The organism is Pseudomonas sp. B10 (assembly GCF_900156235.1).
Lineage (GTDB): Bacteria > Pseudomonadota > Gammaproteobacteria > Pseudomonadales > Pseudomonadaceae > Aquipseudomonas > Aquipseudomonas siliginis.
In genome coordinates this window covers 5,016,024-5,072,729 of the sequence record NZ_LT707063.1, presented here as the reverse complement: position 1 = coordinate 5,072,729, position 56,706 = coordinate 5,016,024, and the positions used below count along the sequence as shown (strand labels likewise).

Here is a 56,706-nt window from a genome sequence, read left to right as displayed (position 1 = left end):
CGACGCGGTGCTCGACTACCTCAAGGCTGAAAACGCTTATCAGGAAGCGCAAACCGCCGATCAGGCCGAGCTGCGTGAAAGCCTGTTCAATGAGATCAAGGGCCGGATTCTCGAGACTGATCTGTCACTGCCCTCGCCTTGGGGACCCTACCTGTATTACACGCGCACCACCGCCGGTGACGAATACGCGCGGCACTACCGCTGCCCGCGTCCGGCGGACGACAGCCTGACCCTCGATGAAAGCCGCGAACAATTGCTGCTCGACCCGAATGCGCTGGCCAACGGCGGTTTCTTCTCCCTCGGAGCTTTCAGCATCAGCCCCGATCACCAACGCCTGGCATACAGCGTCGATGCTTCGGGCGACGAGATCTACACGCTGTTCGTCAAGGAGCTGTCCAACGACAAGGTCAGCGAACTGGAATTCGAGGACTGCGACGGCAGCATGACCTGGGCCAACGACAGCCTGACCCTGTTTTTCGGTGTGCTCGACGACACCCATCGCCCGCATAAACTGTTCCGCTATCGCCTCGACGGCACTGCCGCCGAAGAGGTTTTTCACGAGCCGGACGGGCGGTTCTTCCTGCATTGCTACCGCGCCAGCTCCGAACAGCAATTGCTGCTGTCGCTGGGCAGCAAGACCACCAGTGAAGTCTGGGCGCTGGACGCCAATCAGCCACATCTGCCATTCAGCTGCCTGGCGCCACGGGTCGAAGATCACGAATACGACGTCGACCACGGCCTGCTCGATGGCGTCTGGACCTGGTTTATCCGCACCAACCGCGACGGCATCAACTTCGCTCTGTATCAGGCCCCGGACACTGGCGTGCCGCCAAGCGAGGCCGACTGGCAGAACCTGATCCCGCACAACGATGACGTGATGCTCGACGGCGTCAGCCTCAACGCAGAGGCGATGACCTTGAGCCTGCGCGAAGGTGGCCTGCCGATCATTGAGGTTCACCCGCAGGACCAGGCGTCGTATCGCGTGCAGTTGCCCGATGCGGCCTACAGTCTGCATGTGCAAAACAGCCTGGAATTCGAGAGCGATCGCATTCGCTTGCGCTACGAAGCGTTGAATCGCCCGGCCCAAGTGCGCCAGTTGATTCTTGCCAGCAGCGAACAAACGGTGCTCAAGGAAACCCCGGTACTCGGCCAATTTGATGCCGACGCCTATGTCAGCCAACGCCTGTGGGCGACCGCCCCGGACGGTACGCAGGTGCCGATCAGTCTGGTGATGAAGCGCGAGATGGTCGGTAAACCGGTGCCGCTGTATCTGTATGGTTATGGCGCTTACGGCTCCAGCCTCGATCCGTGGTTTTCTCACGCCCGCCTGAGTCTGCTCGATCGCGGCATGGCCTTCGCCATTGCCCACGTACGCGGCGGCGGCGAGCTGGGCGAAGCCTGGTATCGCGCCGGCAAGCAGGAACACAAACACAACACCTTCAGCGACTTCATCGCTTGCGCTGAGTTTCTGATCCTCAACGGCATCACCACGGCGGAAAAACTGGCGATCAGCGGCGGCAGCGCCGGTGGCCTGCTGATCGGCGCGGTACTCAATCAGCGCCCGGACCTGTTCGGCGTGGCGATTGCCGAAGTGCCGTTCGTCGACGTGCTCAACACCATGCTCGACCCCGAGCTGCCGCTGACCGTCACCGAATACGACGAATGGGGCAACCCGGAAGAACCGGACGTCTATGATCGGATCAAGGCTTACGCGCCGTACGAAAACGTCACAGCGCAGGCTTATCCGCCACTGCTGGTGATCGCCGGCTACAACGACAGCCGCGTGCAGTACTGGGAAGCGGCCAAGTGGGTGGCGAAATTGCGCGCAACCAAGACCGATGACAACGTGCTGCTGCTCAAGACCGAACTGGGCGCCGGGCATGGCGGCATGAGCGGGCGCTATCAGGGATTACGTGACGTAGCGCTCGAATATGCATTTGTGTTCAAGGTTTTGGGCCTGGCCTGAGGAACTCCGTCGGTCACTTGGGTCTTAATTCCAGACCCATTGTGGCGAGGGGATTTATCCCCGTTGGGCTGCGAAGCGGCCCCAAAACCTGCAAACTCAGTATTTCTGAAGCACCGAGTTGGCAGGACTTGCGACTGCTGCGCAGCCGAGCGGGGATAAATCCCCTCGCCACAAAAGCCCGTTCCTACGGGATCCGTGTATAGCCTTGAAATGTGAAAACAATAAAGACCGCATCGACATGTCTGAACCGACCTTTCTGAACAACGAAATCCGTGACTGGCTGATGGACTGTGGCCTGTTCGATCAATTGCAGCTGGCCGACTTCGCGGCCGCTTCCGGCTATTTCAGCATCAGTACCGTGGCTGAAGGCGAGGCGATTTTTCGCGAGGGCGATGCCGGCAGTTTCATGTGCATCATCCACACCGGCCAGGTCGCCGTGCAGAAAACCGGCGCTGACGGCCAGGTCATCACCATGGCCACCCTGCGCAGCGGCCGGGCCTTCGGTGAAATGGCCGTGCTTGATGGCGAACGTCGTTCGGCCACGTGTATCGCGGCGAGCAACTGTCAGTTGCTCAACCTGGGCAAGGACTCGCTGGAAAAAATGCTCAACGACGCACCAAAAATCGCCGCAAAAATCATCCGCGCCCTCGCCGTCTCGCTGTCCAAACGCCTGCGCATGGCCGACGGCCAACTCGCCGCGCAACAGGTTTAGCCGCCGGGGGATTTGACCTTGTTGCCGTTCGGCTCGATGCCCGGCACCGGTTGATCCTTGCTCGGCGGGCTGGGCATTTCGATCGGTACCAGCGGCGGGCTGCCGCTGCCGGCGCCCGACTTGGGCAGGGTGATCGGCGTGATCTGCGGATACGGCGTCGGCGTCGCGGTGCCGGGCGAACCGGGTTGCGGCGTCGGGCTGACCGGAACGCTCTGCTGGGCCTGCACTGCAGTAATCGCGAGCGCGGCCAGGGTAATGACCGTTAGAATGGTGCGCTTCATCAAGGGCTCCGTTTGGCCTCTAGTCTGTGCTCAGGCTACTCCCAACGCGCCTGCTTGCCTTCCCCCTTGTAGAGATTTCCATGAAACGTTTCGTTCTGCTCGACACCACCCCGATCCCTGAAAACGGCGGTGCCCTGTGCCTGTTCGAGTATGGCGAGGATTTCGTCATCAAGATTCAGGGCGGCGACGGCGGACAGTTGATGAACACGCGCATGCACGGTTCCGAGGACGCACTGGCGGAAATCCCCTGCCGCAAGGTCGCCGGCCGGTCGAATTCGCGGGTGTTGATCGGCGGCCTGGGCATGGGTTTCACCCTCGCCTCGGCACTCAAGCATCTGGGCAAGTCCGCCGAAGTGGTGGTCGCTGAGCTGGTGCCCGGCGTGGTCGAGTGGAATCGCGGCCCGCTCGGGGAGAAATCCGGTCGGCCATTGCTCGACCCGCGCACGGTGATCCGTCAGGAAGATGTGGCCAAGGTCCTGCAAAGCGAGCCGAACGGTTTCGATGCGATCATGCTCGACGTCGACAACGGCCCTGAAGGCCTGACCCAGAAGGCCAACAGCTGGCTGTACTCCGCCGCGGGTCTGAATGCCTGCGCCAAGGCCCTGCGCCCCAAAGGCGTGCTCGCGGTGTGGTCGGCCAGCGCCGACCGACAGTTTTCCGACAAATTGAAGAAGGCCGGCTTCAAGGCCGAAGAAGTCCAGGTCTTCGCCCACGGCAACAAGGGCACCCGTCACACGATCTGGATTGCCGAGAAGCTCAAGGGCTGAGCTAAACTCTGCGCATAACCGTCATCAGTCTTTCTGCAAAGGTGAACCCATGAGTTCGTCCACCCCCACCAACACGTCGAAGCTGGACCGCATCCTCGCCGACAACCAGCGCGACAAGGAAATGGGCTACCGCGACAAGGCCCTGAAGATGTACCCGCACGTTTGCGGCCGCTGCGCCCGTGAGTTTTCCGGCAAGCGCCTGAGCGAACTGACCGTGCACCACCGCGACCACAACCACGACAACAACCCGCAGGACGGCTCGAACTGGGAGCTGTTGTGCCTGTATTGCCACGACAACGAGCACTCGCGTTACACCGATCAGCAGTATTTCGGCGACGGCTCGCTGAGCACACCGAAGATCGCCAAGGCCACGCATAATCCGTTTGCGGCCCTGGCTGGTCTGATGAAAAAAGAAGATTGAAGATCTTCATCGCCTGAGCTGGCCCTTTCGCGAGCAGGCTCGCTCCCACAGGGGATGTGGGAGCGAGCCTGCTCGCGAAAGCGGCCGGCCAGACACCACAAGTCTCGAATCTGCCCGCCCTCCCCCAATCCCCGTATAATCGCGCTCTTTTTCTCGAAGGCACCCCGCTCGTGGCAGACAAACGGTACAGCTGCATTGGTTTGTATAACCCAAAATCACCGGAGAACGTCGGTTCGGTGATGCGCGCCGCAGGCTGTTACGGCGTGGCGTCGGTGTTCTACACCGGCAAGCGTTATGAACGCGCCGCCGACTTCGTCACCGACACCAAACGCGTGCACTACGACATCCCGCTGATCGGCATCGACGACCTGAAAAAAATCCTCCCGCTCAACTGCGTGCCCGTCGCGGTAGAACTGGTCGAAGGCGCCCGGCCGCTGCCGGAATACACCCACCCCGACCGCGCCCTGTACATCTTCGGCCCGGAAGACGGTTCGCTGGATAAGGAGATTCGCGACTGGTGCGAAGACGTCGTGTACATCCCGACCACCGGCTGCATGAACCTCGCCGCCACGGTCAACGTCGTGCTCTACGACCGCATGGCCAAAGGCCTGAACACCCGCTCCGGGCCGAAATTCCGCTGAAGCGTCGTACATTCGATGGAACAAGCTGACCGCCATGGCAGTCAGCTTATCTATCAATCGCACCCTGCCTGGAGATAGACCATGAGCGAGCTCAAACGCGTTGAACGCATCGAATCCACCCCGTTCCAGTCGCCTTCGCACAAGAATGTGCATGGCTGGGAGCGCGTCGGCTCGTTGACCGGCGGCGTGCTGATGGTCGGCAAGGGCCTGCGCCGTGGCGGCGTGTTCGGCCTGCTGCAAGTGGCGCTCGGCGGCATGGCCGTGGCCCGTGGCATTACCGGGCACTGCTCGGCGAAAAGCCTGTTGGAAAAAGGTCGTCAGGACATGAACAACGTGCGGGCGAAGATCGAACGCGCCGGAGAAGAACTGAGCAAGTTGAAGACCAATGCCGAAGTGGCCACTGAAACAGCCACCGTCACCGGCAATGATTCGCTGGTCTCGCCGAAGGCCGGCGTCTGATCCGGGATTTTCAGCGCCGCTGATGGCCTCTTCGCTGGCAAGCCAGCTCCCACAGAAAAACCTGTGGGAGCTGGCTTGCCAGCGATTGCGATATACCTGAAGCGAGAAAATTTCAGCCCGCGCGAAAAATCAGATGATCTTCCCAGTCATCTTCCGGCACGCTGCCTTCGGCGAGCATGCGCCCGGACTGGGAAATCCGCTCATGGTGCACCGCGTCGCGGTCGCCACACACCAGGTGATGCCATAACGGCAGATCCTTGCCCTCGCTGACCAGACGATAACCACAGGTCGGCGGTAGCCACTTGAATTCTTCCGCCTGACCCGGCGTGAGCTGAATGCAGTCAGGGACAAACTTGATCCGGTTCGGATAATCGCTGCACTGGCAGGTTTTCAGATCCAGCAGTCTGCAGGCGATGCGCGTGTAATAGACGCTGTTGTCTTCTTCATCCTCGAGCTTTTGCAGGCAGCACAGACCGCAGCCGTCGCACAGCGATTCCCATTCCTCGTGATCGAGTTGATCGAGGGTTTTGCGTTTCCAGAACGGTTCGACTATGGCGGCCATGGCTCAAGCATCAACATCAAGGTGGTGAAAAGGCCGCCAGTCTAGTGCCAGCGGGTGCGGGGGCCAAGCGCTGGCGACTGTCGGTAAATCCGCTTGTCAGCGCCAGCGTCGCCCGCTGAGCAAACTGGCGGCTATGCCTTGAAACCAATGTGGCAGCGAGCCTGCTCGTGAAAGCGCTGTGTCAGACACCCTGTTGTCGACTGACACGCCCTCTTCGCGAGCAGGCTCGCTCCCACAGTGAAATCGGTGGAGAGTCAGTAACCGCGGGTGAAATCCACCTCGCCACGCAACGCTTCACCCGCCTCATACGCTTTCAGGTTCTGCACAAACAAATCCACCATCAGCGCCGGCGAGGTCGGTGCCGAACTGTGCCCGGTCAGGAGCAAGCCCCACGCGGTCCAGAACGGATGGCGTTGCGGCAATGGTTCCTGACGGCAGACGTCGATCACCGCGCCGGCCAGATGCCCTTCCTTCAAAGCTTCAACCAGATCGGCATCGACCACTGCGACGCCACGCCCGGCGTTGATGAACAGTCCGGTCGGTTTGAATTGCTTGAACAGCGCAGCGTCGTAGATATCGTGGGTGTGTTCGGTATTCGGCAGCAGATTGACCACGTAGTCCACCTCGCCCACCAATCGCGGAAGATCGGCCAGCGCGCCGACTTCGACAAATGGCGCCTGTTCGCGGGCACTGCTGGCGATGCCGTACAGCTCGACGCCGAACGGCCGCAGAAACTGCGCAACGCTCTGGCCGATGTCACCGGTGCCGACGATCAGCACCTTGCGCCCTACCAGACTCTGGCCGCTGCGGTTGTCCCACTTGCGCTCGACCTGGCTGACCAGCCGCGCCAGCACTTCGCGCTCGTGGCCGAGGATGTAGGTCAAAACATATTCGGCCATGACCTGACCGAAAATCCCCACGGCGCGGGTCAGGCGATAGTCGCGGCGCAGGCCGTCGGCGAGCAGCGGCGTGATGCCGGCCCAGGTCGATTGCAGCCATTGCGGTTGATGGCCCTGGCGCAGCAGGGTCGCGAGCAGATCCGGCTGGCCCAGCCACACCGGGCAATCGGCGGCCTGCCGCGCCAGTTCGGCGGAGTCGCCGCTGGTCAGGACTTCAAGCTCGGGCAGTGCCTGACGCAGCAGGCGGGCGTATATCGCGTAGTCGTGTTCGGCAATCAGAACGCGCATCTTCAAACCTTTCGCAAACCGTGCAGACAGCCGCCGGATTCGGGCCGGCCATCGCGGTAAAAACAGTTCCAGGGTTAACCGAGGCCCAGGACAGGGCCTCGCGGGTCAGACCGGGTCGTTGCGTCGCAGCAACTCTTCGGGCAAGTGTTCGATGTACTCGTCCTCGGCCGGTGGCATTTGCAGGTGATAGCCCTGCTTGTCGAGGTTTTCCAGAACCACGGTGATGTCTTCGCTGGCCAGCTTGCGCTCCGGCGACAGCACCAGATCGAAGGAATGCTTCGCTTTGCCGAAAGCCGTCATCAGCGCTTCCGGCACGCGCTCGAGCGCATCGCTCTTGAGCACGTAGAGATACATGCCGCTGCGCTTGGAGCTTTGGTAGATGGAGCAAATACGTTTCAAGGCTGTTCTCCGGCGGTGGCCAGGCTGTCGAGCAGCTTCTGGCCGAGCAATTCGCGGCGCCAGCCACGCAGCGAATCGGGCAATTGGTAAGGCCCCTCGGGGAAGCCGCTTTTGACCAGGGCTTCGAGGGTTTTCTTGCGCAGCATCAGTTCCGGGGCAATACCCAGGCGTTCGGCCTCGGCCTGACCCAGCGCGCGCAGTTGCTTGATCAGCGCAGCGGCTTCGATCGGCAACGGCTCCGGCACTGCCGGCGGCCATTGATCTGGCCCCACACTGCCAGAGCGTTTGATCAGATCAAGCAGAAACTGACCGTCCTGACGTACGGTACGCGGGTGCATGTCTTCGATCTTGCCCAGCGCCGCGAGGTTATCCGGCTGGGTGCGGGCCAAGGGCCACAGCGAGTGTTCCCGGACGATGCGGTTGCGCGGCAGGTCGCGGGCGCGGGCTTCTTTTTCGCGCCAGGCGCACAGCTCACGCAGCACGGCCAGTTGCGCACGGGACAGCTTCCAGGCCAGTTTCGCCTCGCGATAGACCTCGTACGGATCGGTCTCGCGGCGCAGGTTGGCGACCAGTTCGGCGCCATCCTCCAGCACCCAGGCGAACTTGTCGGCGGACAGCTTGGGGCGTAACTCGACGAACACCTCGGCCAGATGTACCGCGTCTTCGGCGGCGTAGCTGATCTGGGTTTCGGACAGCGGGCGCTGCAACCAGTCGGAGCGGGTTTCGCCCTTGGGCAGGTCGATGCCGAGCACTTCCTGCACCAGACGCGAATAGCCCATCGAGAAGCCGAGGTTCAGGTAAGCGGCGGCCAGTTGCGTGTCGAACAACGGCGCCGGCAGGCTGCCGGTCAGGCGCAACAGCACTTCGAGGTCTTCGCTGCAGGCGTGCAGGACTTTCAGCACCGCCGGGTTCTCCAGCAACGCGGCCAGCGGTTGCCAGGCGTTGATGGTCAGCGGGTCGATCAGGTAGGCGCGTTTGCCGTCGCCGATCTGCAACAGGCCGGCAATCGGGTAGAAGGTGTCGACCCGCATGAATTCGGTGTCGAGGGCAACGAACGGCAGCTGCTGCCACTCGGCGCAAAACTGCGCGAGGCTTTCGTTGTCGCGAATCCAGTGAATATCGATAGCCACACGGCTCTCCCTTGAAGAATGGCGCGCAGTATATATCGCCACCGACGATTTACGCGCCTTTGAAGGGCAAGAGCTGTAAGGAAATGTCTTGCCTGTCAGCAAGAATAGTCTGACAGCAGAAACAGAAAGGCCCGTCGCATTGGTGCGACGGGCAGGGAACGCTTCACTGCTTGGCCAACACGCCGTCGATCACTGAGCCGCGACAACCGGCGAACATGTCCAGCGCCGGCTGATAGACGCTGCTGCGCACTTCCAGCAGGCCGAGCATCGAGTGGAACAGATTGTCCTGGCTCAGCGGTTTGTCGCGGCTCAGTTGCAGGCAATGGGTGTCGACCGAATAGGCCTTCTGATAGCTGTCGGAGAACCACGCCAGCATCGCTACATGCTTCTGTTGCTCGGGCGCCAGCATGTACGGCGTGCCGTGCAGAAACAGGTTGTACTCGCCCAGCGATTCACCGTGATCCGACAGATAAAGCATGGCGGTGTCGACTTTGTCCTGATTGCTGCGCAGCACATCGATCAGGCTCGAAAGCACATGGTCGGTGTAGACCAGCGTGTTGTCGTAGCCGTTGACGATACTTTCGCGGCTGCAATTGTTCAGCGCGTTACTTTCACAGACCGGAGTGAAGTGTTCGAACTCCTTGGGATAACGCTTGAAGTAGTCCGGGCCATGACTGCCCATCTGGTGCAGAACCAGCACGGTGTCCTTGTCCAGATGATCGATGAAACTTTGCAGACCTTGCAGGAGAATTTCATCGCGACATTCGCTGTTGGCGCACAACGCAGGGTCTTGCAACTTGCTGACATCCTGCACCGTGACGCGGTCGCAAGTGCCTTTGCAGCCGGACTGGTTATCGCGCCAGATCACATCGATGCCGGCACGCTTGAGCACATCGAGCAAGCCTTCTTCATTCTTGGCCTTGCTGGCGTTGTAATCCTTGCGGCCCATGTTGGAGAACATGCACGGTACCGAGACTGCGGTTTCCGTGCCGCAGGAATGCACGTCAGTAAAAGCGATCAGGCCAGCCTCTTTGTCCAGTTGCGGGGTGGTGTCGCGGTCATAACCGAGAATGCCGAAGTTCTGCGCCCGCGCACTCTCCCCCACCACCAGCACCGTGAGGGATTTGCGTGGCTGTAGCTGCAAGTCGGGGTTGCGCTGGGCATCTTCGCCGATCTTGATGAACGGCTGCTGCGCCGAGACCACTTGCTCTTGCAGATAACCAATGGATGCGCCGATGTAATTGCTCGGCACCAGCATCAGGCGAATTTCGTGGTGATTGCGAAACAGTGACGATAAGCCTTGGTAGTTGGCCAGTGCGACAACACCGATCACCGCCGCCGAGGCAACACTGACAATAACTTTGCTGAACAACTCGCGATGCCAGCGCCGATAACTGACCGGAACTTTCCACAACAACAAACACGGCAGGACACCCAGCAAGAGAATATAAGCAAACAACTTCAACGAGAGCAGATCGCGCACTTCCGTGACGTTGGTCTCGGCAAAGTTGCGCAACATGCCGGCATCGATCATCACGCCATATTGGCTCATGAAATAAGCCACGCCGGCGCTGACTAAAAACAACAGGGTCAACAGTGGTTTAAGCAGTGGCCGGAAAGCGAATAACGTCAGGACTATGTTGAACGCGGCAAAGATCATCACGCCGAACGCCACGCGCATGGCGATGCCCTTGCCATCGGCGGCGGTGATCTCGAACAGATGTTGCCAAAGCACCAGATTGAAACCGAGCAATAAAAAGGCGCTGGCAAACAACGTCACCCATTCCGGGCGCACGGCTTTTAACTTCAACATGATGAGTGACTGTTCCTGAAAGAAGAGCCTCGTCGATTGTGAAAATTTCATTCACCGAGGCATGCCAAACTTTAGGCAGCCATGGATCAATTTTTCGTGAAAAAGATGCTAATGATTAGTTGCCTCGGAGTACGAACGTGAAAGTTTGCGAGTATTTGAGAATGGTTCAGGTTTTATTCAGTTTCAGGCACTTCGCAATGTCCTCTGTGGGAGCGAGCCTGCTCGCGAAAGCGCAATGTCAGCAAATAATTGTTTGTCTGGAGGAACGCATTCGCGAGCAGGCTCGCTCCCACATCGGGACAGGGGTGTTATCGAGTTTTTAGGTCTGGCCCGGGGTTTTCTGATTTGCCGACGCCGGCGACGCCACGCCTAATCATCAGCCTCTGCACTCAAAGGCCCGCTGATGAATCACTCCCGCCCCGCCGCTTGGCTGATACTCGCGATCATTCTTGTCGCACTTAATCTGCGCCCCTCAATGGCAGCCATCGGGCCGCTGCTGTCGGCGATTCGTGGCGATATACCGTTGAGCTACACGCTTGCCTCTTTGCTGACGATGCTGCCGGTGATGGCCATGGGGCTGGCGATGTTTTTCGGCCTGAGCATCAGCCGGCGCCTGGGCGAACGACGCACGGTGCTGCTGTCGCTGTTGATCATCGGGCTGGCGAGCCTGTCACGGCTGTTTATCGATTCGGCGACCGAGCTGATCGTCAGCGCGATACTGGCCGGCATTGGCATAGCCCTGATTCAGGCATTGATGCCGGCGCTGATTAAATCGCGCTTTGCTGACAACGTGGCGTTGTGCATGGGCATCTACGTGACTTCGATCATGGGCGGCGCCGCGATTGCCGCATCGTTCGCGCCGCTGGTGATGGTACAGGCCGGCAGTTGGCGCGTGGGGCTGGCCATCTGGGCGGCGTTGGCACTGGTCGCGATGCTGGTCTGGTGCTTGCAGCCCGCGCAAGCCATATCGACAGTGACCCGGCGGGAGTCTTTCATCACGCGCCGTCGCGCCTGGTTGCTGGCGATTTTCTTTGGCCTCGGTACGGCGTCCTACACTTGTGTCCTCGCCTGGCTCGCCCCGTACTACGTGGAAAAAGGCTGGAGTGAACAGAACGCCGGGCTGATGTTGGGTTTTCTTACAGCGATGGAGGTCATTTCCGGGCTGGTAGTGCCGGCGATCGCCAATCGCAGCCGTGACCGGCGTGGGATATTGGCGGTTCTGCTGTTGCTGATCATCGGCGGTTTCTGCGGGCTGATTCTCGCTCCGATAACTCTGGCCTTGTTATGGCCGTGTCTGTTGGGGCTGGGGATTGGCGGTCTGTTTCCGATGAGCCTGATCGTTGCATTGGATCACTGCGACGAGCCGCAGCGCGCCGGTGGCCTGACCGCGTTTGTGCAGGGGATCGGTTATCTGATCGCCGGCCTCTCGCCGCTGTTGGCAGGGATGATTCGCGATCGGCTGGGCAATTTCGAAGGCGCATGGTGGGCGTTGACGGCGGTGATGGTGATCATGCTGCTGATGGTGATGCGCTTCGACCCTCGCCACTACGCGCGCTACTTGCCTCGCCCGGGCTAGAGGCCTCTGGCCATCTTTTGCGCACGAGATTGGCAACGTCGTGTTGCTAAAAGTTTCTGTCCCACATGTGTCCGTGAAATGTCCTACAAGGGTTTCTCCTGGCACCATCGTTCCGTTAGGATCGTACGCACACGTTTGCGCGAATTCTGCGCAAGGGGGCACAGCGAGACGGAACTCATGCTGAACAGTAATTTGCTTCGCAAGCTCGACATGCAGGACTTGATGGTATTCGTCGCCGTGTACGAGCAGAGCAGTGTCACCGATGTCTCGGAAACCCTGTTCGTCAGCCAGTCCACCGTCAGTTATTGCCTGAAGAAACTGCGCACCAGTTTCGAAGACGAACTGTTCATCAACACCCGCACCGGCATGCGCCCGACCTACAAGGCCTGCAGCATGTACGGCCATGTGCAGAAAATCCTCGAAAGCATCAACCTCTGCCACGCCGGTGCCCCGGCCTTCGACCCGAGCCGGCAGGCGGTGACTTTCAACATTTGCGCCCCGGAATACTTCGAGCAATTGATTCTGCCGCGACTGTTGAAGCGCTTCGACTTCGATGACTTGCCGGTAATGGTCAACATGCACAAGTTTGAAACCGACGTGCCGGCCGAAGAGTTGCGCGACGGCAGCCTTGATCTGGTGATCAGTTTCGGCCCGCACTTTCACCGCCAGCATGCGGATCTGAAATCCCGGATGTTGCTTGAAGATGACCTGGTCTGCGTCTTCGACAAACGCGCCACGCCACTGGAGCCGCGCCTGAGCCTGCAAGCATTCACCGAACGTCGGCATGTGTTCCCGACGCCATGGACATCAAGCACCAACATGGTCGACGGCTGGCTGGCGCGGCAAGCGCAAAAGCGCCAGATAGTGGCCCGATCGAACAGCTACAGCGCCGCATTGAAGATGATCACCGGCACCGACTTCATCCTCACCCTGCCCCGACGTATCCAACGCCTGCTGACCAACGACGCGGTATTCAACCACTGCGAGGCGCCCAATGGCTTGCCGGGCTTCACCCTCGACATGCAGTGGAGCCAGAACGCCGATCAGGACAGCGCCAACGTCTGGCTGCGCGAGCAGGTGATTGAGATGTGCAGCGAGCTGGAAAACGCCTGAGCGTCAGATGCCGATCGCGGCTTTGCTGTAGGACTCGCGATCGATGTCGAGCAGTTCGACGCACAGCTGGACTTCGAGCCCGGCCGGCCATTCGCAGAGTTCCTGCAACACCGCCAACAGGCTTTGCGAGAGCTGCTTCTTGATCTCCGCCGAGCGCCCGCTGAGCAAGGCCAGTTTCACATGGACGAAGGCGCGCTCGCCCTGCGCCGTGCCGACCTTGAAGTTGTCGATCTTGATCGCGCGGCTCTTGATATCGAACTCCGCGCCGAACTGACCGGAACCGACCAGCGTGTTGTTGAGCCGGATCAGGGCGATGTCAGCGTTCAACTGCGTCAAGTTGGCGGTGTATTCCATGTGCAGGTGTGGCATTGCGGATCTCCAGTCGGCGGATGCGGGGGCGTACATATACCACAATCACACAGCGTCATTTGTGGGAGCGAGCCTGCTCGCGAAAGCGTCCTTTCAGGTTGCACATCTGCGCCTGCCGAACGGCTTCGCGAGCAGGCTCGCTCCCACAGGGTTGTGTGGTGCTTGTCAGGACGAAATAAGCGGCCGTTCACTCATGAACGCTTCGAGCCGCGAGCGCAGCCAGCGTTCGGCAGGGTCGCTGTCGACGTGGCTGAGCCAGACCATCGACAGGTCCAGTGTTGGCGTCTTGAACGGAAACGGTTCCTGGAACAGCGCCCCGGACGCCGCCATCGCCGCTGCGGTGTAATCCGGCAGGCTGGCGATCAGATCGGTGCCGGCCAGCAACGCCGGCAATGCGCTGTATTGCGGTACCGACAACACCACCTGCCGCGTGCGCCCCAGTTCCGCCAGCCACTCATCGGCGTAACCGCTGACATTGGCCGTGTGTGACACCAGCACATGCGGGCGAGCGCAATATTCGTCGAGAGTCAGCGGTGTAGCAGAGGCATCGGCGCGCAGGATGCTCGGCTGGATATGCCGCAGCAGTTTGCGTTTGGCGTTGGCCGGCAGGCCACGGGTCTGGCTGATGCCGACGGTGATATCGCCGGCAGCGAGCAGATCGGGAATGCGCCAGTAATCGACATGTTGCACCACGAACACCACGCTCGGCGCCTCTTGGCGCAACGCGCGCAACAGCGGCGGCAGCAGGCCGAATTCGACGTCGTCGGACAGGCCGATGCGAAAGGTCATGGTGCTGGTGGCGGGGTCGAAATCACGGGTCAGGCTCAGCGCCGCCGAGAGTGAATCCAGTGCCGGTTTGAGATGGCGGTAAATGTCTTCGGCACGAGCCGTCGGTTCCATACGATGACCGACGCGGATGAACAGCGGATCGTTAAGCATCGTGCGCAAACGATTGAGCGCCGAGCTGATGGTCGGCTGGCCGAGGAACAGTTTCTCCGCCGCGCGGGTCACGTTGCGTTCGAGCATCAGGGTCTCAAACACCACCATCAAGTTGATGTCGGCCTTGCGTAGTTCATTGCGGTTCATCCTTTGCCCCTGCTCCCCGGAATAGCGGCAGTGTAGAAAGGCCCAAGAACCGCGTCTATGGGCCGCTGCGCCGAACAGTCACTGAAGGGTCAATGAAGCGTCAACGCCAGAATGCCAATGGCCAGTTTGCGCGGATCGAGTCCCATGCCCAGCGCTCTCGGGCTGACGGCATCGGCGTGCTGGAAACGAATCACCAGCACGCCTTCACGCTCAATGCGCTGCTGGACTTCAGCTGGCAGGTCAACGGCGACAACGTTCGCTTCGGTCTTGAGCAAGCGGGTGGAGAGCACCGGCACATCGTTGACGCTAATCTCCAGCCCCTGTTCGGGATGCGACGGCGCAATCAAAGCGTTGGCTTCCAGCACAAATGATCTCACCGGGGACTCGGGCCGCAGAATGATTTGCGACTCACTGCCCTCGGACCACGTGCCCCACGGTTCGCTTTTCGACCATCCGCTGCCGAGGAAGAACGTCGCCAGGCTGGTAACGTCGAAGGTCACGCGCTCGTTCGTCTTGAGTGGCGAGATCAGCGTGAGGGGATCAGCGGCCACGATGGGCGGGCAATCGGCGCAACGCTTCCAGCCGGGTGCCAGCACGTTCAAACCGTCGATTCTGGCGAGTACGTCAGTCTCGCGATTGAGAGTCAGCGCGGCCGGCAGCACAGTGCGGCTATCGAGCACATACAGCGTATCGGCGGCGTATTGACCAGAGCTGACCATCTGGTCGGCCACAGCCTGGGCCGCCTCGGTGGCCTTGGTACTCATGCGGCCGAGATAGACCGCATTGGTCGGCAGATGATGGCGTCCCGCATACTCGGCCAGCGTTCGCCACTGCTCCGGATAATTCTCCGGGCGCAGCCAGCGCACCGCCTGATAATGGCGGGCTGCCTGATCCCAGAACGGATCAACCAGCGGCGTCGGCCATTGTGGCGCCGGCGCGGCCATGAACAGATTGCGCGACTCTCCCCAGCCGGAACGCGTATCCGCCACTTGCAGCAACAGGGCAATGCTCAGCAGAACCCGCGCCGTGCGCGAAGTATGGCCGCGAATCACCACGTACAGGATGGCGAAAATCGCCATGTACATGACCGGCCAGATCATCCGCCCCGACCCGCGAAAAATTGTCGCCACTGCCACCACCGCATCCGGCAGCGGAATATGCAATTCGAATGGGCCGACACCGATGTTGTTGGAAAACGCAAACAGCGCCAGGCCTGCCAGCGCGAGCAACAGCAGAGGGTAGCGACGTGGCTTGAGGTGAACATCCGTGCCGCGTTGCAGCCATGCCGCGAAGGCGCAGATGAACAGGAACACCACACCCAAACCAAGGAAAGCAAAACCGTCACCGTCGCCCAACACACCGGGCATGTCGCGCAGGGCAAACGACCAGGTTCCCGGGTCGAAAAAGCTCAGCACATTGGCGCGGAACAGACCGTATCCCATCAGTGCCAGGCCGTCGTCGCCGACGCTGAAGTAGCCCGCCTGCCAGCAGCACAGACTCACCAGCAAAAACAGTCCGATCAGTTCGGCCCCAGCTTTGCGCGGCGCCAAATGTCGCCGCAGGGTGTGCGCTGCGAGATCGGCGAGCCAGATCAGCGCAATCATCGCCAGCAAATAGGCGTGGATCAGCGCGGCCGCCGCCAGCAACGTTCCCCAGGCCAGAGAGCGCTTGGGCGTGAAGGGCCGCAGCGCAAGATAAAGCGCAGCCAGCAACATGAAATGCCCGCCCAGGGACAGGTGCACGCTCATGCGGATCAGCATGGCCGGAACGAATAAAAACAGCCCGGTGCCGAGCAACCGCACAACCGCGTCGCGGGTCACCAGGCCGAGCAGTTTCCAGGCAAACCAGCTCTGCAGAATGAAGCAGGTCAGTAACCACAGTCCGAAATACTGAAACGGCTCCGGCAACAGCGCCGAGAACGGCTTGAACAAAAAGGCGAACAGAGGATTGGAATCGGAAAAGATCAAGCCGTTGGACAACTCCAGTCCGTAAGACGGATTGAGCCCCAGCGGAAAGCTCCATGGCGAGTGCCGGAAAAATACCCAACCCTGGTAGTGGGTGGCCGGGTCGCCGTCGCCCAGCCAGGCAATGTTCATCGGGTTCAACGCCCGAGGGCCGACCACGATAAAAAACGCCAGAATGCCTAGCAGCACAGGCAACAGCGCAGCGGCCCGAGAGGTTGAGCAAAGCTTCATCGATACGTCCAGAAATTATGCAAAACGAAAGTAAATGCCGGCACCGTCAGGGCCACGGCGCCGATTCCGAGCAAATAATGCAACCCAGCCATTTGCGCCGCCCAGGCAACCGCCATCGCCAATAGAAAACCGCCCGCCGAGACCGACACAAAGCGCAGTAACGTGCGCCCGTGCAGGCGAGCTGAAAAGCTCCAGGTGGTATTGATCACATACGACACAACGGTCGCCATGGCAAAGGCGAAACCATTGGCCAGCGGCGGTTCGGGCGCGATGAAGCGGATGAACAGCACAGCCACCAGCGCATGCAGCGCAGTGACGAACAGCCCGGTCAGGGCAAAGCGCAGACCACGGCGAACCATCGCTGAACGATCACTATCGATCACGGTTTCTGCGCCAGCACGAAGACGCTCAAACCGGCCAGCCGGTTGCTGCCCATCAACGGCAACTCGAGTCGGCAAAGAGTCTTGAGCACGCTGTTGACCCACGGGTGATGACGCTTGAGTTGCGACTGCGGCCGTGTGGTTTGCGAACCTTGAGGCATCAGGCGCAACGCTGCGGCGATCGGAAACACCGCACCGAAATAGTAGGCGCCGCGCTGCACGGTCAAACCGGCATCGCCCGCCAGAGTTTCGAATTGCGCGAGGGTGTAGCGGCGCTTGTGCTCGAGAAAATCATCATGACCGCTCCAGAGAAACTGAAACGCCGGCACCGTCATCAGAAAACGACTGCCCGAAGGCACTTTATCGACATAGTTTTTGAGCAGGCCGAGGTCGTCGTCGACATGCTCGAGCACGTCCATCAGTAACACCAGATCGGCATCGATGCTGTCGATGCCGCGTCGGTAATGCACCGGTTTGCCAGCGGTGGTGGCGCTTGAATCGGCGGGGTAACTGATGTCGACGCACCACGCCTCATGCGCGTCGGTGTGGGTCAGCAGATGATGCGAGAAAAACCCCGAGCCGGCACCGACATCGAGTATTCGTCGGATCGGCATGTTGCCCAGCAATCGCCGGGTCGCCGCCGCTTTGCAGCAGTAATACCAATGCTCATCGATGCTGTCGCCGAGGATGTCGGTTTCCTTGAGATCCATCTGTCAGTCCTTGGGGTCGTAGACACGGCGCACCAGAAAAACCGGCCGGCGTTTGGATTCGATATAGGTGCGGCCGAGGTATTCGCCGAGTACGCCAATGCCGATCAATTGCAAACCGCCAAGGAACGTGACCGCGACCATCAGCGAGGCATAACCGGGCAAGTCGACGCCGTGGATCAGTGTGCGCAGGACAATGAACATCGCGAACGCAAACGACACCAGCGAAACCGTTGCCCCCAGGTAAGTCCAGACCCGCAGCGGCTCGGTGCTGAAACTGGTGATGCCTTCGAGGGCGAAGTTCCACAGCCGCCAGCCATTGAACTTGCTTTGCCCGGCCACGCGCTCAGGACGTTCGTAGTCGACGTGGGTGGTGCGGAAACCGACCCAGGCGAACAGACCTTTCATGAAGCGCCGCGACTCAGGCAGGGTCAGCAAGGCATCGACCACGCAGCGGTCCATCAGGCGGAAGTCGCCAACGTTCTCCGGCAACGGCTGTTCGGCGATGTGGTTGTGCAGGCGATAGAACCAGTGGGCCGAGGTCGATTTTGCCCACGTGTCGCTGCGGCGGCTGACACGATGCCCCAGCACCACTTCGTAACCTTCGCGCCAGCGCTCGATCATCTGCAAAATGACTTCCGGCGGGTCCTGCAGATCGGCGTCGATCGGTACCACGATCTGCCCGGTGGCCATTTGCAGACCGGCCGACAACGCCGCTTCCTTGCCGAAGTTGCGGCTTAGATCGACGATGCGCAGACGCGAGTCTTGCCGCTGCCGTTCGAGCAAGCGCTCAAGGGTGGTGTCGGTGCTGCCATCGTTGATGAAGACCAGTTCAAGATCGATCAGTGCCTGCGTCTGAAAGACGTCGTCGATGCGCGAAAGAAAGCTGTCGAGGCTGTCGGCCTCGTTGAAAACGGGGATCACCAGCGACAACGTCACCTGCCCGGCCTGTTGCGTTCCGTGCTCAGTCAAAGGAGTGCTCTTTTTATAGTTTGTCGGTCATCGAAAGTCTTTCGAGGCCATGAGCCGTCCCGTATTAAGCAGTAGCAAGCACGCACGTGCAAGCAGGACACGGCGTCATATCGGCCAATTCGCCGGGCAGTCGCGGCGCTCTGGCCAGCGTCTTTCAGAAACATCCGCGAACGATTGGAAACAAATCCCCGATAGCCAAAAAAAACCGCTGCGCTAGGCTTGCGTCGATGCGCCACACAGGTGGGCGCGCCTATCGATCGCAGGGAGCGAACCGTATGTATTTCGAAATCTACCGACAAACCCGAGGCACCCCGAGCACTGGCAAAGGCCAATGGCGCTGGCGCCTGCGTGCGCGTAACCACGAGACGGTGGCCAGTGGCGAATCGTATGTGAACAAGGCTGATTGCCTGCACGTGATCAATCTGATCAAAGCCGTTCAAGGCGAGACGCCGATCAAGGAGATTTGAGCGAAACCACATTCATCAAAGGTGCATGTGCTGCATTTGTTGCTTCCATGCACCCCAGCGCCTCTAGCAGCGCACGCAGAGATGCGTCGACAGTGGAGCGAACCGGGAAAGCATCAGAGTTGTAATAGAACCACGCCGACCAATATGGCAATCACTGCCGATATCGCCAGCACTTGCGTCGAGGTCAAGGCCAGCGCTGCATCCCTGGAACGGCCGACGAAACGTCCGCGAATCTGATGCCGATCCGGCTGCGCTTCGAACAGGTTGTCCGGGTGCTCGTTGTCTTCAGGCTCATTGGTCTGCTGACCGGACCATGCACTTCGCGCCATCAAACGGTCGAGCAGACCGGGCATGACCGACTGCCCAATAATCGCTTTGATCGTCGACCACCCTAGCCACAACTCTCGCGGAGGATGTTTTACCACACTGAAAATCGCCCGTGCCGCTACGTCGGGGTCGTGAATCGGTGGCACCGGTTGGGGCCGCTTGGGCAATTTGTTGCGTGCCCAATCGAACTGCGGGGTATTGATCGCGGGCAATTGCACCATGCACACGCGAATATGGCTGCGCTCATGCAGCAACTCACAGCGCAATGAATCAGTAAAACCGCGTACAGCGAACTTCGCCCCGCAATAGGCGGCCTGCAACGGAATGGCGCGATAGGCCAACGCCGAGCCGACCTGGATGATCACCCCTTGGTTGCGCGGACGCATCAACGACAGCGCCGCCAAAGTGCCATGAACCGTGCCGAGATACGTCACCTGAGTAACCCGTTCGATCTCGGCGGCAGACAATTGTTCTATCGGCGAAAGCACCGTGACCATCGCCGCGTTGACCCAGACCGCCAGCGGCCCTAGCGCGGTTTCCAGTTGCTGGGCGGCCTGCTGCACGGCGAGCGCATCGGCGACGTCGACGCTGACGGTTTCAACCTGAACGCCATACGCTTGCAGCTCCTCCTGCGTGGCGGCCAGGCCCGCCGGATCACGCGCCAACAGTCCGATGCTATAGCCACCAGCGGCAAACCGATGAGCCACCGCGCGCCCGACGCCAGCACTGGCACCGGTTATCACTACCAACGGTTGCTCCTGCATGGATCGCCCTCCCGGCGGTCAGTCAATCGGCCCGATATTGATCATCAAGTTGTCGCTCATTGCCAACATCTCCTCGGGGATCGGGTCCCTCACTGGTTGCTCAATGCGCTCTTTAGGATGGACGCCGAACGTGCGCCGTCAGTTCGTTTTTTCAGCCGAGCATCGAGCGCAGCTTGCGCAACAGATCCACCGGCGCGTAGGGCTTGGCGATCAATTCGAACTCATTGTCAGCCAGCTCATCCGGCGTCGACTCGTCCGCGCAGTACCCGGTAGTGAGCAGGATTTTAATGGCCGGATAGCGCTGGCTGATTTCCCGCGCCAGTGCCAGCCCGTTCATCTCACCGGGCATGACCAGATCGGTGAAGACCAGCTCAAAGTCGCTACTCTGCAACATCGCCAGCGCCTCGCTCGCGTCTGCAGCGATGGTGGTGCGGTAACCCTGTTCGGACAGTACGAAGCGCGCCAGTTCAGCAACTTCGGCGCGATCCTCGACGATCAGGATGCGCTCCGTGCCCTTGAGATTTTCTGCGGCTTCAGCGGAGCCAGATGCCGATAGCTGACTGTCATCCGCCGGGAAGAACAGGCGCACCGTGGTGCCGAGTCCCGGCGTCGATTCGATTTTGACCACACCGCCGGATTGCTTGACGAAGCCGTAGACCATCGATAGCCCGAGGCCAGCGCCGCTACCTTCCTCTTTCGTGGTGTAGAACGGCTCCATGACCTTGTCGAGATCGTCGGCGGCAATGCCCACGCCGTTATCGGCGATCGCAATGCAGACGTAACGCCCCGCCGCCAGTCCGCCCTGGTGCGGATCCGTCGAGTCCGGTACATCGACGTTGCGGGTCTGCACGGTGATCGCAGGTTGCTGCTGGTCAACCAGCGCATCGCAGGCGTTGGAGAGCAAATGGTTCAGCGCCATCTCCGCCTGCGCCGGGTCGAGGCGGCAATTCCACAAATCCTCGACCAACTCGAATTGCGGCTCCAGATCGCAGGATTCCGGTGCCGGCAGCGTTGACCGCTCAAGCAAGGCATTGAGATTGATCACCCGGCCTTCGAGCCGTTGCCGGCGGGAGAATGCCAGCAGATGCTGGGTCAGCAAACGTGCTTTTTCCGCCGCCGCGCGAGCGTGGCCGGCGCCGACCACGATGCGTTGCGGATCGATGCTCGGCCGCTTGGCGGTGTGCTGGATCAGCTCGATGTAGCCGATCATCACTTGCAACAGATTGTTGAAATCGTGGGCAATGCCACCGGTCAACTGCCCGAGTGCTTCCATGTTTTCGCTGTAACGCAAACCGTCCTCGGCGTCACGGCGGCGGCTGACGTCCATTTGCGAAGCGAAGAAATACACCAGTTGTCCGCGCTCGTTGAACAACGGCGCGATGAACAGCTCGTTCCAGAACGACGAGCCGTCCTTGCGATAGTTGAGCACCTCCACGCAGGTTTCGTGTTGATGTTTCAGCGCTTGCTTGACCCGTTGCAACACCGCACGATCAGTCTGCTCGCCTTGCAGAAACCTGCAGTTACGCCCGAGCACTTCTTCCAGCTCGTAGCCGCTGAGTTCAAGAAACGCATTGTTGGCAAAAATGATGGGATCGTCGGGCTGCGCTGGATCGGTGACAATCATGGCCATGCGGCTGACCTGCACCGCCGCGAAAAACACATCTTTGCGTTCTTGCGAAAGGGTCGCCGCATCGGCGCGGTCGACGATCGGCCTGGATTTTCTGGGCAAGTTGACCTCCGCTAAGTGACTCCGTTTCGCTGTGACCATCATCAGCGAGCGAAGTGCCGAGGCCAGCCGCCGACAGCGCGGGTGTCCGATGAATTGTCGCAGTCCATCGATGGATCCGAATCGCCTCGCTGATTGTCGAAAGCTCACCGAGAACTGCGCGCAATATCTGAAATCCGATCCGCCAGGGAGAACCACCGTGGATTTGTTGTTTCTGGGCACGTCTGCCGGCGTGCCGACCCGCCAGCGCAACGTCAGCGCGACTGCATTGATCGCCTCTGCCGGCAAGGGCTGGTACCTGATCGATTGCGGTGAAGGCACTCAGCATCAGGTGCTGCGCACGCCGCTGTCGCTGAGCGAGTTGCGGGCGATTTTCATCACTCATGTACACGCCGATCACTGCCTGGGCTTGCCGGGTCTGCTGGCGAGCACCGGCATGTCCGGACGCACGCGGCCGCTGGACATTATCCTGCCGGCGGCGCTGCATCCCTGGCTGAGAATGAGCCTGGAGGTCACGCAATCGCATCTGCCCTTCGAGATCAACTTGCACGCTGTGGAAACGCTTGAGGAGTGGCGCAACCTCAACGTTCAGGTGCAGACCGTCGAGCTGTCCCACCGTGTGCCGTGTCACGGTTATGTATTTACCGAGTCCGATCCGGAACCGCGTCTCGACGTGCAGCGACTCGACGCTGAAGGCATCGAACGCGGCCCGCTCTGGGGTCAGTTGGCCCATGGTCAGGACGTGGAGGTTGACGGGCGGATGCTGCACGCTCGCGACTATCTGCTGAGCGCGCGACCTGATCGGCGCATCATCGTCTGCGGCGACAACGATCGGCCGGCACTGCTGGCCGAAGTGGCGCAATCGGCGGATGTGCTGGTGCATGAAGCGACATTCGTGCAGGCAGCAATCGACCGCGCTCGTGCCAGTTACGGCCACAGCAGCGCCGCCGCTGTCGCTGGATTTGCCGAATCAGCCGGGGTGCGCAATCTGGTGTTGACGCATTTCAGCGCGCGCTATCAGGCCAACCCGGCGCTGAGTCCGTCGATCGAAGATGTGCGCAGTGAAGCGGCGGCGCTGTATAACGGCCAACTGATTCTCGCGCGGGATCTGCAGCGCTATCACCTCGACCGTTTGGGGCATTTGCAGCCCGTAGCGATCGAGCGCAAATCTTTGGAAGTCACCAAGATCTCACAGTGATCAACCGGGGCGCGCCTGATTTCAGGCGCGCGCCCCATCAAGCGCTCATAGACGATCTTCGCCCGTGCTTCAGCTGCGATGTTGGAGCGCATGTCGGCGGTAGGCTCACCGACGGTGTCGATATACGCCGCCGTCCATGGCACGCCGGCCGAGACTAACGCAGCAAATGCACCACCAACCCAACCAACGCACAGCCCAGCAACACCTGAATCACTCCGCGCTTGAAGCGAAATAGCGCAATGGCCGCCGCAAGCGCAATCAACGCCGACGGCCAGTCCAGGCTACCGCTGAAACCCTGCGGCCAGAGCACGTGATAGCCGAAGAAGCACGCCAGGTTGAGAATCACCCCTACCACCGCAGCAGTGATCGCGGTCAGTGGGGCGGTGAATTTGAGTTCGTCGTGCGTCGACTCCACCAGCGGACCGCCGGCGAGGATGAACAGGAATGAGGGCAGAAAGGTGAACCATGTCACCAGCGCGGCGGCGACCGCTCCGGCGAGGAACACCTGATCGGCGCCGAACACCTGCGACACATAAGCCCCGACAAAACCGACAAACGCCACCACCATGATCAGCGGCCCCGGCGTGGTTTCGCCCAGCGCCAGCCCGTCGATCATCTGGGTCGGGGTCAACCAGCCGTAGTGACCGACCGCACCTTGATAGACATAGGGCAACACCGCATAAGCCCCGCCAAAGGTGAGCAGCGCTGCCTTGGTGAAGAACCAGCTCATTTGCGTCAACGTGCCCTGCCAGCCGAAAAGCGCGGTCAATACACCCATAGGCAATGCCCACAGCGCGGCACCGATCACGGCGATCAAGGTCAGTTTCTTCCAGCTGAAACGGGCATGGGCCGGGGTTGGTGTGTCGTCATCGATCAACGCCGCGCCGAAAGACTTCTTCGCCGCGCTATGCCCGCCGGCCCTGAATTTCTCCGGCGCCAGGCGACCGCCGAAATAGCCAATCACCGCCGCGCCCAGCACGATCAGCGGAAACGGCACATTGAACGCAAAAATCGCCGTAAACGATCCCGCCGCAATTGCCCACAGCCAATTGTTCTTCAGCGCCCGCGAACCGATGCGATGCGCCGCCTGCACGACAATGGCCGTCACCGCAGGCTTGATCCCGTAAAACAGCCCGGCTACCACCGGCACCTCACCGAAGGCGATATAGAGCCACGACAGGAGAATCAGGATGAACAGCGAAGGCAGCACAAACAACGCCCCGGCCACAATGCCACCCCAGCTTCGATGCATCAGCCAGCCAATGTAGGTCGCCAACTGCTGCGCCTCCGGCCCGGGCAGCAACATGCAATAGTTCAAGGCATGCAGAAAACGACGCTCGGAAATCCAGCGCCGCCGCTCGACCAGTTCCTGATGCATGATCGAAATCTGCCCGGCCGGCCCGCCGAAACTGATAAAGCCCAGCTTCAACCAGAACCAGAACGCCTCGCGCAAACTCACGACTTGCGGCTTCACGTCGTCATCATCCGCCAACGGCTGAACTTCACTCATCGAGCTGTTCCTTTTATGCAGTCGGCAGTTTGTACCCGAAAAGCATTGCGAACAAAACGCCAGAAACGAAAAAGCCCCCGTAATCAGCAATGATTACGGGGGCTTCGTCTTGTTCAATAATGGCGGAGAGATAGGGATTCGAACCCTAGGTACCGGTGAAGGTACAACGGATTTCGAATCCGTCCCATTCGGCCACTCTGGCATCTCTCCAACGGCGCGCATCATAACAACACTTTCGTTGGTTGCGAACCCCCCAAACGAAATTTTTTCCGTGCTATCAGATGCTTGCGTCGATTAAAGCGGTACGCCCAGACGAGCGGCGACTTCTTCGTAGGCTTCGATGACGTCGCCGAGGCCCTGGCGGAAGCGGTCCTTGTCCATCTTCTTCTTGGTGTCCTTGTCCCACAGACGGCAGCCGTCCGGGCTGAACTCGTCGCCGAGGACGATGGAGCCGTCGCTGAACACGCCGAATTCAAGCTTGAAGTCGACCAGCAGCAGGCCGGCGTCGTCGAACAGTTTGCTCAGGACTTCGTTGACCTTGAGCGACAGTTCCTTCATGCGCGCCAGTTGCTCGGCGGTGCCCCAGCCGAATGCCACAACATGGGATTCGTTGATGAACGGGTCGCCCTTGGCGTCGTCCTTCAAGAACAGTTCAAAGGTGTACGGGTTGAGCTTCATGCCCTCCTCGACGCCCAGACGCTTGACCAGGCTGCCGGCGGCGTAGTTACGCACGACGCATTCGACCGGGATCATGTCGAGCTTCTTCACCAGGCATTCATTGTCGCCCAGCAGTTTGTCGAACTGGGTCGGCACGCCGGCCGCTTCGAGCTTCTGCATGATGAAGGCGTTGAACTTGTTGTTCACCATACCTTTGCGATCAAGCTGTTCGATGCGCTTGCCGTCGAACGCCGAAGTGTCGTTGCGAAACAGCAGGATCAAGCGGTCAGCGTCGTCGGTCTTGTAAACCGATTTGGCTTTGCCGCGGTAGAGTTCTTCACGTTTTTCCATGATGGGCTCCGCTTGCTAAGTAGGTGGGCTAGGCGATGTGGCGCCAGTCGAGCCCTGAATCTTGATCGGCCAGTTGCAGCCAGTCCGGGTCGCACCCGAGGGTGTCGACAAAACATTGCCGGGCCAGCTGCGGCAGGTTGTTCTTGCTGCTCAGATGGGCCAGGACCAGGTGTTGCAAGCCCTGCCAGCCCAACTCGGCCACCAGGAATGCCGCCTGATGGTTGTTCAAATGTCCCAGCTCGCCGCCCACCCGCTGCTTGAGAAAGTACGGGTAGTGACCACGGGCCAGCATGTCGCGGCAATGGTTGGACTCGATCATCAATGCATCGAGGTCCCGATAGCCATCCAGCACCCGCTCGCAGAACGACCCCAGGTCGGTCAGCAGGCCGAAGCGCCGCTGTTCCTGATCGCTGAAGACGTACTGGGTCGGCTCCTGCGCGTCATGGGCCACGGCAATGACCCCGACGTTCAGTGCGCCGATCTGCAGTTGCTCGCCGCCGGCCAGAAAGCCTGCCGGTTCAAGCGGTTTGCGCATCCCGCGCAGTGTGCCGCGACTGAGGTAGACCGGCAGATTGTAGCGCCGAGACAGCAAACCCACGCCATGCACGTGGTCGGCATGTTCGTGGGTCACAAGTATCGCGCTCAGTTGCGCCGGGTGCACACCCAGGCGCAACAGACGTCTTTCGGTTTCCCGCAGGGAAAAACCACAATCCACCAGCACGTACGTATCAGCACTGGCGATCAGCGTGCCGTTCCCTTGGCTACCGCTGCCGAGAACGGCAAAACGCATATCGGATCAGCCCAGGTTGTCCTGAATCACGCTCAACACTTTACGCGCGACATCGGCCGGCGCGACGGTGTTGATGTTCTTTTCGACGGTGACCTGGATGTTCTCGCCCACCTTGCTCAGGCGAACCTGATAACGCTCGGCGCGGGCTTCGACTTCTTCCTTGCTCGGTGCACTGCCGAACAGGCTGCTGAAGAAGCCAGGCTTGTCGTCTTTCTTCTCGGCTTTTTCGGCCAGGTTGATGTAGTACAGGCCCAGGCTGCGGTTGATGTCTTCAACGCGCCATTCGCCCTGTTCCAGCGCACGGCCGACGCTCGACCAGGCGCGGTCCAGATCGGTACCGACGTTCAACACCGGGTTGCCGCTGCCGTCTTCGTTCAGGCTGACACGGCTCGGCGCATCGAAATCACGCGAGGCCAGCATCGACACCGAACCGCCCTTCTCGGACGTTCGGCTCATGCTCGCGAGCATGTCGTCGACCAGCGCAGCGTCCAGGCCAGTATTGACCGAACGGTTGGTGAAGGCCACGTCGGCCGTGCTGCCGGCAGGACGCTCGGCGCTGACCACGTAGATTTCACTGGTGTTGCGCTGCACGCCCGGCTCGATACGCACGCGCACGCGGGTTTCGCTGTCGCTGGCAATACCGGCCGCACTCAGGCGCTTGGCCATCGAAGCGGACAGCTCGTCGGAGTGCTGCCAGGTAGTGGTGAACTCGCCGGTCTGCGGACGTTGTTCATCCAGACGGAAACCGTTGTCCTGGAAGAACTGCAGCGCCACTGGCCAGACTTCGGCCGGTGGGTGCTGGGCCACGACCCAACGCGTATCACCGCTCTTCTGCAGCGAGTAATCAGTTGCGTCGGCAACCGCCGAAAGCGGCTGAGGACGCGGCACAACGTACTCGCCCGTCGCGGTGTCATCGGCCACGTTGCGCGGGATCGGCAACAGCGGATCGAGACGTTTGGCAGTGCTCACATCCGGTGGCAATTGCATCGGTGCAGTCTGTTGCGCTTGCAGGTAATCGCTTCCACGGTCGCGGAAATAACCTTCCGGCCCCCAGACCCATCCGCAGCCACTGGTGCTGGAGATAATCAAGGCAAGTGCGGAAAGTCCGGCCATTCGCTTCATGCGTTGTACTTCCTCAATTAACCAGGACGTTGCACTGGCGCAGGGCCGAGCGCAGCGTTTCATGACAAGGGGTGCTCAGCCAGGTCAGTGGCAGGCGGATGCCTTCGTGCATCAGGCCCATTTCGACCAAAGCCCACTTCACCGGAATCGGGTTGGCTTCGATGAACAGGTCCTTGTGCAGCGGCATCAGTTTTTCGTTGATTGCGCGTGCGGTATCGGCGTCGCCCTTCAGCGCGGCCTCGCACAGGTCAGCCATTTCGCGCGGGGCGACGTTGGCGGTGACCGAGATGTTGCCTTTGCCGCCCAGCAGGATCAGCTCGACAGCGGTCGGATCATCGCCGGACAGCACGATGAAATCCTTGCTCACGCCATCGATGATCGCTTTGGCGCGCTTGAGGTCGCCGGTGGCTTCCTTGAGGCCGATGATGTTCGGCACGGTGGACAGGCGAATCACCGTCTCGGCCTGCATGTCGCAGGAGGTGCGGCCGGGAACGTTGTAGAGAATCTGCGGAATGTCGACCGCTTCAGCGATGTGCTTGAAGTGCTGGTACAGACCTTCCTGGGTCGGCTTGTTGTAATAAGGAACCACCAGCAGGCAGGCATCGGCGCCGGCGGCCTTGGCGTTGCGGGTCAGCTCGACGGCTTCGCGGGTCGAGTTGGCGCCGGTGCCGGCGATGACCGGAATGCGCCCGGCAACCTGTTTGACCACGGCTTTGATGACGGCGATGTGCTCTTCTACATCAAGGGTGGCCGACTCGCCGGTAGTACCGACGGCGACGATGGCATGGGTGCCGTTCTTGAGGTGGAAGTCCACGAGTTTGCTGAGGCTGTCCCAGTCAAGACGCCCTTGTGCATCCATGGGAGTGACCAGTGCCACCATACTGCCCGCAATCATGAAACCGCTCCTGCCGGAAAAAGAGAGCGGTAATGGTACTGGCGCCAAGATGCTTGCACAAGCGAAGTACTGCGCCGCTGCCATTCCCCTTGGCGCCGCTTTTCGCTACCCTTCAGACTTTGATCGGTACAGATCAGCTTGTACGCCGGGTTTCAGCCTCCCCTTTCGGCCTCCCAGGCCCCGTTCCTGCGTCGCATCGACGCGCTCCCGCACAGTGGAGCGAGCCGCGAACGCTGGCCGGGGCTCTTTATACGGACCGCCAGAACAGGCACGCCCGGCCACCAATGCCCGTCAACCTACCGACCGCTCATCGCTTTAGGAATGCTGCATGTCCACCCCCACAGTTCGCGAACAATTCCTTGTCATCAGTGCCCTCGGCGCCAACCCCATGGAGCTGACCAACGTCCTGTGCCGCGCCAGCCATGAAAACCGCTGCGCTGTCGTCACCTCTCGCCTGACCCGCCACGGCGAGTGCAGCGCTCTGGTGCTGGAAGTTTCCGGTAGCTGGGACGCCCTCGCGCGCCTCGAAGGCAGCCTGCCATTGCTGGCCAAGCGTCACGCTTTCACCGTCAACGTGGTGCGCAGCGCCGCTCTGGAAAATCGTCCGCAAGCGCTGCCTTACGTGGCTTACGTCAGCTCGGCGTATCGCCCGGACATCATCAATGAGCTGTGCCAGTTCTTCATGGACCACAACGTCGAACTGGAAAACCTCACCTGCGACACTTACCAGGCTCCCCAGACCGGCGGCACCATGCTCAACGCCACGTTCACCGTGACCCTGCCGGCCAACACCCAGATCAGCTGGCTGCGCGATCAGTTCCTTGATTTTGCCGACGCGATGAACCTGGATGCCCTGATCGAGCCTTGGCGCCCACAAAACCCAATGTAAGGAAGCTTTCATGGCCGTTGTCATCGACCAACCGGTTGCGGATTTCACCGCGCCTGCGACCAGCGGGCAGACCGTCAGCCTGTCCGAACTCAAGGGCAAGCAAGTGGTGATCTACTTCTACCCGAAGGACAGCACCCCGGGCTGCACCACTCAAGGCCAGGGCTTTCGCGATCAATATGCGGCGTTCAAGGCTGCCAACACCGAAGTCTTCGGCATTTCCCGCGACAGTTTGAAGTCGCACGAAAACTTCAAAGGCAAACAGGAATTCCCCTTCGAGCTGATCAGCGATAAGGACGAGGCGGTTTGTCAGCTGTTCGACGTGATCAAGCTGAAAAAGCTGTATGGCAAGGAATACCTGGGCGTTGATCGCAGCACTTTCCTGATTGATAAGGACGGTGTGCTGCGTCAGGAATGGCGTGGTGTGAAGGTGCCGGGGCATGTTGATGCCGTGCTGGCGGCGGCTGAGGCTCTGAATAAAGCCTGATGTTTTTGCTGCGTCGTCACCGACGCCATCGCTGGCAAGCCAGCTCCCACAGGGTTCAGCACATACAAAACCTGTGGGAGCTGGCTTGCCAGCGATGAGGCCAAAAGCCTCACCCCGATCTAAAGCAACGGCGCCACCACCGGCTCCTTGCGCGGCCACGCATCGAGCACAGCCTTGAACAGCGTCGCCAGCGGGATCGCAAAGAACACACCCCAGAATCCCCACAATCCGCCAAACAGCAGCACCGCGCAGATGATTGCGACCGGATGCAGATTCACTGCTTCCGAAAACAGCAATGGCACCAGCACGTTGCCGTCCAGCGTCTGAATGATTCCGTAGACCGCCATCAGGTAGATGAACTGATCGCTCCAGCCCCACTGGAACAGCGCAATCAGCAGCACCGGCACGGTCACCACTACCGCACCGACATACGGCACCACCACCGACAAGCCGACCAGCAAAGCCAGCAGCGCCGCGTAGTTCAGGCCCAGCGCGATGAAGGCGATGTAAGTCACGCCGCCGCAAATCACGATCTCGATGCCTTTGCCACGTATGTAGTTGGCGATCTGCCGGTTCATTTCCTGCGCGACGCGGGTGATCAGTGCGCGCTCGCGAGGCAGATAGCCGCGCACCCACTCGCCGATCATGGCCCGATCCTTGAGGAAGAAAAACACCAGAATCGGCACCAGTACCAGGTAGATCATGATGTTCACCAGCAGCGGCAAACTCGACAACGAGAAAGTCAGTGCCCACTGACCAAACTTGCCAATCTCGCCCCGCGCCGCTTCGATCGCTTGCAAGACTTGCTCGTCAGACACCAGATGCGGATAGCGCTCTGGCAATAGAAGCAGCAGCGACTGCCACTTGGCGAGCATGCCCGGCAACTCGTTGAACAGCGTGATCAACTGATGCCACAGCAGCGGCAGCACCACGACAATAAACAGCATCAGCGCGCCCATGAACAGCGCAAAAACCAGCCCCACCGCCACCCCGCCGGGCACACGCAGCCGCTCAAGCGTCACCACCAGGCCTTGCATCAGATACGCCAGCACCATGCCCGCCAATACGGGCGCGAGCATGCCGCCGAGGGTGAGCACGGCGGTGAAGGCGAGAAACAGCAGCACTGCCAGCACCACGGCTTCTTCATCGGAGAAGTAGCGCTGAATCCAGTCGCGTAACACTTTGAACATCAATAATCCCTTCGATTTTAGGCGCGGCGCTTCAGGCTTTTTTCAACCAGTAACGGTAGACGCCAGCCTCGTCTTCTTCGCGCAACAGCGCATGACCGGCGAGTTTGGCAAAGGTACGGAAGTCGCGTTGCGAGCCGGCATCGGTGGCGATCACCTTGAGCACAGCGCCGCTGTGCAGTTTGTTGAGTTCCATTTTTGCCTTGAGCAACGGCAACGGACAGTTCAGGCCACTGGCGTCCAGTTCCACGTCATGGGCTACAGCGTCAGTCATTGCGTCACTCCGGTTCGTTGTCGAGCTGCCTAGAATATCTGGTCGCGGCTTCGGTGTCCGGCTACAGTAAGGTCTTTGTCCTCCAAGGCTTTGTGCATGACTTTTCTGCGCCCTACCCTGCTGACGCTCGCTTGCCTGCTCGCCTCACCAGGCTTTGCCGACGATCTGCCGTCACTCGGCGACGCCAGCTCTGCCATTGTCTCGCCGCAACAGGAATACCAGCTCGGCCGCGCCTGGTTGGCCATGCTGCGCAGTCAGGTTTCCCAGCTCAACGATCCGCAGCTTAAGGATTACGTCGAATCCAGCGTCTACAAGCTGGTGGAGACCAGTCAGGTTTCCGACCGACGTCTGGAATTCATCCTGATCAACAGCCCACAACTCAACGCCTTTGCAGCGCCGGGCGGCGTGGTCGGGGTCAACGGCGGTCTTTTCCTCAACGCCCAGACCGAGGGTGAGTACGCCTCGGTGCTCGCTCACGAATTGGCGCACTTGTCGCAACGCCACTTTGCTCGCGGGGTGGAAGCCTCACAAAGAATGCAGGTGCCGATGATGGCCGCGTTGCTGGCCGGCATTGTCATTGCGGCGGCCGGCGGCGGTGATGCCGGCATCGCCACCATCGCTGGCACCCAGGCTGCGGCGTTGCAGGAACAACGGCGCTTCTCGCGACAAAACGAACAGGAGGCGGATCGCATCGGCATCCTCAACCTGGAAAAGGCCGGTTACGATCCGCGCTCGATGCCGACCATGTTCGAACGCCTGATGCGCCAGTACCGCTTTGACGCCAAACCGCCGGAATTCCTCCTGACTCACCCGGTCACCGAATCGCGTATCGCCGATACCCGCAACCGCGCCGAGCAGGCGAAACCGGGCGGCATCGAAGACAGCATGCGCTACCAGTTGATCCGCGCGCGGGTCCAGTTGATCTACGAAGAAACCCCGGGACTGGGCGCCAAGCGTTTCCGCGCCCTGCTCGATGAGAACCCGAAAAACGATGTGGCGCGTTACGGCCTCGCCATCGCCCAGATCAAGGGCGGTCAGCTCAACGAAGCCCGCGAGAACCTTAAGCAATTGTTGGCCAAGTCGCCGAACGAGATCATCTACAACCTCGCTCAGGTCGATCTGGACATCACCAACAATCGCCTGCCCGATGCGCAGTCACGGGTCGACCGCATGCTCACGCAGTTCCCGGGCAACTATCCGCTGAATCAGGTGCGTGTCGATCTGCTGTTGAAACAGAATCGCGCCGCCGATGCCGAGAAGGCGCTGGACAGCCTGCTCAAGTCCCGCCCGGATGATCCGGACGTCTGGTATCAGGTTGCTGAAACCCGTGGCTTGTCGGGCAACATCATCGGCCTGCACCAGGCGCGAGCCGAGTATTTTGCGCTGGTCGGCGATTACCGCCAGGCCATTCAGCAGTTGGACTTCGCCAAGCGCAAGGCTGGCAACAACTTCCCGCTGTCCTCGCGCATCGATGCCCGCCAGCGTGAGCTGATGGAGCAGGAGCGTATGATCAAGGACATGATGGGCTGAGTCTTTCCCGACAAAGACAAAAGCTGCAGACACAAAAAAACCGCCTCTTTCGAGGCGGTTTCTTTTTACCTTGTTGCTGGCTTATTCAGCCAGTTTGAAGGTGATGAAGCTGGCACGGCCCTGACGCAGCACGCGCATCGACACCGAACGGTTCTTCGGCAACGCCTTGGCGATGTCGGTGAACTCCTTGGCCGAGCCGATGGCCTGATTGTTCAGGTGGGTGATCACGTCACCCGGCTGCAGACCGATCAGGGCCGCAGGACCGTCCTGCACTTCCTTGATCACCACGCCACCTTTGAGGTCGTAGGTTTTCTTCTGCTCGGCAGTCAATTCGCCGACCGCAACACCGAGGCGGTTGCTGCTGCTTTCAGCGCCGGATTTCGGCAGACCTGCCAGCTCCTTGTCCTCGTCCGGGATTGCGCCGACGGTCAGCTCGACGTTCTTGCGCTTGCCTTCACGAATCACTTCCAGATTGGCTTTGGCGCCAGCCTTCAGCGCGCCGACCAGATGCGGCAGATCGGCGGACATGACGATCGGCTGACCGTTCATGCTCAGGATCACGTCGCCAACCTGCAGGCCGCCCTTGGCCGCAGGGCCGTCGTCCTGAATCTGCGCTACCAGCGCGCCAGCTGGCTTGTCCAGACCGAACGACTCGGCCAGATCCTTGTTCACTTCCTGAATGACTACGCCCAGCCAGCCACGGCTGACTTTTCCACCGCTCTTGAGCTGATTGGAAACATCCATCGCCACGTCGATCGGAATGGCAAACGACACGCCCATGAAGCCACCGGAGCGGGTGTAGATCTGCGAGTTGATGCCGACCACTTCACCGTTCAGGTTAAACAGCGGGCCACCGGAGTTGCCCGGGTTGATCGGCACGTCGGTCTGAATGAATGGCACATAGTTTTCGTTCGGCAGGCTGCGACCGACGGCGCTGACGATGCCTTGGGTCACGGTGTGGTCAAAGCCAAATGGCGAACCGATCGCCACGACCCACTGGCCGGCCTTAAGGTCCTGGGATTTGCCGAGCTTGAGCACCGGCAGATCCTTGCCTTCGATTTTCAGCAACGCCACGTCAGAGCGGGGGTCGGTGCCGACCAGCTTGGCTTTCATCTCACTGCGGTCAGCCAGACGGACGAGGATTTCGTCAGCATCGGCGATCACGTGGTTGTTGGTGAGGATGTAGCCATCCGGCGAAATGATGAAACCCGAGCCCAGCGATTGCGCTTCACGCTGGCGTCCATCGCCACGTGGCGAGCGCTGCTGAGGCGGCATGCCGCGCTCGAAGAATTCGCGCAGCATCGGTGGCAGGCCTTCCAGATCCGGCATCTGCTGGTTGACCCGACGGTCCGGCAGTTTCTGCGTGGTACTGATGTTCACCACCGCTGGCGACGCTTGTTCGACCAACTGGGTGAAATCAGGCAGATCGGCCGCTTGCGCAGCAGGGACCGCCTGACCGAGCAACAGCACGGTGGCGAAGATGGAAAGGTAAGACTTCAAACTTGGTATCGACATACAGCTCCCGTTACGACGAGCAGGGTTAAGCGATATGGAGCAAAGGAACACCGGAAACCACAGACCGGCATTTTTGTTCCGGGAACAACAAACAAGGCCAGAGCCGTGAGGCTCTGACCTATAAAAAATTTTCAGGGGTTTTGCAAATGAAAATGCTCAGCAAACATTTCGACGTCTCGACGACGAAGTGGAAATGACTGAAATCAGCTCACTGCTTGCTGGTCGCAGCGCCATCGTTGTTACGCATCGATAGAGCGATTCGTTCGGCGGTGCCAATCGGGATTTCGCCAACCACCGTGACCATCATTTCACCTTGCGGTGTAGTCAAACGACGGGATACCGCGACGGTAGGGCCCAACTGGGTGCGGGTGTCAGTGACGGTTGCGCCATTCAACGGTTCAAGGAACACCGAGAAACGCGCCAGACCATCGTCATACATCAAGCTGCTGACCTGGGTCTTGGTTTGCGCATCCTTGTGCGAACTGCTGCTGGTCAGCTCAAAGCCTGGCGGAAGCCAGTCCGAACGCCAGTTTTGCACGGTTTTAGCTGCAGAAGCCTTGTCGCTTGCGATGTTGATCGGCTTGCAATCGGCGTCTGCCAACAAGTCCTTGTCCGACGGAATTTCATCCGTGTCGAGGCTGGTGAACTGGAAACGTTCGAGCAGCTGTCCCTTGTCGTTCAACAGCAACGACTTGAGCGGCAGGCCGGTTTTCTTGTCCAGATGCAGCTCGAAACCGTATCGGTGCTGATCACGAGGGGTCAGCGACACGATCACCGCATCACGACCGGCCACGCGCGACTTGCCAATGACGGCAAGGTCATACCAATTCTTCAGCTTTTTGGGGTCCAGCGCACGGGCGGCAGAGTTGGGTGAATCACCCAATCCCGCAATCAGGGTGCCGCTGACGCATTGAGTACGTCCATCAATGCGCACGACTTCCTGAGCCGAACCGTCGAGCTGCAATAACCGCTCGCGGACCTGGCCATTCTGGACGCGATGCCAGATGTTGTGCGTGGAAAAACTGCCGTTGCGCTCGTAAACGAAAGTACCGTGGAAGCTTTGCTGCTGCTCGGCCTGGCCCAGACGGGTCAACCAGTCCTGGGCCTCGTCAGCGTGGGCTGGAACGATGAACCAGCCACTGAGCAGAAGCGAAAGTAGAGGGATGGCGCGCATGATCCTCCTTAACGGTTTTCCAGGCTTGCGGCACGTGCGTATGGCAGCGCGCTTTCAGTTCCTTTGAGTGCAGCCTGCTGAGCGTGCTGACGCAGGTAGCCTGGCAGACGCTGATCATGCCAGCCTGGCTGGCCTTGCAGAACGCCGTTAGCCATAGGACCAGTCGCTTCCGAGCTTTCGCTGTAACCAGCCAGAACAGCCGGACCTTTGACCTGTGGAGTGGCCAGAGTAGGCTGGTTCGACTGCTGGGCCAGTTCAACACCGGCGATTTCGTCCTGGTTGTACAGGCGAACACCGGCCAGAACGGCCACGGTCACCGAAGCAGCAACAGCGAGGCGACCCAGGTTGCGCCATGGGCTGCGGGATACTTTGGCCGGAGCCGTTTCGTCTTCCAGCGCAGCGGACACTGCCGCAGCGATATCCAGACGCGGAAGCAGCAGATCCTTGTGCATGGCTGCCCGAGCGATCTGGTAACGAGCCCAGGTCTCACGGGTATCAACATCATCCAGTGCGCTAAGCACTCGACGCAATTCCAGTTCGTCCGCTTCGTTATCCATCACTGCGGACAGCGATTCCTGCAGGGCTTCACGACTCATGGCGTTCCTCTCTTGGCTGTCGCCGCTGTCTCAGTTTTCCTGCAACAACGGTTGCAGGGCTTTATCGATGGCCTCCCGAGCGCGGAAAATCCGGGAGCGCACGGTACCCACCGGACACTGCATGACGCTCGCAATGTCCTCGTAACTCAGACCATCGAATTCACGTAAAGTTAAAGCCGTACGCAAATCCTCTGGCAGTTGCTGGATGGTCCGATGGACGGTGCCTTCGATCTCATCCCGCAGCAATGCACGTTCCGGTGATTCGAGATCCTTGAGGCCGTGATCGCCATCGTAGAACTCTGCATCCTCTGAACTTACATCGCTATCCGGCGGCCGACGGCCGCGCGAAACCAGGTAGTTCTTTGCCGTGTTAATGGCAATACGGTACAGCCACGTATAAAACGCACTGTCACCGCGGAAATTTCCAAGTGCCCGATACGCCTTGATAAAGGCTTCCTGAGCAACGTCTTGGGCTTCATGGGTGTCGTGCACAAAACGCACGATCAACCCGAGAATTTTGTGCTGATATTTCAGCACCAGCAGATCAAAAGCTCGCTTGTCGCCACGCTGTACGCGTTCGACCAGTTGCTGATCCTCTTCCTGGGTTAGCATGAACACTCCTCGATAAGCCCGGAGGAGACTTGCATTACTAAACGACCAGACTTGCAAACATAGACTCGGGCTTTTCGCAAAAGTTCTCCCCCTCCAAGCAAGTTTCCTGCGGGCTCTGATTTGGCACGCACGAAAAACGCAGCGCGGGATAAACCGGCTGCGCGAATAATCTTGTTATCGGTTTGGGCGACAGGAATCCAAACGCAGATTCCGCACTGAAGCCGACACTGTCCCTGGTTTCTGGCACCGTCTATTGATCTTGGGCCTTTGGCAAAAGTTCCAATTATTTATAGCCGTACCCACCTGACATTGCGCAACCCTGCTCGGAAAAGACTGTTTCAGCGCCGATACAGGTGTCTTTTTCCCAAACCGGCAAAAAAACTTCCGACGAAGCACAGCGCTTTTTACCGCGCAGTAGTCTCACAATGCCATCTGGGCCCGGCTATTGTGCCGCCCAACCCCTCTATATACTAGTGGGCTGTGTGGCTGTCTTGACTCGCCGATCCAGCTGTCTTGCGCCAACCCCGACCCGGGTCGCTTTGAGCGGAATCCTGAAATGAGCCAACAGTTCCAACACGATGTTCTGGTGATTGGCAGCGGTGCTGCCGGTTTGACTCTCGCTTTGACCTTGCCCGGTCATCTGCGCATTGCCGTATTGAGCAAGGGCGACCTCGCCAACGGTTCGACATTCTGGGCCCAGGGCGGCGTTGCCGCCGTGCTCGACGATACCGACACTGTCGAATCCCACGTCGACGACACCCTCAATGCGGGCGGCGGCTTGTGCCATGAAGACGCCGTACGCTTTACCGTCGAGCACAGCCGCGAAGCCATCCAATGGCTGATCGACCAAGGCGTGCCGTTCACCCGCGACGAACAGTCCGGCACTGAAGACGGTGGTTTCGAATTTCACCTGACCCGCGAAGGTGGCCACAGCCATCGACGGATCATCCATGCTGCCGACGCCACCGGCGCGGCGATCTTCAAAACCTTGCTGGCCCAGGCCAAAGAGCGCGCGAACATCGAATTGCTGGAACAGCGCGTCGCCGTCGATCTGATCACCGAACGCCGCTTGGGCATGGAAGGCGATCGTTGCCTGGGCGCTTACGTGCTGAACCGCGCCACCGGCGAAGTCGACACCTACGGCGCACGCTTCGTGATTCTGGCTTCAGGCGGCGCAGCCAAGGTCTACCTTTATACCAGCAACCCCGACGGCGCCTGCGGTGACGGCATCGCCATGGCCTGGCGTTCCGGTTGCCGGGTGGCGAACCTGGAATTCAACCAGTTCCACCCGACCTGCCTGTATCACCCGCAAGCCAAGAGTTTCCTGATCACCGAAGCGTTGCGTGGCGAAGGCGCGCATTTGAAGCTGCCCAACGGCGAGCGCTTCATGTACCGCTTCGACAAACGCGCCGAGCTGGCGCCTCGTGACATCGTCGCGCGGGCCATCGACCATGAGATGAAGCGCCTGGGTGTCGACTGCGTATATCTCGACATCAGCCACAAGCCTGAATCGTTCGTCAAAAGCCACTTCCCGACTGTTTATGAGCGCTGCCTGGGCTTCGGCATCGACATCACCAAACAGCCGATCCCGGTGGTTCCCGCCGCGCACTACACCTGTGGCGGAGTGATGGTCGATCAGCACGGTCGCACCGACGTGCCCGGTCTCTACGCCATCGGCGAAACCAGCTTCACCGGCCTGCACGGCGCCAACCGCATGGCCAGCAACTCACTTCTGGAATGCTTCGTTTATGCCCGTTCGGCAGCAGCGGACATTCTTGCGCAACTCGATGACGTCGCGGCACCAAGTGCCCTGCCCGTCTGGGATGCCAGCCAGGTCACCGACTCGGATGAAGACGTGATCATTGCGCACAACTGGGACGAGTTGCGCCGATTCATGTGGGACTACGTCGGCATCGTGCGCACCAACAAGCGTCTGCAACGGGCGCAGCACCGGGTGCGTCTGCTGCTGGATGAGATTGATGAGTTCTACAGCAACTATAAAGTCAGCCGCGACCTGATCGAGCTGCGCAACCTGGCACAAGTCGCCGAGTTGATGATCAGCTCAGCCATGGAACGCAAGGAAAGTCGTGGCCTGCATTACACCCTCGACTACCCGGACCTGCTGCCCGAAGCGTTCGACACTATTCTGGTGCCGCCCACCTACGCCGGCTGAACTTGAGCCGCACTCGCAGGCGTCGGTGCAGATCCGCCGCCTGCGAGTCACGTGGTACGCAGATCGACCTGACCCGCCACTCTCCGCGCAGGCGAAAGCGCAGCACTACGATCAATGGCAGCGCCAGACTGTCCGGTCGTAACTGCGCAGCCTGCCAGCCATCAGCCTGATTCCAGACCTGCCAGCCATCGCCGTCGCGGCGCAACCCGCAAAATGCTTTCGGGTGGTTCAGCAGAATCTGCCGTGGCAGCACCCAAAAACCGTGCAGCGCACAGGCGCAAGCGCCGAGCAGACTGGCCCAGAGTGGAATCGACAGCAGAAACAACGAGCCCATGGCGAACGCCTGGGCCAGCAGATACGCCGCCAGCAACTGCCGTGAGGCATGCCAGCGGCATTCGAACGTATTACTTGGGCTGGACACGATCCAGAATCATCCGGACCATGCGTTGCAGCTCCGGATCTTCCGACTCGCTGCGCTCCATGAACCAGCCGAACATGTCCTGATCCTCACAAGTCAGCAAACGCACGTACAGATCGCGATCCACTTGATTCAACGTCGCGTAAACCTCCTGCACGAACGGCACCAGCAGCACGTCAAGCTCAAGCATGCCGCGACGGCTGTGCCAAAAGAGGCGATTCAGTTCAACTTGTTCGACCATGGAGCCCTCCTCGAATTTGCCGGGCAGTATACAGCCCCGGCGCGGGCCGCACAGTCGGCTTTGGTCGGGCACCCGTGATCCTTTATCAACTACCCATTTCAACCCTGCCCCCTTATGATGTGCCCCAGTCTATTTACCCTGCGATGACCCATGGCCGATTCTGCTTTTTTCTGCACCCTGTCTCATGAAGGCGTACTCGCGGTTCGCGGTGCGGACGCCGGAAAATTCCTGCAAGGCCAGTTGACCTGCAATATCAATTACCTGAGCGACACCCGCGCCAGCCTCGGCGCCCGCTGCACACAGAAAGGCCGGATGCAGTCGAGCTTCCGCATCCTGCTTGAAGGTGACGGCGTGGTGATGGCGATGGCCAGCGAGCTGCTCGAGCCGCAACTGGCCGACCTGAAAAAGTACGCAGTGTTCTCCAAATCGAAACTGACCGATGAAAGCGCCGCCTGGGTGCGCTTCGGTCTGGCACATGGCGATGCAGCCCTGACCAGCCTCGGTCTGGCATTGCCCGCCGAAACCGACAGCGTTGTGCGCAATGAAGGCCTGATCGCAATTCGCGTTTCGCCCGAGCGCGCCGAACTCTGGGTGCCTGCCGCTCAGGCGCCAAACATTCAAAGCCAACTGTCCGCCACGCTGGCTGAGGGCGAACTGAATCAATGGCTGCTGGGCCAGATCCGCGCCGGTATCGGTCAGGTCATGCCTTCCACTCGCGAACTGTTCATCCCGCAGATGCTCAATCTGCAGGCGGTCGGCGGCGTGAGCTTCAAGAAAGGTTGCTACACCGGCCAGGAAATCGTTGCGCGCATGCAGTACCTGGGCAAGCTCAAGCGGCGCCTGTACCGCCTGCACCTCGACGCAGCCGAGTTGCCGGAGCCCGGCACTCAGTTGTTCGCGCCCAGCCACAACAGCTCGATCGGCGAAGTGGTGCTGGCGGCCAATGCCGAGGGAAACATTGAACTCCTGGCCGTGTTGCAGGCCGAAGCTGCCGAAGCCGGTGATTTGCGTCTGGGCGCCCTCGAAGGCCCCGCGTTGCACGTGCTCGACCTGCCTTACGAACTGGATCGCGACCGCGAAATCCAGCGTTGATCGCAGCATTGTTGCAACACCCTAGAGAGTCCAAATGAGCGAACTGGCGGAAAAGGTCCAACAGGATTTGGTTGCGGCCATCGATAACGATGACCTGGTTCTGCCAACGTTGCCGGAAGTGGCCCTGCAGATTCGCAAGGCCGCCGAGGATCCGGAAATCAGCGTCAGCGATCTGAGCAAAGTCATCGGCCGCGATACCGCGCTGTCGGCGCGCCTGATCAAAGTGGTCAACAGTCCGCTGCTGCGCGCCGCGCAGGAAGTCACCGACCTGCACACCGCCATCACCCGTTTGGGCATCAATTACAGCAGCAACCTGGCGATCGGTCTGGTGATGGAGCAGATCTTCAATGCCCGCTCCGAGGTGGTCGAACAGAAGATGCGCGAAGTCTGGCGCAGCAGTCTGGAAATCGCTGGCGTCAGCTATGCCCTGTGTCGTCGTCACACTCAGCTCAAACCCGATCAGGCGGCACTCGGCGGGCTGGTGCATCAGATTGGCGTGCTGCCGATTCTGACTTACGCCGAAGACCACAATGAACTGCTCTCCGATGCGGTCAGCCTGACCCATGTGATCGAGCAGATTCACCCATTGCTGGGCGAGAAATTGCTGCGGGTCTGGGAGTTTCCCGAGCGCCTGGTGCATTTGCCATTGCTGTATCAAGACTTCAGCCGCGACTCGACGCGCATCGATTACGTCGATGTCGTGCAGGTGGCCAATTTGTATTGCCGCAAGGACACCGATCATCCGTTTGCGCGGATTGATCCGCTCAGTGTGCCGGCGTTCAGAAAGCTGGGGATTGATCCGGAGAACAAGCAATTTTGCGCGGATCTGGAAGAATCGCGGTCGATGTTCTACTGACCTGTGGTGAGGGGATTTATCCCCGTTGGGTTGCGAAGCGACCCTGAACTCTGCGACCCGGTTTTTTCCAGACAGATTGTGATCGCTGAACTGCGACTGCTGCGCAGCCGAGCGGGGATAAATCCCCTCGCCACAAAGATATTACCCGGCAATAAAACTGACCCGCACCTTCAACCCTGCCTGCTCGCCATCATGCAAGGTGATCTGCGCCAGATGCGCGCGACAGATCTCGCCGACAATCGCCAAGCCCAGACCTGAACCGGCAACCTGCTGATTGCGCCGATAAAACCGTTCGAACACCCGATCACGCTCATGCAGCGGGATGCCCGGCCCGTCGTCCTCAACCTCAAGCACCGCCGGCGCCGTGACCCGCAGAATCACATTGCCGCCCGATGGCGTATGCGCCAGCGCGTTGTCGACCAGATTGCTCAGCAGCTCATTGAGCAGCGTCGGCTCACCGCGCAGCCACACCGGTTCATCCGCCTCCAGCGCCAACGCCACACCCCGTTTGTGCGCCAAAGGCGCCATGGCCATACCCAGCTCTCGGGCCAATTGACTCAGATCGAGCAACTGCGCGCCGCCCTCGGCAATCGCCCGCGCACCGTTTTCGACCCGGGCCAGCGATAGCAGCTGATTGGCCAGATGGGTCAAGCGATCGGTGCTTTGCGCGGACGATTCAAGGGTGGTGCGCCAAGTCTCCGGCTCGTTCGAGCGCAGGCCCAATTCCAGCCGAGCTTTCAGTGCCGCCAACGGCGTGCGCAACTCGTGAGCGGCATCGGCGATGAACTGCGCCTGCCGCTCGAACTGGCCGCGTAGCCTTTCGGTGAAATGATTGAGCGCGCGTACCAGGGGTCCCAGTTCATGCTGCACTTCCACCAGCGGCAGCGGCCGCAAGTCGTCGGGCTGGCGTTCCTCAACAGCGGTTCTTAACCGCTCCAGCGGCCGCAGCGCCGCACTCACCGCGAACCACACCAGCAGCAATGCACCGACGGCCAGCATGCCCAAGCGCAACAAGGTGTCAGCCGCCAGACTGCGCGCCATGCTGACACGCGCTTCGTCGGTTTCAGCCACGCGGATTTCCGCCATGCCGTTCATGTTCGGCTCGCTTACGGCCTTGAGCAGACTGACCACACGCACGTTCTGACCGTTGTACTTCGCATTGTAAAAGCGCGCCAGCGCCGGATAGCTGTCGGTACGCGGCGTGCCGGGCGGTGGCCCGGGAAGATTTTCGTAGCCGGAAATCAGCTTCTGGTGAATGTCGTTGACCTGGTAATAGATGCGCCCGGCGCTGTCGTAGGCGAAGGTGTCCAGCGCCACGTAAGGCACATCGGCGCTGAGGCTGCCATCACGCTGCGACAACCCGGCAGCGATGGTGCGTGCCGAGGCCAGCAGCGTGCGGTCATACGCGGTGTCGGCGGCTTCGCGACCGTTCCAGTAAGCGCTCAAACCACTGGCGAGCATCAGCACCACCAGCAACCATCCAAGGTTCCACAGCAACCGCCAGCGCAGGCTGCTGGGCTTATGCATCGCGGCTTTCCAGCAGATAGCCGAGGCCACGGAAGGTGACGATGGCCACGGGCTGGCCATCGAGTTTCTTGCGCAAGCGGTGCACGTAGATTTCGATGGCGTCGGGGCTGGCTTCTTCGTCGAGGCCGAACACCTGCGCGGCCAGTTGTTCCTTGCTCATCACTCGCCCCGGCCGCGCGATCAACGCTTCGAGAACGGCTTGCTCGCGCGAGGTCAGGGTCAGCAGTTCGTCGCCGAGGGTGAAGCGCCGTGTATCGAGGTCGTAAGCCAGCACGCCACAGCGCTGCTGACGCTCGCCGCCCAGCACACTGCGGCGCAGCAAGGCTTTGACCCGCGCTTCCAGTTCCGTCAATTCGAACGGCTTGGCCAGGTAGTCGTCAGCACCGAGATTGAGGCCATGCACGCGATCCTTGACGTCACTGCGCGCGGTCAGCATCAACACCGGCAGGTTCTTGCCCCGCGCACGCAGCCGCGCCAGCACCTCGAAACCGTCCATGCGCGGCAGGCCGACATCGAGGATCGCCACGGCATATTCCTCACTGCCCAGCGCCAGGTCGGCGGCCACGCCATCGTGCAACACATCCACCGTCAGACCGGTGCTCTTGAGCGCCTGAGCCACGCTTTCGGCCAGTTGCAAATGGTCTTCGACGAGCAGGACACGCATGGATTTTTACCTCGTTCAGGGTTGGCCAACGCCACGCTTTGTCGCGGAGTTTACAGCCGCAACCGCCGCTGTGAAGCCCGAAAAACCGTGAAAGACAATTGAAAGGTTGTTGAAAGGTTAGCCGGTTAGAGTTGGCCCACGGACAGTTTCGACTGTCGCCGCTGCCGCCACACAGCGCAACGCAAAACGCCATGAAGCGTTTTCGACTCATAAGAACAATAACGGAGTACCCCCAGCATGCCCTCCATGCGCACCAAGGCTGTAATGCCTGCTCGCCTTGCTCGATTCCATCGTTGCACTGTCGGTTTCTCGCCGCAGTCCTGTTTCCCCTCCGTTGTTAAAGTCGTTGCGCTAGCGCCGCGAGAAAACTGCGCCTGCCGCTAGGTTTTCGCGTTGCCCTTTGGTCATTCGGTCCATCCATAACAACAACTCCTCTGGAGACTCAAATGAACGTATCACTGCGTAAAGTTGCTCTCGCCGCTGGCGCGATGCTGTTTGCCGGCCAACTCATGGCCGAGCCGAAACGTCCGGAATGCATCGCCCCCGCCTCCCCCGGCGGTGGTTTCGACCTGACCTGCAAACTGGTGCAGAGCGCACTGGTCAACCAGAAGTTGCTAAGCAAGCCGATGCGCGTCACCTACATGCCCGGCGGCGTCGGCGCGGTGGCGTACAACGCGGTGGTGGCACAACGTCCGGCGGATGCCGGCACGCTGGTGGCGTGGTCGAGCGGTTCGCTGCTGAACCTGGCCCAGGGCAAGTTCGGCCGCTTCGATGAAACCAACGTGCGCTGGCTCGCGGCGGTCGGCACCAGCTACGGCGCCATCGCAGTGAAAAGCGATTCTCCCTACAAGACCCTCGACGATCTCGTGCAGGCGTTGAAGAAAGATCCAGGCTCAGTGGTTATCGGCTCCGGCGGCACCGTCGGCAGCCAGGACTGGATGCAGACCGCACTGATCGCCAAGGCTGCCGGGATCAACCCGCGCGAACTGCGTTACGTGGCACTCGAAGGCGGCGGTGAAATCGCCACGGCCCTGCTCGGCGGCCACATCCAGGTCGGCAGTACCGACATCTCCGACTCCATGCCGCACATCCAGAGCGGTGACATGCGCCTGCTCGCGGTGTTCTCGGACAAGCGTCTCGACGAACCGGAAATGAAAGACATCCCGACAGCTCGCGAGCAAGGCTACGACATCGTCTGGCCAGTGGTGCGCGGCTTCTACCTCGGGCCAAAAGTCAGCGACGAAGACTACGCCTGGTGGAAAGACGCGTTTGACAAACTGCTGGCTTCCGACGAGTTCGCCAAGCTGCGCGATCAGCGTGAGCTGTTCCCGTTCGCCATGACTGGCCTGGAGCTGGACACCTACGTGAAGAAGCAGGTCGCCGACTACAAAGTGCTGGCCAAAGAGTTCGGCCTGATCCAGTGATCGTCTCTGTCTAGTGGCTGCGTCTCCTACGCGGGGACGCAGCACAGGAGCTCCCATGCTTATTCAACGCATTTTCGCCTCGGTGTTGCTGCTGGTGTGTGCCGGCCTGGCACTGATGGCGTGGCCGTATCAAGCGGCTTTTTCCTATGAACCGGTCGGCCCGCGCGCCTTTCCGCTGCTGATGCTCGGCCTGATGGGGCTGGCGCTGCTGTACATGGTGTTTCGCCCGGCGCCGATCAAACACAACCCGGATGAGCCGCCGCTGGATCGCGAAACCCTGACCAAGATCGGTTTGTGCGTGGTGTTGTTGCTGGTGTTCGCCGGCACCTTCGAACCCCTTGGCTTCATCGTGGCCAGCATCATTACCGGCGTACCGATGGCCCGTCTCTATGGCGGCCGCTGGCTGCCTAGCGTGGTGATCATCAGCCTGATGGCGGTTGGTCTCTATCTGCTGTTCGATCGCTTGATGGATGTTCCGCTGCCCCTCGGCCTGCTCAGCGTCCTGGAGAACTGATATGGATACCCTTGGCTATTTGGGTCAGGGCTTCGGCGTCGCGCTGAGCCCGTACAACCTGGTGACCGCACTGTGCGGCACCCTGATCGGCACTGTCGTCGGCCTGTTGCCGGGCCTTGGTCCGATCAACGGCGTGGCGTTGCTGATTCCGATCGCGTTCGCACTCGGCCTGCCGCCGGAGTCGGCGCTGATCCTGCTCGCGGCGGTCTATCTGGGCTGCGAATACGGCGGCCGGATCAGCTCGATCCTGCTGAACATTCCGGGTGAAGCCTCGACTGTAATGACCACCCTCGACGGCTACCCGATGGCCCGCAAAGGCATGGCCGGTGTCGCGCTGTCACTGTCGGCGTGGAGTTCGTTCATCGGCGCGTTCATCGCCACGTGTGGCATGGTGCTGTTTGCGCCGCTGCTGGCGAAATGGGCGATTGCCTTCGGACCGGCGGAATACTTCGTGTTGATGGTGTTCGCGATTGTCTGTCTCGGCGGCATGGCTGGTGATCGACCGCTGAAGACCTTTATTGCGGCGCTGATCGGTCTGTTCCTTTCCACCGTCGGCATCGACGCCAACAGTGGCGTGTACCGTTTCACCGGCGACAACATTCACCTGACCGACGGCATCCAGTTCGTCGTGCTGGTGCTGGGTCTGTTCTCGATCAGCGAAATCCTTCTGCTGCTGGAAAAAACCCACCACGGCCAGGAAGCGGTGAAAGCCACCGGCCGGATGATGTTCAACTTCAAGGAAGCGGCGTCGGTTTTCGTCGTCAACGTGCGCTGCGGCGTGCTCGGTTTCATCATGGGCGTGCTGCCCGGTGCCGGCGCAACGCTCGCCAGTGCCGTGGCCTACATGACCGAGAAGCGCATCGCTGGCACCAGCGGCAAATTCGGTGAAGGCGATCCGCGTGGTCTGGCCGCGCCAGAGACCGCAATCGGCGGCGCGGCGTGCGGCGCTCTCGTTCCGATGCTGACCCTCGGCGTTCCGGGTTCGGGCACCACCGCAGTGATGATCGGCGCGCTGTCGCTGTACAACATCACCCCGGGTCCACTGCTGTTCCAACAGCAACCGGACATCGTCTGGGGCCTGATCGCGTCGTTGTTCATCGCCAACGTGATGCTGGTGATCCTCAACATCCCGATGATCCGCGTATTCACCCGCATCCTCGCCGTGCCGAACTGGGCGCTGGTGCCGATCATCGCGATCATCACCGGGATCGGCGTTTACGCGGTGCACGCGACCACCTTCGATCTGTTCCTGATGATCGGTATCGGCATCTTCGGTTACATCCTGCGCAAGCTGGATTTCCCGCTGTCGCCGCTGCTGCTGGGCTTCATCCTCGGTGGCCTGATGGAGCAGAACCTGCGTCGCGCCCTGTCGATCTCCAATGGCGCGCTGGAGATTCTCTGGTCGAGTCCGATCACCTTCGGTTGCTGGATCCTCACCGCGATCATGCTGCTGATGCCGCTGATCCGCATCTGGCGTAAACGTTCGGCGGCACGGCGCGTCATTGCCGATGTTTGATCGCTTGTCCCTGAAAGCCTGGTGGGGCACCCCGCTGGTCGGTCTGCTTGGCGGTTTCATCGCCAGCCAGATCGGCTGGCCGCTACCGTGGATGGTCGGCTCGTTGCTGGCGATCATCCTGGTGCGCTGCCTGACGCCGTGGCAACTGGCGGAAATCCCTGGCGGGCGCAAGTGCGGCCAGTGGATCGTCGGCATCGGCATCGGCCTGCACTTCACCCCGCTGGTGATGGAACAGGTGCTCAGTCATTTCGGTTTGATCTTCTTCGGTGCGCTGGTCACCAGCCTGTCGGCGGTGGTCGGCGTGTGGCTGATGCGCCGCACCGGCGAGGATCGCGCCACTGCGTTTTTCTCAAGCATGCCCGGTGGCTCCGGGGAGATGGTCAACCTCAGCGCGCGTAACGGTGCACTGCTCAGCCATGTCGCGGCCGGGCAGAGTCTGCGGGTGTTGGTGGTGGTGTTGTGCGTGCCGGCGGCGTTCAAGTATCTGCTCGGTGACGGCACGCCGATTTCTCATGCAGGCAGCGTCGATTGGCGCTGGCTGGCGATTCTGTTTCCGGCGGGCGCCCTGCTTGCCTGGCTCTGGCAGCGTTTGCGCCAACCCAATCCATGGCTGTTCGGGCCGTTACTGGTCAGTGCGGCGGTCAGCATCACCTGGGATCTGCACATCGGTTTGCCCAATGGCGGCAGTCAGATCGGCCAATGGCTGATTGGCAGCGGCCTGGGCTGTCACTTCAATCGGCAGTTCTTCCGCCGCGCGCCGTCGTTCATGGGCCGGACGTTGATCGGCACGGCGCTGACCATGTTGATCGCGTCGCTGGCGGCGCTGGGCTTGAGTGCATTGACCCATCTGGATCTGCGTTCACTGACTCTGGGCATGATGCCGGGCGGGATTGCCGAAATGAGTCTGACGGCGGAGACCCTGCAATTGTCGGTGCCGCTGGTGACGGCGATGCAGGTGATGCGGCTGTTGTTTGTGCTGTTTCTGGCGGAGCCGTTGTTCAAATACTGGAATCGTCATCCCGCCTAAGTCTGCGAAATCGGGTCGCTCTTTTCGCGAGCAGGCTCGCTCCCACAGGGGGGTTGTGGCTTGTACACAATTCCTGTGGGAGCGAGCCTGCTCGCGAAGGGGCCAAACCGGTCGACACATCAAATCGGTGGCAAGCGCCAGTCGATCGGCGTTTCGCCATTCTGTTCGAGAAACTTGTTGGTCCGGCTGAAATGCCCACAGCCCAAAAACCCGCGATACGCCGACAACGGCGACGGATGCACCGAGGTCAGCACCAGGTGCTTGGTCGCGTCGATCAGCTTCTGCTTGCTCTGCGCATGGGCGCCCCAGAGCATGAACACCAGATGCGGCTGCCGCTCGCTGACCACCTCAATAATGCGGTCGGTGAAGTGTTGCCAGCCCTTGTCCTTGTGCGCGTTGGCGTTGGCGCGCTCAACCGTCATGGTGGTGTTGAGCAGCAGCACGCCCTGTTCGGCCCAGCTCTGCAGGTAGCCGTGGTTGGGAATGTCGATATTGAGGTCGCGCTTCAGCTCTTTATAGATGTTGACCAGCGACGGCGGCGCCGGCACGCCCGCCTGCACCGAGAAGCACAGACCGTGGGCCTGGCCCGGGCCGTGGTAAGGGTCCTGGCCGAGAATCACCACTTTCACCTTGTCCAGCGGCGTCGAATTCAGTGCGTTGAAAATCATCGGTCCCGGCGGATAGATCTCCTTGCCGGCCGCCCGCTCCTGCTGCAGAAAGCTGCGCAACTCTGCCATGTAAGGCTGGTCGAACTCAGCACGCAGTGCCTCCTTCCAGCTCGGTTCGAGTTTGATACGGTCGTCAGCAGTCATGGTCATTTCCGGCAAAAACAATGGGGCGAACCCTAGGAAAGCCGACCACGCTTGTCAATTGATCTGACGCAGATCCGGCACTTTCCCCCATAGCGATCATACTGATCGCTCAAATTCCCGATCGAGGTCACGATGAATCTGCACTTCGAAGAACTTACCGGCACCGACGGCGCCCGCATCGGCATCGCCAGCCTGGATGCCGAAAAATCGTTGAACGCGCTGTCACTGTCGATGATCAACGCCCTCAGCGACAAATTGAACGCCTGGGCCAATGACCCGCAAATCGTCTGCGTGCTGCTGCGCGGCAACGGCGCCAAAGCCTTCTGCGCCGGCGGCGAGGTGCGCAGCCTGGTCGAAGCCTGCCGCGCTCACCCCGGCGAAGTCCCTCCGTTGGCCGCGCAATTTTTCAGCGCGGAATATCGCCTCGATTACAGCCTGCATACCTATCCCAAGCCGCTGATCTGCTGGGGTCACGGTTATGTGCTCGGTGGCGGCATGGGCCTGTTGCAGGGCGCGAGCACGCGGATCGTCACGCCGAGCAGCCGTCTGGCGATGCCGGAAATCACCATTGGTCTGTATCCGGACGTTGGCGCCAGTTGGTTTCTTGCGCGGTTGCCGGGCAAGCTCGGCTTGTTTCTCGGCCTGACCGGCGCGCACATCAACGGCCGTGATGCGCTGGATCTGGATCTGGCCGACCGCTTCCTCCTCGACGAACAGCAACCGCAATTGATCGAAGGCTTGCTGCAATTGAACTGGCAGGAACAGACCGCCATGCAGCTCAACAGCCTGCTCAAGGCTCTGCAGCAGGAGGCACTTGAGCAAATGCCCGAAGCGCAGTGGCTGCCGCGTCGTCCGCAGATCGACGAACTGCTCGATGTCAGCGACGTTGCCTGTGCGTGGAAAGCCATCAGCCTGCACCGCGACAGCAGCGATCCGTTGATTGCCCGCGCGGCGAAAACCATGACCGAGGGCTCGCCGCTGACCGCGCATCTGGTCTGGGAACAGATCAGCCGCGCGCGGCACATGTCGCTGGCCGAAGTATTCCAGATGGAATACACCCTGAGCCTCAATTGCTGCCGTCATCCGGAATTCAGCGAAGGCGTGCGCGCGCGGTTGATCGACAAGGATCAGAAGCCGCACTGGCACTGGCCGGACATCAATAACGTGCCGGATGCGGTGGTCGAGGCGCACTTTCATAAAGTCTGGGAGGGGCGGCATCCCTTGGCGGATCTGACCCAGTATTGAGGTGACGCGTGGCCCGCGATGGCAACAGGATTTCCATCGCGGGCCGGCTCAATCGGTCGTCTTGCTACTCAGACATTCAGTTCGTAGAACTCTATTATTTCCATCATCGCCCGCTGCGCTTCATCGTCGCCCTTTATCAAAATATCCTCGACATCCCTCAGTGGCGGAAGCGGGTGCAGACGTTCGGCAATTTGCGTCGCGCTGTAGTCCTGCGTCGCTGTTCCTTCGCTGACTCTTATGAAGCCAATAGCGCTTTCACCAGCGGCAAAATGACTGGAAACCCGGATTTTCGGCGCCATGCCGTAATCCACCACGATCACCAGATCATCGCGCTCACGATGAAACTTGAGGTTGTCGATCGTCAGCCTGCGCTCGGAAAAATCGATCCCGTCCAGGCCGCCTCCGTTGTTGATGATCACGTCTCTGCCGAGGCCATCGTATCGGTAGATATCATTTCCAGCGCCGCCGGCCAGCGTGTCATTGCCCGGCCCACCCAGCAGCAGATCATCACCGGGGCTGCCCGTGAGCACGTCATCCCCGTGCATGCCTCGGATCTCTCCCGCGCCGCTTATCGTGTCGTTGCCGCGACCGCCCACTAGTGGCAGCGCTCGTCCGTCTCGCAAGGAAGTTGAACGGGTGGGATGGTTGACGATGACACCCGTATGAAAAGTCTCGGGCGCAGGGCCGAGCTGACTTGATTCCAGGAGCTGCTTCAAATTTTCGACCGACCCATCGGCGAACTTGACGAGCTCAATACCGGCGCCCTCAAGTTCACCGTTGAGGGGCAAGACGATGCGGACTTTCTGTGTCCCGCCCCATTGGATATCGAGTGTCGGATGGAGCATTTTCGCTCTTGGCGGATCGCGGTAAGCCCCGCGACCCGGGTTGGGTTCCAGCTCGACACGGGTGGTCTCTATCAGCGCAGCACCCCAGCTCAATTGCAGTGCATCGCGCTGCGCGCCTGCGGGAAGGACAACCGTGTCCTGATCGATCAATCCGTACTCGTCTTTCCACCCCGCTACGCCAACTTCTGCTCGGTGGAAAACAGGGTTGAGCACGTCCGCAATCGTGGTTGTCGCCCCGGCATGCGCTTGCACGACGTAGGTGTCGGCGCCGTCTTCGCCGTAGAGCCAGTCATCACCCGAGCCGCTGAGCAGATAGTCGGCGCCCTCGGAGCCCAGCAAGGTATCGTCACCTGCCCCGGCGGATAAAAACACGCCCGGTGTTCTGTCGCCGACAGTGCCGTAGTCAAGTGGGGAGCCTGCATAAGCGACGATCAGATCGTCTCCCGCGCCGCCGTGGAAAACGTTTTCCACTTCGACGTTGACTCGTCCGCCGGCATCGTTGCCATGGACGATTTTGCGTTTGATCGTTTCAGTCGTGACATCCCAGCGAAACGCCTTGGGCACTGTAGCGCCCGAACTGAAGCTTGCCGCCGGATAGACGTACCAGCCTTCAAGCGCGCCGGATTCCTTTCGGTCTTCAACCAATACGTCGCCCGAATTGAATGAAAACCCGTTGGCCGAGCCGGATCGATAATAGCGAGGCGCCTGAGCTGAGGAAGGCATTGCTCCCTCGGCTTTCACCGGTTTATGTTCGACACGGGTTGTGGTTGTCGACTGCCTTTCACTGACCACGGCGTGCCCTGCATCAACCTTCATCCATGGCGGCGTTTCAGACAGTGTCCCCGCTTCGACGCTGCCATCGATCAGCTCGGTGTGCGTGGTGTAACCGGTGTCGCTGATAGTGATATGGCTGCGAACCCAGACGCCTTGCTCATTCAAGGTAAAACCTGTGGCGTGTCTGCGGGCGGAGCGTTTTGACTTGATTTGCGCGAGGAACTCATCGGTCCAGTTGACCGCTTGAACAGGTTCCACCAGGCCTTGCGCCGCAGCGGTTACATCGTCTGGCTTAACCGGATCCTCAACTTTGCTTTCAGGGGTTGCCGGGACGGTGACAGGTTCCGGTACGGGAGACTCGGCCGTCTCTATCGGTGGCAGTGTTTTGCGCAGGACATCTGCGTAATCAAGTACCCCGCCGTCGCTGAAACTGAATGTGGAATCCTTCCACCGCTCGTGATTCTTGATGAGTATCGCGTCGCCCGTGCCATTGGCCAGTCGCAACACTGTACCGACGGTAACTTCGATAACGTCGGCCTTCAGGCTTTGCGCGCAAAACCCTGCACCGAACTTGATGATGTTGCGGCCGCCGGCATCGGTGACGATATCCAGGCCGTCGCCAGCGCCGAAATAGTAGATGTCGGCGCCATCCATGCCATCCAGCACGTCAGCACCGGGACCGCCATCAAACACGTTGTCGCCAGAATCGCCGCGAAGGTAGTCCGTCCCCTCTCCGCCCAGCAATGTGTCGTTGCCGACTCCACCGAGCAGCGTGTCGTTACCTGAGCCACCGTCCAGATAATCGGCATTCTGCTCGGCTTCAGCGCTGTTTTCGTAATCGCCGGCAAGGATGTCGTCACCCGCGCCGCCGTACAGCGTGTCGGCACCGAAACCACCCTGTAACGTATCGTTTCCTTCTCCGCCCTGAAGCACGTCGTTGTTGCTTCCGCCCGGTTGCAGGTCAGATACGTCGCCATCGAGGAAATCAGCCCCAGCGCCACCCGCCAGCGTATCTGCGCCGCCCATGCCTCGCAGGGTGTCGTCCCCCGCGCCGCCATCGAGAAAGTCGTTGCCGTGATAGCGAACCGGATGCTCAGGGCTATCGCCGATCAGATCGTCATTGCCTTCGCCGCCGAAGAGCAAATCATCGCCACCGCCGCCCCAGAGCGTGTCATCACCGGAGCCACCGTCCAGCAGATCATCGCCAAAAAAATGCGCGGCATCGCCTTCGACGCCGTCCAGTACGCCGTCATCACCCTGCAAAATGTCGTTGCCAGGGCCGCCATACAAAGCGTCGCTGCCACCGTTACCGCCGAGTGAATCATCACCACTGCCGCCGTCCAGCACATCGTTGCCATGGTGTCTGCTGGGCAGGCCACCGCCCCAATCGAGGTTGTCACCAAGCATCACGTCGTTGCCGCTGCCACCGGCCAGGGTGTCGTTACCTTGATCGCCTTTGAGAAAATCGTCGTCAGCGCCGCCGTCAAGCAGGTCCTCTCCCCAGCCGCCGTCGATAAAATCCTTGCCACCCTGCCCGTACAGCACGTCGTCACCGCCCTCGGAGGCACTGTTTATCGAGGCCTTTGAAAAGACCGTTCGGTGACTGGTGACACCACCAGCAATGGGGACGTCAGCGCGTTTGACCGCCCAACCCTGCTCCAGCGCGCCGGTGGTTTCGTCTCCGGATAACACATCGTCGCCAGCACCACCGATCAAGGTATCCCGATCATTGCCACCGAGCAGAACATCTCGGGATGCCGTACCGATAAGCAAATCGTCACCTTGCCCGCCGTCGAGCCAGTCTCCGCGACTTGCCTTGCCCTTGGCGTCACCGTCGGCCATAGCTTTTTCGAGCGTCGTCTGCTTGTCGCCGAATAACCGATCGTCTCCAGCCTTGCCGAACAATCGATCAGAACCACCCAGGCCGAGAATGATGTCGTCTGCGGCGGAACCGTAAAGTACGTCGGCCTTGTTGCGCTGTTTGACCTTGGGCAGCAGCACCACGTTGCCCAGCTCATCAAAGGAGGGCTGATCACCGGGGACAGTGGGATCGGCGTCTTTGGCTTTCCAGTCGCCCTGGAGGGTCAGATCAGCAACGGGGACCGGCTGCTCCTCGTATTCAGGGAGGCGGATGCCAAGCATTCCGGGCTGGAAGTTTTTGATCACCACCAGATCGCCCTGGCCGTATTTGATGTTGAGGGTGTTTTCAACAAGCGCCAGGGTGATGGACCGATCCTCGGTAGACCAGATATTGCTCAGAGGCGCGCGGCGTTTGAGATGGGGAATCGGCCCGCCGTTGATCCACAGTTGCCCATCGGCGTTGGCATCAAGAATCTCGTCGAGGCCATCGCCGCTGGCGAATTCATAACGGTCGTTGCCTTCGCCTCCGATCAAGGAGTCGTTACCCTTTCCTCCGATCAGAACATCGTCACCGGCCATTCCGTACAACCCATCATTGCCGTCACCTCCGATTAGCGAGTCATTGCCGCGACCGCCTTCAATGACATCGTGACCGGCCATCCCATCGATGGAGTCATTGCCCACGCCGCCATACAGATGATCGGCATTGGCGCCACCAGCGAAAGATCGCCCACCGTCATCACCGAACATGGCCAGCGGGTTCAGCACTCCGGTGGTCATCGGCGCCTGTTTGCCTGAGGCGAGATCGGAGTAGTAAAACTGCTGCAGCGAGTGTTCTGCGAACGAGGCTTGGGTACGGGCAATCAACCGCGCCAGCATCTGCGCACGATCCGCCAGCCACTGCGCGGTGATAAAGCCTTCGCCAGTGTGCGGATCGTAAAGCTCGAGGTTGCGGTCGGGATAACCGTCGGCTCGTTCTATGACGACTTCACTGAGTTGCTGCAAGGAATTGCGCAACGCCAGACCGAGCGGCGTCGCCTCGCCTGCCAGTTTTGCCCATGCATTGGCATTGCCGAACTCGCCTATTGTCCGGGTGACGATGCTTTGCGACTGCTCTGGGGAGAATGCCGAGAAGAAGGCGTAAGCGTTGCTGGCGAAGGTGTCGTTGGTGGTGGGTATGGCAGCACAATCGCCGTCGTAAGTGCGCTTGAACATGTCGAGAAATTCGTTCTGGCCGTAGCGCAAGATCAGCTCGACCACGGCGGCAACAGGCGTGCCTTTGACTACATGCTGAATCAGCGGATTCACACTGCCACTGGCCAGCGCAATACTGATTTGTTCCGGAACCACTGAAAGCAGACTTTGCAGTGGATTGACGCCGAAATTACTGATCGCCGCTTGCAGGCCGACGCTGTAGGCGTCGATGGCGAAGAGAATGTTTTTATAGTCGTCGAGCCGGTTGGGTTTTGCCTGGATGGGTGGGCCGCCATCTTCCGCATCCGGGTCGCCCGCAGAGATCAGTCTCCACGTTTCATAGGGAGGTTTACCGCCCAACAGGCTGAATCCGACTGTTCCAGACCAACCAGAGTTACGCTTAACGGCGGTGTCGTCCTCCCCGCAAACTTCCTTGAACAGGGCCTCGCCAATCGCGCTGGCGTCGATTTCTGCGATCTGGCTGATTGACGGCACCGTCCAGGGTGCCAGTTGACCGGCAAGGGATCCGTTGATCAGGGTATTGATGAAGTTGACGGCAACCTGGTTGGATGAAAGCTGCATCAGGTCTTCACTGAAAATTGTATTCAGTCTGAGTTCACCCTGGCGGGAGGTGTAACCACGAATCAGGGCAGAGTAGGCACCGTTTCCACCGTTGGCATCAATGGCCACGGCAAGCCAGAGTCTGGCGCTTTTCAGCACTTCTCCAGCCTCTTTATCGGCAGCTGCAACGTCAGAAACTTTTTCACCAATAATGTCGAATAGCTTTTGGTACAGGGGGGCGCAGCTTGCCCCTGCTAATTTAAGTGCATCGTACTGAAGTTGTTTTGAGCGCAGCCTCATTCCTTTGCAAATATTTGCTGCGTTGAAAATCTCTGATTTTTCCATATCGCTGAATACATAACTCATTGTTACTTCCTTGTAATAACAGAGCGTGAAAGATAGTCACTGAGATATTTGAGCATCTCAGGTGCTTCGCGTAATGACGCTAATCCGAGACCTACGCTACCGTGCCCCCCGGAAAAGTCGAAGTTATCCAGATTGATATTGCAGAAGAAATTCAGTTTGCCGAAATCAAGATTTTCCAATTCAGCTCTGCTGAACCTTGCCAGTTTCTCGTCAGTCAGTTTTTCCTCCGCCGCCGGGCGAATCAAGCCGTCACAGTTGATCAACCGAGTGGTTCCATCTCGCCGCGGCCAGCCAGTAATGACAAACGTTCTAACCGAGTCTTCATTCTTGAAATGCGGCGGAGGTGCATCCAGCCAAATCTCCAGCCCCGGATAATTCTTTAGCTTCACAATCAACTCATCCGGCCAGTTGACGTGCCGATAACCCCGCTCATGGGGTTCGGTGGTTTCTTTCCTGGTAAAAAGTCCGGCATTCAATTTATAAAGCCGCCAACTTTTGGGGATCGACTCTGTGCGCTGATCCTGGTACCGGTGCAGCCCCGTCCCGGTCCACCAGAAAAGCCCCTTCAGAGCAATCGCCAGACACGCTTTCTTGTTCACCATCTCAGGCATGCCAACGTAAAACTCAGGAACCAACGTCTTATCTACATAGGCGCCGCCTAATATCGGCACTTGCTGCATGCTCGCCAACTTGTTCTGACAGGCTTTCTCGTTTGCCTGGTGAATAGCCGCCGACTCGGCAGATTGTTCTTTGCGAATATAAAATTCCGCTACGCAATAACAGACATAAAAGA

General features: G+C 60.1%; 53 protein-coding genes, 1 tRNA gene and 1 pseudogene (2 of these 55 running past the window's edge). 21 read left to right on the top strand and 34 right to left on the bottom strand.

Annotated elements, in window-relative coordinates; genetic code table 11:
- Both BXA01_RS23015 and BXA01_RS23010 read left to right on the top strand, forming a co-directional pair.
- Window positions 1–1,966: the 3' portion of a S9 family peptidase gene (locus tag BXA01_RS23015; RefSeq protein WP_076566440.1), read on the top strand. Its footprint begins 89 nt before the window's first position; 1,966 of the gene's 2,055 nt are visible here — the last part of the coding sequence; its start codon lies off the left edge, out of view; its stop codon occupies window positions 1,964–1,966.
- A gap of 238 nt (window positions 1,967–2,204) precedes the next feature.
- The gene (locus BXA01_RS23010; protein WP_016771227.1) at window positions 2,205–2,678 is read left to right on the top strand and encodes a cyclic nucleotide-binding domain-containing protein; all 474 of its coding nucleotides are present in this window, start codon (window positions 2,205–2,207) and stop codon (window positions 2,676–2,678) included.
- Here the strand turns inward: BXA01_RS23010 and BXA01_RS23005 are convergent.
- Window positions 2,675–2,959 carry a hypothetical protein gene (locus tag BXA01_RS23005; protein ID WP_016771228.1) on the bottom strand — a complete coding sequence of 95 codons (285 nt, stop codon included), beginning with the start codon at window positions 2,957–2,959 and terminating at the stop codon, window positions 2,675–2,677. The genes BXA01_RS23010 and BXA01_RS23005 overlap by 4 nt on opposite strands.
- Window positions 2,960–3,039: 80 nt before the next feature.
- Between BXA01_RS23005 and BXA01_RS23000 the strand changes: the two genes are divergently transcribed.
- From BXA01_RS23000 to BXA01_RS22985, 4 genes are all read left to right on the top strand, one after another.
- The gene (locus tag BXA01_RS23000; protein ID WP_076566438.1) at window positions 3,040–3,726 is read left to right on the top strand and encodes a spermidine synthase; all 687 of its coding nucleotides are present in this window, start codon (window positions 3,040–3,042) and stop codon (window positions 3,724–3,726) included.
- A 49-nt stretch (window positions 3,727–3,775) separates the two neighbouring features.
- Complete coding sequence (locus BXA01_RS22995) at window positions 3,776–4,147, top strand: YajD family HNH nuclease (RefSeq protein WP_003222612.1); 372 nt, start codon at window positions 3,776–3,778, stop codon at window positions 4,145–4,147.
- A gap of 170 nt (window positions 4,148–4,317) precedes the next feature.
- Window positions 4,318–4,788: an RNA methyltransferase gene (locus BXA01_RS22990; RefSeq protein WP_007911337.1), complete on the top strand. Its 471-nt coding sequence runs from the start codon at window positions 4,318–4,320 to the stop codon at window positions 4,786–4,788.
- Between the two features lie 81 nt (window positions 4,789–4,869).
- Window positions 4,870–5,247 carry a YgaP family membrane protein gene (locus BXA01_RS22985; RefSeq protein WP_076566436.1) on the top strand — a complete coding sequence of 126 codons (378 nt, stop codon included), beginning with the start codon at window positions 4,870–4,872 and terminating at the stop codon, window positions 5,245–5,247.
- Window positions 5,248–5,359: 112 nt separating this feature from the next.
- Here the strand turns inward: BXA01_RS22985 and BXA01_RS22980 are convergent, their stop codons facing one another.
- The 5 genes from BXA01_RS22980 to BXA01_RS22960 all read right to left on the bottom strand — a co-directional run bounded on the left by BXA01_RS22980 (window position 5,360) and on the right by BXA01_RS22960 (window position 10,338).
- Window positions 5,360–5,809 (bottom strand): YcgN family cysteine cluster protein, encoded by a 450-nt coding sequence (locus BXA01_RS22980; RefSeq protein ID WP_076566434.1) that lies wholly within the window; start codon window positions 5,807–5,809, stop codon window positions 5,360–5,362.
- A gap of 254 nt (window positions 5,810–6,063) precedes the next feature.
- The gene (locus tag BXA01_RS22975) at window positions 6,064–6,996 is read right to left on the bottom strand and encodes a D-2-hydroxyacid dehydrogenase (protein WP_076566432.1); all 933 of its coding nucleotides are present in this window, start codon (window positions 6,994–6,996) and stop codon (window positions 6,064–6,066) included.
- A gap of 105 nt (window positions 6,997–7,101) precedes the next feature.
- Window positions 7,102–7,395, bottom strand: coding sequence for a YcgL domain-containing protein (locus tag BXA01_RS22970; protein WP_041478850.1), 294 nt, complete (start codon window positions 7,393–7,395; stop codon window positions 7,102–7,104).
- A complete protein-coding gene (gene rnd, locus BXA01_RS22965) occupies window positions 7,392–8,525 on the bottom strand; it encodes a ribonuclease D (protein WP_071174688.1) in 1,134 nt (377 codons plus the stop codon). Before rnd ends, BXA01_RS22970 begins: the two co-directional genes overlap by 4 nt.
- A gap of 163 nt (window positions 8,526–8,688) precedes the next feature.
- Window positions 8,689–10,338, bottom strand: coding sequence for a phosphoethanolamine transferase (locus BXA01_RS22960; RefSeq protein WP_076566430.1), 1,650 nt, complete (start codon window positions 10,336–10,338; stop codon window positions 8,689–8,691).
- A 403-nt stretch (window positions 10,339–10,741) separates the two neighbouring features.
- Between BXA01_RS22960 and BXA01_RS22955 the strand changes: the two genes are divergently transcribed.
- Complete coding sequence (locus BXA01_RS22955) at window positions 10,742–11,914, top strand: cyanate transporter (RefSeq protein WP_076566428.1); 1,173 nt, start codon at window positions 10,742–10,744, stop codon at window positions 11,912–11,914.
- 177 nt (window positions 11,915–12,091) lie between these two features.
- Window positions 12,092–13,027, top strand: a complete 936-nt coding sequence (locus tag BXA01_RS22950; protein ID WP_076566426.1) for a LysR family transcriptional regulator — start codon at window positions 12,092–12,094, stop codon at window positions 13,025–13,027.
- 3 nt (window positions 13,028–13,030) lie between these two features.
- On the opposite strand, the gene BXA01_RS22945 is transcribed toward BXA01_RS22950, so the two are convergent.
- From BXA01_RS22945 to BXA01_RS22920, 6 genes are all read right to left on the bottom strand, one after another.
- Window positions 13,031–13,396 carry a 5-carboxymethyl-2-hydroxymuconate Delta-isomerase gene (locus BXA01_RS22945; RefSeq protein ID WP_041478855.1) on the bottom strand — a complete coding sequence of 122 codons (366 nt, stop codon included), beginning with the start codon at window positions 13,394–13,396 and terminating at the stop codon, window positions 13,031–13,033.
- 165 nt (window positions 13,397–13,561) lie between these two features.
- Window positions 13,562–14,482: a LysR substrate-binding domain-containing protein gene (locus tag BXA01_RS22940; RefSeq protein WP_076566424.1), complete on the bottom strand. Its 921-nt coding sequence runs from the start codon at window positions 14,480–14,482 to the stop codon at window positions 13,562–13,564.
- An 89-nt stretch (window positions 14,483–14,571) separates the two neighbouring features.
- Window positions 14,572–16,677: a DUF6311 domain-containing protein gene (locus tag BXA01_RS22935; protein ID WP_076566422.1), complete on the bottom strand. Its 2,106-nt coding sequence runs from the start codon at window positions 16,675–16,677 to the stop codon at window positions 14,572–14,574.
- Window positions 16,674–17,036 (bottom strand): GtrA family protein, encoded by a 363-nt coding sequence (locus tag BXA01_RS22930; RefSeq protein ID WP_076566420.1) that lies wholly within the window; start codon window positions 17,034–17,036, stop codon window positions 16,674–16,676. The genes BXA01_RS22935 and BXA01_RS22930 overlap by 4 nt, the downstream gene beginning before the upstream one ends.
- 20 nt (window positions 17,037–17,056) lie before the next feature.
- Window positions 17,057–17,767 (bottom strand): class I SAM-dependent methyltransferase, encoded by a 711-nt coding sequence (locus BXA01_RS22925; protein WP_076566418.1) that lies wholly within the window; start codon window positions 17,765–17,767, stop codon window positions 17,057–17,059.
- Between the two features lie 3 nt (window positions 17,768–17,770).
- Complete coding sequence (locus BXA01_RS22920) at window positions 17,771–18,736, bottom strand: glycosyltransferase family 2 protein (protein WP_076566415.1); 966 nt, start codon at window positions 18,734–18,736, stop codon at window positions 17,771–17,773.
- Window positions 18,737–19,011: 275 nt separating this feature from the next.
- Here BXA01_RS22920 and BXA01_RS22915 point away from each other — a divergent pair, with 275 nt between their 5' ends.
- The gene (locus tag BXA01_RS22915; RefSeq protein ID WP_016771242.1) at window positions 19,012–19,203 is read left to right on the top strand and encodes a YegP family protein; all 192 of its coding nucleotides are present in this window, start codon (window positions 19,012–19,014) and stop codon (window positions 19,201–19,203) included.
- Between the two features lie 113 nt (window positions 19,204–19,316).
- On the opposite strand, the gene BXA01_RS22910 is transcribed toward BXA01_RS22915, so the two are convergent.
- Both BXA01_RS22910 and BXA01_RS22905 read right to left on the bottom strand, forming a co-directional pair.
- Window positions 19,317–20,294 carry an SDR family oxidoreductase gene (locus BXA01_RS22910; protein WP_076566412.1) on the bottom strand — a complete coding sequence of 326 codons (978 nt, stop codon included), beginning with the start codon at window positions 20,292–20,294 and terminating at the stop codon, window positions 19,317–19,319.
- A 151-nt stretch (window positions 20,295–20,445) separates the two neighbouring features.
- Window positions 20,446–22,023, bottom strand: a complete 1,578-nt coding sequence (locus BXA01_RS22905; RefSeq protein ID WP_231990995.1) for a histidine kinase famiy protein — start codon at window positions 22,021–22,023, stop codon at window positions 20,446–20,448.
- Window positions 22,024–22,219: 196 nt separating this feature from the next.
- On the opposite strand from BXA01_RS22905, the gene BXA01_RS22900 reads away from it, so the two are divergent.
- A complete protein-coding gene (locus BXA01_RS22900) occupies window positions 22,220–23,218 on the top strand; it encodes a ribonuclease Z (protein ID WP_076566409.1) in 999 nt (332 codons plus the stop codon).
- Between the two features lie 35 nt (window positions 23,219–23,253).
- Here BXA01_RS22900 and BXA01_RS22895 read toward each other — a convergent pair.
- From BXA01_RS22895 to dapA, 7 genes and pseudogenes are all read right to left on the bottom strand, one after another.
- Window positions 23,254–23,373: pseudogene (locus tag BXA01_RS22895) on the bottom strand (manganese catalase family protein); the annotation flags it as partial.
- Complete coding sequence (chrA, locus tag BXA01_RS22890; protein WP_076566407.1) at window positions 23,373–24,728, bottom strand: chromate efflux transporter; 1,356 nt, start codon at window positions 24,726–24,728, stop codon at window positions 23,373–23,375. The gene chrA and the pseudogene BXA01_RS22895, both read right to left, overlap by 1 nt.
- Window positions 24,729–24,848: 120 nt before the next feature.
- Window positions 24,849–24,938, bottom strand: a tRNA-Ser gene (locus BXA01_RS22885).
- A gap of 84 nt (window positions 24,939–25,022) precedes the next feature.
- Entirely contained in the window at window positions 25,023–25,736 is a 714-nt protein-coding gene (purC, locus tag BXA01_RS22880) for a phosphoribosylaminoimidazolesuccinocarboxamide synthase (RefSeq protein ID WP_016771262.1), read from the bottom strand.
- 28 nt (window positions 25,737–25,764) lie between these two features.
- The gene (locus BXA01_RS22875) at window positions 25,765–26,526 is read right to left on the bottom strand and encodes an MBL fold metallo-hydrolase (protein ID WP_076566405.1); all 762 of its coding nucleotides are present in this window, start codon (window positions 26,524–26,526) and stop codon (window positions 25,765–25,767) included.
- A gap of 6 nt (window positions 26,527–26,532) precedes the next feature.
- Window positions 26,533–27,648 carry an outer membrane protein assembly factor BamC gene (bamC, locus tag BXA01_RS22870; RefSeq protein ID WP_076566403.1) on the bottom strand — a complete coding sequence of 372 codons (1,116 nt, stop codon included), beginning with the start codon at window positions 27,646–27,648 and terminating at the stop codon, window positions 26,533–26,535.
- Between the two features lie 13 nt (window positions 27,649–27,661).
- Entirely contained in the window at window positions 27,662–28,543 is an 882-nt protein-coding gene (gene dapA, locus BXA01_RS22865) for a 4-hydroxy-tetrahydrodipicolinate synthase (protein ID WP_076566401.1), read from the bottom strand.
- 328 nt (window positions 28,544–28,871) lie between these two features.
- On the opposite strand from dapA, the gene BXA01_RS22855 reads away from it, so the two are divergent.
- On the top strand, window positions 28,872–29,432 hold the full coding sequence (locus tag BXA01_RS22855) for a glycine cleavage system protein R (protein WP_024012001.1): 561 nt from the start codon (window positions 28,872–28,874) through the stop codon (window positions 29,430–29,432).
- A 10-nt stretch (window positions 29,433–29,442) separates the two neighbouring features.
- Window positions 29,443–29,916, top strand: a complete 474-nt coding sequence (locus BXA01_RS22850) for a peroxiredoxin (RefSeq protein WP_041478861.1) — start codon at window positions 29,443–29,445, stop codon at window positions 29,914–29,916.
- Between the two features lie 119 nt (window positions 29,917–30,035).
- Here the strand turns inward: BXA01_RS22850 and BXA01_RS22845 are convergent, their stop codons facing one another.
- Window positions 30,036–31,106, bottom strand: coding sequence for an AI-2E family transporter (locus tag BXA01_RS22845; RefSeq protein ID WP_016771268.1), 1,071 nt, complete (start codon window positions 31,104–31,106; stop codon window positions 30,036–30,038).
- A 31-nt stretch (window positions 31,107–31,137) separates the two neighbouring features.
- Complete coding sequence (locus tag BXA01_RS22840; protein ID WP_041478863.1) at window positions 31,138–31,377, bottom strand: sulfurtransferase TusA family protein; 240 nt, start codon at window positions 31,375–31,377, stop codon at window positions 31,138–31,140.
- 96 nt (window positions 31,378–31,473) lie between these two features.
- Between BXA01_RS22840 and BXA01_RS22835 the strand changes: the two genes are divergently transcribed.
- The gene (locus BXA01_RS22835) at window positions 31,474–32,907 is read left to right on the top strand and encodes a M48 family metalloprotease (RefSeq protein WP_076566399.1); all 1,434 of its coding nucleotides are present in this window, start codon (window positions 31,474–31,476) and stop codon (window positions 32,905–32,907) included.
- A gap of 81 nt (window positions 32,908–32,988) precedes the next feature.
- On the opposite strand, the gene BXA01_RS22830 is transcribed toward BXA01_RS22835, so the two are convergent.
- The 4 genes from BXA01_RS22830 to rpoE form a co-directional block, all read right to left on the bottom strand.
- Complete coding sequence (locus BXA01_RS22830) at window positions 32,989–34,422, bottom strand: DegQ family serine endoprotease (RefSeq protein WP_016771271.1); 1,434 nt, start codon at window positions 34,420–34,422, stop codon at window positions 32,989–32,991.
- Window positions 34,423–34,630: 208 nt separating this feature from the next.
- The gene (locus BXA01_RS22825) at window positions 34,631–35,596 is read right to left on the bottom strand and encodes a MucB/RseB C-terminal domain-containing protein (RefSeq protein ID WP_076566397.1); all 966 of its coding nucleotides are present in this window, start codon (window positions 35,594–35,596) and stop codon (window positions 34,631–34,633) included.
- 8 nt (window positions 35,597–35,604) lie between these two features.
- Window positions 35,605–36,192 (bottom strand): sigma-E factor negative regulatory protein, encoded by a 588-nt coding sequence (locus tag BXA01_RS22820; protein ID WP_008077804.1) that lies wholly within the window; start codon window positions 36,190–36,192, stop codon window positions 35,605–35,607.
- Between the two features lie 30 nt (window positions 36,193–36,222).
- A complete protein-coding gene (gene rpoE, locus BXA01_RS22815; RefSeq protein ID WP_003172477.1) occupies window positions 36,223–36,804 on the bottom strand; it encodes an RNA polymerase sigma factor RpoE in 582 nt (193 codons plus the stop codon).
- Window positions 36,805–37,360: 556 nt separating this feature from the next.
- On the opposite strand from rpoE, the gene nadB reads away from it, so the two are divergent.
- Window positions 37,361–38,977 carry an L-aspartate oxidase gene (nadB, locus tag BXA01_RS22810; protein ID WP_076566395.1) on the top strand — a complete coding sequence of 539 codons (1,617 nt, stop codon included), beginning with the start codon at window positions 37,361–37,363 and terminating at the stop codon, window positions 38,975–38,977.
- Here the strand turns inward: nadB and BXA01_RS22805 are convergent.
- Together BXA01_RS22805 and BXA01_RS22800 are read right to left on the bottom strand one after the other, a co-directional pair.
- Entirely contained in the window at window positions 38,946–39,398 is a 453-nt protein-coding gene (locus tag BXA01_RS22805) for a protein YgfX (RefSeq protein WP_076566393.1), read from the bottom strand. The genes nadB and BXA01_RS22805 overlap by 32 nt on opposite strands.
- On the bottom strand, window positions 39,382–39,636 hold the full coding sequence (locus BXA01_RS22800) for an FAD assembly factor SdhE (protein ID WP_007911418.1): 255 nt from the start codon (window positions 39,634–39,636) through the stop codon (window positions 39,382–39,384). The genes BXA01_RS22805 and BXA01_RS22800 overlap by 17 nt, the downstream gene beginning before the upstream one ends.
- A gap of 150 nt (window positions 39,637–39,786) precedes the next feature.
- Here BXA01_RS22800 and ygfZ point away from each other — a divergent pair, with 150 nt between their 5' ends.
- Entirely contained in the window at window positions 39,787–40,728 is a 942-nt protein-coding gene (gene ygfZ, locus BXA01_RS22795) for a CAF17-like 4Fe-4S cluster assembly/insertion protein YgfZ (RefSeq protein ID WP_076566391.1), read from the top strand.
- Window positions 40,729–40,762: 34 nt separating this feature from the next.
- A complete protein-coding gene (locus BXA01_RS22790; RefSeq protein WP_041478868.1) occupies window positions 40,763–41,584 on the top strand; it encodes an HDOD domain-containing protein in 822 nt (273 codons plus the stop codon).
- A gap of 141 nt (window positions 41,585–41,725) precedes the next feature.
- Here the strand turns inward: BXA01_RS22790 and BXA01_RS22785 are convergent, their stop codons facing one another.
- Entirely contained in the window at window positions 41,726–43,111 is a 1,386-nt protein-coding gene (locus tag BXA01_RS22785; protein ID WP_024011993.1) for a sensor histidine kinase, read from the bottom strand.
- The gene (locus BXA01_RS22780; RefSeq protein ID WP_024011992.1) at window positions 43,104–43,775 is read right to left on the bottom strand and encodes a response regulator; all 672 of its coding nucleotides are present in this window, start codon (window positions 43,773–43,775) and stop codon (window positions 43,104–43,106) included. The genes BXA01_RS22785 and BXA01_RS22780 overlap by 8 nt, the downstream gene beginning before the upstream one ends.
- 446 nt (window positions 43,776–44,221) lie before the next feature.
- Between BXA01_RS22780 and BXA01_RS22775 the strand changes: the two genes are divergently transcribed.
- The 4 genes from BXA01_RS22775 to BXA01_RS22760 are packed head-to-tail and all read left to right on the top strand — an operon-like array spanning window position 44,222 to window position 48,256.
- Complete coding sequence (locus tag BXA01_RS22775; protein ID WP_076566389.1) at window positions 44,222–45,199, top strand: Bug family tripartite tricarboxylate transporter substrate binding protein; 978 nt, start codon at window positions 44,222–44,224, stop codon at window positions 45,197–45,199.
- A 55-nt stretch (window positions 45,200–45,254) separates the two neighbouring features.
- Window positions 45,255–45,713, top strand: coding sequence for a tripartite tricarboxylate transporter TctB family protein (locus tag BXA01_RS22770; protein ID WP_016771276.1), 459 nt, complete (start codon window positions 45,255–45,257; stop codon window positions 45,711–45,713).
- 1 nt (window position 45,714) lies between these two features.
- Entirely contained in the window at window positions 45,715–47,229 is a 1,515-nt protein-coding gene (locus BXA01_RS22765) for a tripartite tricarboxylate transporter permease (protein ID WP_016771277.1), read from the top strand.
- Window positions 47,222–48,256, top strand: coding sequence for an AbrB family transcriptional regulator (locus BXA01_RS22760; RefSeq protein ID WP_076566388.1), 1,035 nt, complete (start codon window positions 47,222–47,224; stop codon window positions 48,254–48,256). Before BXA01_RS22765 ends, BXA01_RS22760 begins: the two co-directional genes overlap by 8 nt.
- Before the next feature lie 119 nt (window positions 48,257–48,375).
- Here the strand turns inward: BXA01_RS22760 and ung are convergent, their stop codons facing one another.
- Complete coding sequence (ung, locus tag BXA01_RS22755; RefSeq protein WP_076566386.1) at window positions 48,376–49,068, bottom strand: uracil-DNA glycosylase; 693 nt, start codon at window positions 49,066–49,068, stop codon at window positions 48,376–48,378.
- A 132-nt stretch (window positions 49,069–49,200) separates the two neighbouring features.
- Between ung and BXA01_RS22750 the strand changes: the two genes are divergently transcribed.
- The gene (locus BXA01_RS22750; RefSeq protein WP_076566385.1) at window positions 49,201–50,313 is read left to right on the top strand and encodes an enoyl-CoA hydratase/isomerase family protein; all 1,113 of its coding nucleotides are present in this window, start codon (window positions 49,201–49,203) and stop codon (window positions 50,311–50,313) included.
- Between the two features lie 68 nt (window positions 50,314–50,381).
- Here the strand turns inward: BXA01_RS22750 and BXA01_RS22745 are convergent, their stop codons facing one another.
- Window positions 50,382–55,913: a calcium-binding protein gene (locus BXA01_RS22745; RefSeq protein WP_076566383.1), complete on the bottom strand. Its 5,532-nt coding sequence runs from the start codon at window positions 55,911–55,913 to the stop codon at window positions 50,382–50,384.
- 2 nt (window positions 55,914–55,915) lie between these two features.
- On the bottom strand, window positions 55,916–56,706 hold the 3' portion of the coding sequence (locus BXA01_RS22740) for a hypothetical protein (RefSeq protein ID WP_076566381.1). Its footprint extends 64 nt past the window's final position; the window shows 791 of its 855 coding nt (coding positions 65–855); the start codon falls outside the window, past its right edge; its stop codon occupies window positions 55,916–55,918.

Bases quoted from the DNA above. Each gene is read 5' to 3' on its own strand.
- BXA01_RS22960 (WP_076566430.1), bottom strand. From the start codon at position 10,338: ATGTTGAAGTTAAAAGCCGTGCGCCCGGAATGGGTGACGTTGTTTGCC.
- BXA01_RS23010 (WP_016771227.1), top strand. From the start codon at position 2,205: ATGTCTGAACCGACCTTTCTGAACAACGAAATCCGTGACTGGCTGATG.
- BXA01_RS22745 (WP_076566383.1), bottom strand. From the start codon at position 55,913: ATGAGTTATGTATTCAGCGATATGGAAAAATCAGAGATTTTCAACGCA.
- bamC (WP_076566403.1), bottom strand. From the start codon at position 27,648: ATGAAGCGAATGGCCGGACTTTCCGCACTTGCCTTGATTATCTCCAGC.
- BXA01_RS22790 (WP_041478868.1), top strand. From the start codon at position 40,763: ATGAGCGAACTGGCGGAAAAGGTCCAACAGGATTTGGTTGCGGCCATC.
- ygfZ (WP_076566391.1), top strand. From the start codon at position 39,787: ATGGCCGATTCTGCTTTTTTCTGCACCCTGTCTCATGAAGGCGTACTC.
- ung (WP_076566386.1), bottom strand. From the start codon at position 49,068: ATGACTGCTGACGACCGTATCAAACTCGAACCGAGCTGGAAGGAGGCA.
- BXA01_RS22750 (WP_076566385.1), top strand. From the start codon at position 49,201: ATGAATCTGCACTTCGAAGAACTTACCGGCACCGACGGCGCCCGCATC.
- BXA01_RS22975 (WP_076566432.1), bottom strand. From the start codon at position 6,996: ATGCGCGTTCTGATTGCCGAACACGACTACGCGATATACGCCCGCCTG.
- BXA01_RS22780 (WP_024011992.1), bottom strand. From the start codon at position 43,775: ATGCGTGTCCTGCTCGTCGAAGACCATTTGCAACTGGCCGAAAGCGTG.
- BXA01_RS22980 (WP_076566434.1), bottom strand. From the start codon at position 5,809: ATGGCCGCCATAGTCGAACCGTTCTGGAAACGCAAAACCCTCGATCAA.
- rpoE (WP_003172477.1), bottom strand. From the start codon at position 36,804: ATGCTAACCCAGGAAGAGGATCAGCAACTGGTCGAACGCGTACAGCGT.
- BXA01_RS22820 (WP_008077804.1), bottom strand. From the start codon at position 36,192: ATGAGTCGTGAAGCCCTGCAGGAATCGCTGTCCGCAGTGATGGATAAC.
- BXA01_RS22940 (WP_076566424.1), bottom strand. From the start codon at position 14,482: ATGAACCGCAATGAACTACGCAAGGCCGACATCAACTTGATGGTGGTG.
- BXA01_RS22915 (WP_016771242.1), top strand. From the start codon at position 19,012: ATGTATTTCGAAATCTACCGACAAACCCGAGGCACCCCGAGCACTGGC.
- nadB (WP_076566395.1), top strand. From the start codon at position 37,361: ATGAGCCAACAGTTCCAACACGATGTTCTGGTGATTGGCAGCGGTGCT.
- chrA (WP_076566407.1), bottom strand. From the start codon at position 24,728: ATGAGTGAAGTTCAGCCGTTGGCGGATGATGACGACGTGAAGCCGCAA.
- purC (WP_016771262.1), bottom strand. From the start codon at position 25,736: ATGGAAAAACGTGAAGAACTCTACCGCGGCAAAGCCAAATCGGTTTAC.
- BXA01_RS22800 (WP_007911418.1), bottom strand. From the start codon at position 39,636: ATGGTCGAACAAGTTGAACTGAATCGCCTCTTTTGGCACAGCCGTCGC.
- BXA01_RS22825 (WP_076566397.1), bottom strand. From the start codon at position 35,596: ATGCGCGCCATCCCTCTACTTTCGCTTCTGCTCAGTGGCTGGTTCATC.
- BXA01_RS22875 (WP_076566405.1), bottom strand. From the start codon at position 26,526: ATGCGTTTTGCCGTTCTCGGCAGCGGTAGCCAAGGGAACGGCACGCTG.
- BXA01_RS22935 (WP_076566422.1), bottom strand. From the start codon at position 16,677: ATGAAGCTTTGCTCAACCTCTCGGGCCGCTGCGCTGTTGCCTGTGCTG.
- BXA01_RS22930 (WP_076566420.1), bottom strand. From the start codon at position 17,036: ATGGTTCGCCGTGGTCTGCGCTTTGCCCTGACCGGGCTGTTCGTCACT.
- BXA01_RS22945 (WP_041478855.1), bottom strand. From the start codon at position 13,396: ATGCCACACCTGCACATGGAATACACCGCCAACTTGACGCAGTTGAAC.
- BXA01_RS22995 (WP_003222612.1), top strand. From the start codon at position 3,776: ATGAGTTCGTCCACCCCCACCAACACGTCGAAGCTGGACCGCATCCTC.
- BXA01_RS22845 (WP_016771268.1), bottom strand. From the start codon at position 31,106: ATGTTCAAAGTGTTACGCGACTGGATTCAGCGCTACTTCTCCGATGAA.
- BXA01_RS22855 (WP_024012001.1), top strand. From the start codon at position 28,872: ATGTCCACCCCCACAGTTCGCGAACAATTCCTTGTCATCAGTGCCCTC.
- BXA01_RS22950 (WP_076566426.1), top strand. From the start codon at position 12,092: ATGCTGAACAGTAATTTGCTTCGCAAGCTCGACATGCAGGACTTGATG.
- BXA01_RS22840 (WP_041478863.1), bottom strand. From the start codon at position 31,377: ATGACTGACGCTGTAGCCCATGACGTGGAACTGGACGCCAGTGGCCTG.
- BXA01_RS22985 (WP_076566436.1), top strand. From the start codon at position 4,870: ATGAGCGAGCTCAAACGCGTTGAACGCATCGAATCCACCCCGTTCCAG.
- BXA01_RS23000 (WP_076566438.1), top strand. From the start codon at position 3,040: ATGAAACGTTTCGTTCTGCTCGACACCACCCCGATCCCTGAAAACGGC.
- BXA01_RS22925 (WP_076566418.1), bottom strand. From the start codon at position 17,767: ATGGATCTCAAGGAAACCGACATCCTCGGCGACAGCATCGATGAGCAT.
- BXA01_RS22760 (WP_076566388.1), top strand. From the start codon at position 47,222: ATGTTTGATCGCTTGTCCCTGAAAGCCTGGTGGGGCACCCCGCTGGTC.
- BXA01_RS22765 (WP_016771277.1), top strand. From the start codon at position 45,715: ATGGATACCCTTGGCTATTTGGGTCAGGGCTTCGGCGTCGCGCTGAGC.
- BXA01_RS23005 (WP_016771228.1), bottom strand. From the start codon at position 2,959: ATGAAGCGCACCATTCTAACGGTCATTACCCTGGCCGCGCTCGCGATT.
- BXA01_RS22830 (WP_016771271.1), bottom strand. From the start codon at position 34,422: ATGTCGATACCAAGTTTGAAGTCTTACCTTTCCATCTTCGCCACCGTG.
- BXA01_RS22910 (WP_076566412.1), bottom strand. From the start codon at position 20,294: ATGCAGGAGCAACCGTTGGTAGTGATAACCGGTGCCAGTGCTGGCGTC.
- BXA01_RS22835 (WP_076566399.1), top strand. From the start codon at position 31,474: ATGACTTTTCTGCGCCCTACCCTGCTGACGCTCGCTTGCCTGCTCGCC.
- BXA01_RS22850 (WP_041478861.1), top strand. From the start codon at position 29,443: ATGGCCGTTGTCATCGACCAACCGGTTGCGGATTTCACCGCGCCTGCG.
- BXA01_RS22955 (WP_076566428.1), top strand. From the start codon at position 10,742: ATGAATCACTCCCGCCCCGCCGCTTGGCTGATACTCGCGATCATTCTT.
- BXA01_RS22775 (WP_076566389.1), top strand. From the start codon at position 44,222: ATGAACGTATCACTGCGTAAAGTTGCTCTCGCCGCTGGCGCGATGCTG.
- BXA01_RS22785 (WP_024011993.1), bottom strand. From the start codon at position 43,111: ATGCATAAGCCCAGCAGCCTGCGCTGGCGGTTGCTGTGGAACCTTGGA.
- dapA (WP_076566401.1), bottom strand. From the start codon at position 28,543: ATGATTGCGGGCAGTATGGTGGCACTGGTCACTCCCATGGATGCACAA.
- BXA01_RS22770 (WP_016771276.1), top strand. From the start codon at position 45,255: ATGCTTATTCAACGCATTTTCGCCTCGGTGTTGCTGCTGGTGTGTGCC.